At 65.2% G+C, this 57,671-nt stretch carries 55 protein-coding genes and 1 pseudogene (2 of these 56 cut by a window edge); 33 read left to right on the top strand and 23 right to left on the bottom strand.

Translation table 11 applies throughout. The features are described 5' to 3' along the window. Positions 1–418 carry the 3' portion of a dihydrofolate reductase family protein gene (locus QF031_RS05630; protein ID WP_307425199.1) on the top strand. It extends 185 nt beyond the left edge of the window, so only the last 418 of its 603 coding nucleotides appear in the window; the start codon falls outside the window, past its left edge; it ends in the stop codon at positions 416–418. Between the two features lie 95 nt (positions 419–513). On the opposite strand, the gene groL is transcribed toward QF031_RS05630, so the two are convergent. From groL to QF031_RS05615, 3 genes are all read right to left on the bottom strand, one after another. Then, entirely contained in the window at positions 514–2,124 is a 1,611-nt protein-coding gene (gene groL / locus QF031_RS05625) for a chaperonin GroEL (RefSeq protein ID WP_307425196.1), read from the bottom strand. 76 nt (positions 2,125–2,200) lie between these two features. Then, complete coding sequence (gene groES / locus QF031_RS05620; protein ID WP_003805290.1) at positions 2,201–2,494, bottom strand: co-chaperone GroES; 294 nt, start codon at positions 2,492–2,494, stop codon at positions 2,201–2,203. 253 nt (positions 2,495–2,747) lie between these two features. After that, complete coding sequence (locus tag QF031_RS05615) at positions 2,748–3,128, bottom strand: hypothetical protein (RefSeq protein ID WP_307425193.1); 381 nt, start codon at positions 3,126–3,128, stop codon at positions 2,748–2,750. 53 nt (positions 3,129–3,181) lie between these two features. On the opposite strand from QF031_RS05615, the gene QF031_RS05610 reads away from it, so the two are divergent. After that, on the top strand, positions 3,182–4,423 hold the full coding sequence (locus QF031_RS05610; protein ID WP_307425190.1) for a class I SAM-dependent methyltransferase: 1,242 nt from the start codon (positions 3,182–3,184) through the stop codon (positions 4,421–4,423). Between the two features lie 29 nt (positions 4,424–4,452). On the opposite strand, the gene QF031_RS05605 is transcribed toward QF031_RS05610, so the two are convergent. After that, positions 4,453–5,280: a shikimate 5-dehydrogenase gene (locus QF031_RS05605; protein ID WP_307425188.1), complete on the bottom strand. Its 828-nt coding sequence runs from the start codon at positions 5,278–5,280 to the stop codon at positions 4,453–4,455. A 36-nt stretch (positions 5,281–5,316) separates the two neighbouring features. After that, positions 5,317–6,765, bottom strand: a complete 1,449-nt coding sequence (locus QF031_RS05600; protein WP_307433155.1) for a glycoside hydrolase family 3 protein — start codon at positions 6,763–6,765, stop codon at positions 5,317–5,319. A 376-nt stretch (positions 6,766–7,141) separates the two neighbouring features. On the opposite strand from QF031_RS05600, the gene QF031_RS05595 reads away from it, so the two are divergent. After that, positions 7,142–8,293, top strand: coding sequence for a glutamate--cysteine ligase (locus QF031_RS05595; RefSeq protein ID WP_307425185.1), 1,152 nt, complete (start codon positions 7,142–7,144; stop codon positions 8,291–8,293). A gap of 416 nt (positions 8,294–8,709) precedes the next feature. On the opposite strand, the gene tsaD is transcribed toward QF031_RS05595, so the two are convergent. Genes tsaD through QF031_RS05565 form a run of 6 tightly spaced genes read right to left on the bottom strand, consistent with a single transcriptional unit; the run spans position 8,710 to position 13,949 of the window. Next, positions 8,710–9,801, bottom strand: coding sequence for a tRNA (adenosine(37)-N6)-threonylcarbamoyltransferase complex transferase subunit TsaD (gene tsaD, locus QF031_RS05590; RefSeq protein ID WP_307425181.1), 1,092 nt, complete (start codon positions 9,799–9,801; stop codon positions 8,710–8,712). Continuing rightward, positions 9,798–10,292 (bottom strand): ribosomal protein S18-alanine N-acetyltransferase, encoded by a 495-nt coding sequence (rimI, locus tag QF031_RS05585; RefSeq protein WP_370874555.1) that lies wholly within the window; start codon positions 10,290–10,292, stop codon positions 9,798–9,800. The genes tsaD and rimI overlap by 4 nt, the downstream gene beginning before the upstream one ends. A gap of 20 nt (positions 10,293–10,312) precedes the next feature. Then, complete coding sequence (tsaB, locus tag QF031_RS05580) at positions 10,313–10,984, bottom strand: tRNA (adenosine(37)-N6)-threonylcarbamoyltransferase complex dimerization subunit type 1 TsaB (protein WP_307425175.1); 672 nt, start codon at positions 10,982–10,984, stop codon at positions 10,313–10,315. Beyond that, positions 10,978–11,568, bottom strand: coding sequence for a tRNA (adenosine(37)-N6)-threonylcarbamoyltransferase complex ATPase subunit type 1 TsaE (tsaE, locus tag QF031_RS05575; RefSeq protein ID WP_307425172.1), 591 nt, complete (start codon positions 11,566–11,568; stop codon positions 10,978–10,980). Before tsaE ends, tsaB begins: the two co-directional genes overlap by 7 nt. Continuing rightward, complete coding sequence (alr, locus tag QF031_RS05570) at positions 11,565–12,800, bottom strand: alanine racemase (RefSeq protein WP_307425169.1); 1,236 nt, start codon at positions 12,798–12,800, stop codon at positions 11,565–11,567. The genes tsaE and alr overlap by 4 nt, the downstream gene beginning before the upstream one ends. Positions 12,801–12,857: 57 nt before the next feature. Continuing rightward, positions 12,858–13,949 (bottom strand): carbohydrate kinase family protein, encoded by a 1,092-nt coding sequence (locus QF031_RS05565; protein ID WP_307425166.1) that lies wholly within the window; start codon positions 13,947–13,949, stop codon positions 12,858–12,860. 90 nt (positions 13,950–14,039) lie between these two features. On the opposite strand from QF031_RS05565, the gene QF031_RS05560 reads away from it, so the two are divergent. The 4 genes from QF031_RS05560 to QF031_RS05545 all read left to right on the top strand — a co-directional run bounded on the left by QF031_RS05560 (position 14,040) and on the right by QF031_RS05545 (position 19,645). Next, entirely contained in the window at positions 14,040–15,467 is a 1,428-nt protein-coding gene (locus tag QF031_RS05560) for a family 4 glycosyl hydrolase (protein ID WP_307425162.1), read from the top strand. A gap of 76 nt (positions 15,468–15,543) precedes the next feature. After that, positions 15,544–16,809: a D-inositol-3-phosphate glycosyltransferase gene (gene mshA, locus QF031_RS05555; protein WP_307425159.1), complete on the top strand. Its 1,266-nt coding sequence runs from the start codon at positions 15,544–15,546 to the stop codon at positions 16,807–16,809. A gap of 111 nt (positions 16,810–16,920) precedes the next feature. Beyond that, a complete protein-coding gene (locus QF031_RS05550) occupies positions 16,921–18,597 on the top strand; it encodes a formate--tetrahydrofolate ligase (RefSeq protein WP_307425156.1) in 1,677 nt (558 codons plus the stop codon). Between the two features lie 466 nt (positions 18,598–19,063). Beyond that, a complete protein-coding gene (locus tag QF031_RS05545; RefSeq protein ID WP_307425153.1) occupies positions 19,064–19,645 on the top strand; it encodes a DUF559 domain-containing protein in 582 nt (193 codons plus the stop codon). Between the two features lie 84 nt (positions 19,646–19,729). Here QF031_RS05545 and QF031_RS05540 read toward each other — a convergent pair whose 3' ends face one another. From QF031_RS05540 to QF031_RS05510, 7 genes are all read right to left on the bottom strand, one after another. Continuing rightward, the gene (locus QF031_RS05540; RefSeq protein WP_307425149.1) at positions 19,730–20,815 is read right to left on the bottom strand and encodes an inositol-3-phosphate synthase; all 1,086 of its coding nucleotides are present in this window, start codon (positions 20,813–20,815) and stop codon (positions 19,730–19,732) included. Between the two features lie 160 nt (positions 20,816–20,975). After that, positions 20,976–22,016: an L-glyceraldehyde 3-phosphate reductase gene (gene mgrA, locus QF031_RS05535; RefSeq protein ID WP_307425146.1), complete on the bottom strand. Its 1,041-nt coding sequence runs from the start codon at positions 22,014–22,016 to the stop codon at positions 20,976–20,978. A 101-nt stretch (positions 22,017–22,117) separates the two neighbouring features. After that, on the bottom strand, positions 22,118–23,887 hold the full coding sequence (treZ, locus tag QF031_RS05530; protein WP_307425143.1) for a malto-oligosyltrehalose trehalohydrolase: 1,770 nt from the start codon (positions 23,885–23,887) through the stop codon (positions 22,118–22,120). Continuing rightward, a complete protein-coding gene (gene treY / locus QF031_RS05525; protein WP_307425140.1) occupies positions 23,884–26,211 on the bottom strand; it encodes a malto-oligosyltrehalose synthase in 2,328 nt (775 codons plus the stop codon). Before treY ends, treZ begins: the two co-directional genes overlap by 4 nt. Beyond that, positions 26,208–28,466, bottom strand: a complete 2,259-nt coding sequence (glgX, locus tag QF031_RS05520; protein WP_307425135.1) for a glycogen debranching protein GlgX — start codon at positions 28,464–28,466, stop codon at positions 26,208–26,210. The genes treY and glgX overlap by 4 nt, the downstream gene beginning before the upstream one ends. A 69-nt stretch (positions 28,467–28,535) precedes the next feature. Beyond that, positions 28,536–30,119, bottom strand: a complete 1,584-nt coding sequence (locus tag QF031_RS05515) for an NAD(P)H-hydrate epimerase (RefSeq protein WP_307425133.1) — start codon at positions 30,117–30,119, stop codon at positions 28,536–28,538. Between the two features lie 14 nt (positions 30,120–30,133). Continuing rightward, entirely contained in the window at positions 30,134–30,481 is a 348-nt protein-coding gene (locus tag QF031_RS05510) for a holo-ACP synthase (RefSeq protein ID WP_214945944.1), read from the bottom strand. Between the two features lie 214 nt (positions 30,482–30,695). Here QF031_RS05510 and QF031_RS05505 point away from each other — a divergent pair, with 214 nt between their 5' ends. Next, positions 30,696–31,208: a hypothetical protein gene (locus QF031_RS05505; RefSeq protein ID WP_307425130.1), complete on the top strand. Its 513-nt coding sequence runs from the start codon at positions 30,696–30,698 to the stop codon at positions 31,206–31,208. 57 nt (positions 31,209–31,265) lie between these two features. Here the strand turns inward: QF031_RS05505 and glmS are convergent, their stop codons facing one another. Continuing rightward, entirely contained in the window at positions 31,266–33,158 is a 1,893-nt protein-coding gene (gene glmS / locus QF031_RS05500) for a glutamine--fructose-6-phosphate transaminase (isomerizing) (RefSeq protein WP_307425127.1), read from the bottom strand. A 132-nt stretch (positions 33,159–33,290) separates the two neighbouring features. On the opposite strand from glmS, the gene coaA reads away from it, so the two are divergent. The 4 genes from coaA (at position 33,291) to mscL (ending at position 36,479) form a co-directional block, all read left to right on the top strand. Next, a complete protein-coding gene (gene coaA, locus QF031_RS05495; protein WP_307425125.1) occupies positions 33,291–34,256 on the top strand; it encodes a type I pantothenate kinase in 966 nt (321 codons plus the stop codon). Positions 34,257–34,261: 5 nt separating this feature from the next. Next, on the top strand, positions 34,262–35,122 hold the full coding sequence (locus tag QF031_RS05490; RefSeq protein WP_307425122.1) for a M15 family metallopeptidase: 861 nt from the start codon (positions 34,262–34,264) through the stop codon (positions 35,120–35,122). A 36-nt stretch (positions 35,123–35,158) separates the two neighbouring features. Next, the gene (locus QF031_RS05485; protein ID WP_307425118.1) at positions 35,159–36,013 is read left to right on the top strand and encodes a hypothetical protein; all 855 of its coding nucleotides are present in this window, start codon (positions 35,159–35,161) and stop codon (positions 36,011–36,013) included. A 61-nt stretch (positions 36,014–36,074) separates the two neighbouring features. Beyond that, complete coding sequence (gene mscL / locus QF031_RS05480) at positions 36,075–36,479, top strand: large conductance mechanosensitive channel protein MscL (RefSeq protein WP_307425115.1); 405 nt, start codon at positions 36,075–36,077, stop codon at positions 36,477–36,479. Between the two features lie 63 nt (positions 36,480–36,542). On the opposite strand, the gene glmM is transcribed toward mscL, so the two are convergent. The 3 genes from glmM to rplM form a co-directional block, all read right to left on the bottom strand. Then, the gene (glmM, locus tag QF031_RS05475; RefSeq protein WP_307425112.1) at positions 36,543–37,904 is read right to left on the bottom strand and encodes a phosphoglucosamine mutase; all 1,362 of its coding nucleotides are present in this window, start codon (positions 37,902–37,904) and stop codon (positions 36,543–36,545) included. A gap of 487 nt (positions 37,905–38,391) precedes the next feature. After that, a complete protein-coding gene (gene rpsI / locus QF031_RS05470) occupies positions 38,392–38,898 on the bottom strand; it encodes a 30S ribosomal protein S9 (protein ID WP_142117185.1) in 507 nt (168 codons plus the stop codon). A 38-nt stretch (positions 38,899–38,936) separates the two neighbouring features. After that, complete coding sequence (rplM, locus tag QF031_RS05465) at positions 38,937–39,380, bottom strand: 50S ribosomal protein L13 (RefSeq protein ID WP_015937805.1); 444 nt, start codon at positions 39,378–39,380, stop codon at positions 38,937–38,939. Between the two features lie 303 nt (positions 39,381–39,683). Between rplM and QF031_RS05460 the strand changes: the two genes are divergently transcribed. The 20 genes and pseudogenes from QF031_RS05460 to QF031_RS05370 all read left to right on the top strand — a co-directional run bounded on the left by QF031_RS05460 (position 39,684) and on the right by QF031_RS05370 (position 55,718). Further along, positions 39,684–40,355 (top strand): prepilin peptidase, encoded by a 672-nt coding sequence (locus tag QF031_RS05460; RefSeq protein ID WP_370874490.1) that lies wholly within the window; start codon positions 39,684–39,686, stop codon positions 40,353–40,355. A 264-nt stretch (positions 40,356–40,619) separates the two neighbouring features. Beyond that, positions 40,620–40,847, top strand: a complete 228-nt coding sequence (locus QF031_RS05455) for a Flp family type IVb pilin (RefSeq protein WP_307425108.1) — start codon at positions 40,620–40,622, stop codon at positions 40,845–40,847. A 107-nt stretch (positions 40,848–40,954) separates the two neighbouring features. Further along, positions 40,955–41,356, top strand: a complete 402-nt coding sequence (locus tag QF031_RS05450) for a TadE/TadG family type IV pilus assembly protein (protein ID WP_307433149.1) — start codon at positions 40,955–40,957, stop codon at positions 41,354–41,356. After that, a pseudogene (locus tag QF031_RS21435) lies at positions 41,344–41,514 on the top strand (pilus assembly protein TadG-related protein); the annotation flags it as partial. The gene QF031_RS05450 and the pseudogene QF031_RS21435, both read left to right, overlap by 13 nt. Before the next feature lie 432 nt (positions 41,515–41,946). Continuing rightward, complete coding sequence (locus tag QF031_RS05445; RefSeq protein WP_307425105.1) at positions 41,947–42,339, top strand: hypothetical protein; 393 nt, start codon at positions 41,947–41,949, stop codon at positions 42,337–42,339. 21 nt (positions 42,340–42,360) lie between these two features. Continuing rightward, complete coding sequence (cpaB, locus tag QF031_RS05440) at positions 42,361–43,131, top strand: Flp pilus assembly protein CpaB (RefSeq protein WP_307425102.1); 771 nt, start codon at positions 42,361–42,363, stop codon at positions 43,129–43,131. Then, complete coding sequence (locus tag QF031_RS05435) at positions 43,128–44,327, top strand: AAA family ATPase (RefSeq protein ID WP_307425099.1); 1,200 nt, start codon at positions 43,128–43,130, stop codon at positions 44,325–44,327. The genes cpaB (QF031_RS05440) and QF031_RS05435 overlap by 4 nt, the downstream gene beginning before the upstream one ends. Then, positions 44,324–45,796: a CpaF family protein gene (locus QF031_RS05430; protein ID WP_307425096.1), complete on the top strand. Its 1,473-nt coding sequence runs from the start codon at positions 44,324–44,326 to the stop codon at positions 45,794–45,796. The genes QF031_RS05435 and QF031_RS05430 overlap by 4 nt, the downstream gene beginning before the upstream one ends. Further along, complete coding sequence (locus QF031_RS05425; RefSeq protein WP_307425093.1) at positions 45,796–46,752, top strand: type II secretion system F family protein; 957 nt, start codon at positions 45,796–45,798, stop codon at positions 46,750–46,752. The genes QF031_RS05430 and QF031_RS05425 overlap by 1 nt, the downstream gene beginning before the upstream one ends. Positions 46,753–46,761: 9 nt before the next feature. Further along, positions 46,762–47,634 carry a type II secretion system F family protein gene (locus QF031_RS05420; RefSeq protein ID WP_307425090.1) on the top strand — a complete coding sequence of 291 codons (873 nt, stop codon included), beginning with the start codon at positions 46,762–46,764 and terminating at the stop codon, positions 47,632–47,634. An 8-nt stretch (positions 47,635–47,642) separates the two neighbouring features. Then, positions 47,643–47,855 (top strand): Flp family type IVb pilin, encoded by a 213-nt coding sequence (locus QF031_RS05415; RefSeq protein WP_307425087.1) that lies wholly within the window; start codon positions 47,643–47,645, stop codon positions 47,853–47,855. 267 nt (positions 47,856–48,122) lie between these two features. Further along, positions 48,123–48,326 (top strand): Flp family type IVb pilin, encoded by a 204-nt coding sequence (locus QF031_RS05410; protein WP_307425084.1) that lies wholly within the window; start codon positions 48,123–48,125, stop codon positions 48,324–48,326. Positions 48,327–48,412: 86 nt separating this feature from the next. Beyond that, positions 48,413–48,787 carry a TadE/TadG family type IV pilus assembly protein gene (locus tag QF031_RS05405; RefSeq protein ID WP_307425082.1) on the top strand — a complete coding sequence of 125 codons (375 nt, stop codon included), beginning with the start codon at positions 48,413–48,415 and terminating at the stop codon, positions 48,785–48,787. Beyond that, positions 48,784–49,851 carry a pilus assembly protein TadG-related protein gene (locus QF031_RS05400; protein WP_307425079.1) on the top strand — a complete coding sequence of 356 codons (1,068 nt, stop codon included), beginning with the start codon at positions 48,784–48,786 and terminating at the stop codon, positions 49,849–49,851. Before QF031_RS05405 ends, QF031_RS05400 begins: the two co-directional genes overlap by 4 nt. Before the next feature lie 28 nt (positions 49,852–49,879). Continuing rightward, positions 49,880–50,635: a Flp pilus assembly protein CpaB gene (gene cpaB / locus QF031_RS05395; protein ID WP_307425076.1), complete on the top strand. Its 756-nt coding sequence runs from the start codon at positions 49,880–49,882 to the stop codon at positions 50,633–50,635. Next, complete coding sequence (locus QF031_RS05390; protein WP_307425073.1) at positions 50,632–51,825, top strand: AAA family ATPase; 1,194 nt, start codon at positions 50,632–50,634, stop codon at positions 51,823–51,825. The genes cpaB (QF031_RS05395) and QF031_RS05390 overlap by 4 nt, the downstream gene beginning before the upstream one ends. Further along, positions 51,825–53,306, top strand: a complete 1,482-nt coding sequence (locus tag QF031_RS05385) for a CpaF family protein (RefSeq protein WP_307425071.1) — start codon at positions 51,825–51,827, stop codon at positions 53,304–53,306. Before QF031_RS05390 ends, QF031_RS05385 begins: the two co-directional genes overlap by 1 nt. A 10-nt stretch (positions 53,307–53,316) precedes the next feature. After that, a complete protein-coding gene (locus QF031_RS05380; RefSeq protein WP_307425069.1) occupies positions 53,317–54,249 on the top strand; it encodes a type II secretion system F family protein in 933 nt (310 codons plus the stop codon). A 7-nt stretch (positions 54,250–54,256) separates the two neighbouring features. Then, positions 54,257–55,141, top strand: coding sequence for a type II secretion system F family protein (locus QF031_RS05375; protein WP_307425067.1), 885 nt, complete (start codon positions 54,257–54,259; stop codon positions 55,139–55,141). Positions 55,142–55,235: 94 nt separating this feature from the next. Further along, positions 55,236–55,718: an Hpt domain-containing protein gene (locus QF031_RS05370; protein WP_307425064.1), complete on the top strand. Its 483-nt coding sequence runs from the start codon at positions 55,236–55,238 to the stop codon at positions 55,716–55,718. 23 nt (positions 55,719–55,741) lie between these two features. On the opposite strand, the gene QF031_RS05365 is transcribed toward QF031_RS05370, so the two are convergent. Further along, a complete protein-coding gene (locus tag QF031_RS05365; RefSeq protein WP_307425062.1) occupies positions 55,742–56,521 on the bottom strand; it encodes a response regulator transcription factor in 780 nt (259 codons plus the stop codon). Positions 56,522–56,773: 252 nt separating this feature from the next. Between QF031_RS05365 and QF031_RS05360 the strand changes: the two genes are divergently transcribed. Beyond that, positions 56,774–57,671: the 5' portion of a sensor histidine kinase gene (locus QF031_RS05360; RefSeq protein WP_307425059.1), read on the top strand. The gene runs 770 nt beyond the window's last position; 898 of the gene's 1,668 nt are visible here — the first part of the coding sequence; the start codon lies at positions 56,774–56,776; its stop codon lies beyond the right edge, outside the window.

Here is a 57,671-nt window from a genome sequence, read left to right as displayed (position 1 = left end):
GGCGACCTACGACATCTTCTCGGCCTACTGGCCCCACCAGTCCGGTGACATCGCGGACACACTCAACCGGGTGCCCAAGTTCGTCGTGTCCAACTCCCTGCGCGATCCTGGCTGGGCGGGCACCACTGTGCTGCCGGACGCTCCCGCCGCGGGCCGGCTCCGGGACGACTACCAGCAAGTGCACATGTTCGGCAGCGGCGTCCTGATCCGGTCCCTTTTGTCAGCTGGCGTGCTGGACCGCCTTCACCTCTGGCTCTATCCGGTCGCGCTGGGTCAGGGCAAGCGCCTGTTCGACGACGGCGCAGCACCCACCACCTTCCGCCTCGCCGAGCCGGCACGCAGCTTCCCCAAGGGCGCCGTGTCCCTGGTCTATGAGCCTGCGGGCGGCGTGCAGACGCAGGAGATGGCGGAAACCTGAGGGCACCAAGGCAAGCAATTTCCCGGCATGCAAAAAACCGGCCCAGCAATGCTGGACCGGTTTTCTGTTTACAGATACCGCCTTGGACGCGAACGTCAGTGGCTGTGGCCTGCGTGCTCGTCCTCTTCAACCGGCTTCTCGACAACCAGGGTCTCGGTGGTGAGAACCAGGGCTGCGATGGAGGCCGCGTTGCGGAGGGCTGCGCGGGTGACCTTGACGGGGTCGATGACGCCCGCGCCGATCAGGTCCTCGTACTCGCCGGACTTGGCGTTGAACCCGTTGTTGGTCTCGAGGTCGGCAACCTTGGAGGTGACCACGTAACCGTCGAAACCGGCGTTCTGGGCGATCCAGCGCAGCGGCTGCACCAGTGCACGGCGGACGATGCCGACGGCTGCTGCTGCGTCGCCTTCGAGGGCCTTCACGGAAGCGTCTTCATCCAGTGCCTTGAGGGCGTGGATAAGGGCGGAGCCGCCGCCGGCCACGATGCCTTCTTCGAGGGCAGCGCGGGTTGAGGACACTGCGTCCTCGATGCGGTGCTTCTTTTCCTTCAGCTCAACCTCGGTGGCCGCGCCGACCTTGATGACGCCGATGCCGCCGGCCAGCTTGGCCAGGCGCTCCTGGAGCTTTTCACGGTCCCAGTCGGAGTCGGTGCGGGTCAGCTCGGCGCGCAGCTGGGCAACGCGGGCGGAGACGTCCTCGGCCGAACCGGCGCCGTCCACGATGGTGGTGTTGTCCTTGGTGACGGTGATGCGGCGGGCAGTACCCAGCACCTCCAGGCCAACCGTGTCCAGGCTCAGGCCCAGCTCCGGGGAGACAACCTGCGCACCGGTGAGGGTGGCGATGTCCTGGAGCATGGCCTTGCGGCGGTCGCCGAAGCCGGGAGCCTTGACGGCCACGACGTTCAGGGTGCCGCGGATGCGGTTGACGATCAGCGTGGACAGGGCCTCGCCCTCAACGTCCTCGGCGATGATGAACAGCGGCTTGGAGCTCTGCAGCGCCTTTTCGAGCAGCGGCAGGAATTCCTGGATCGAGGAGATCTTGCCCTGGTTGATCAGGATGAGTGCGTCCTCGAGGACTGCTTCCTGGCGCTCCGCGTCGGTGACGAAGTACGGGGACAGGTAGCCCTTGTCGAACTGCATGCCCTCGGTGAGGACCAGTTCGGTCTGGGTGGTGGAGGACTCTTCGATGGTGATGACGCCATCCTTGCCCACCTTGCCGAAGGCCTCGGCGAGCAGCTCGCCGATTTCGTCGCTCTGCGCCGAAATGGCGGCAACGTTGGCAACCTGGGTTCCCTCGACCGGGCGTGCGTTCTCCAGCAGGCGGGCAGCCACGGCCTCAACCGCAACCTCGATGCCACGCTTGATCTGGCCGGGGGCAGCGCCGGCTGCAACGTTGCGCAGGCCTTCCTTGACCAGGGCCTGGGCCAGGACGGTGGCGGTGGTGGTGCCGTCACCGGCAACATCGTTGGTCTTGGTGGCTACTTCCTTGGCCAGCTGTGCGCCAAGGTTCTCGTAGGGGTCGTCCAGTTCCACTTCGCGGGCGATGGTGACGCCGTCGTTCGTGATGGTGGGGGCACCCCACTTCTTGTCCAGGACGACGTTGCGGCCGCGGGGGCCGAGCGTCACCTTGACAGTGTTGGCGAGCTTATCGATGCCGGCTTCAAGCGACCGGCGTGCAGCGTCATTAAACGCAAGCTGCTTTGCCATGGTTTTGTCCTTTCAAGACAGAACCCCGCGCAGCTGACCAGCGGGATGCATGGTCAGCGGCACGGGGATCCAAAAGTTACTTTACGACGATCGCCAGAACGTCGCGGGCGGACAGCACGAGGTACTCGGTGCCGCCGGTCTTGACTTCGGTTCCGCCGTACTTGGAGTAGATGACAACGTCGCCAACGGCTACGTCGACCGGAACGCGGTTGCCGTCTTCGAAGCGGCCGGGGCCTACTGCAACAACTTCGCCTTCCTGCGGCTTCTCCTGTGCGGAGTCCGGGATGACCAGGCCGGAAGCCGTGGTCTGCTCGGCTTCGAGCGGGCGGACAACAATACGATCCTCAAGAGGCTTAATAGAGACCGACACTCGGACCTCTCCTTTTCGTCAGCAAATTCGTGGACTGGAAAGCTTTCCGCCGTAGCTGGCAAACCGTCGTCGCGGTGCCGGCAGCAGCCTGGCTGGCAGCTCTTCATGTGTTAGCACCCTCCAGGGGAGAGTGCTAATGAAGACTCTATGTAAGCGTTAGCACTCGGTCAAGGTGAGTGCCAACGTTTCGTCATGGGCGTACGCCTTTGGAAGGACGCACGACGCCGGACGGCGGGCGGAAGCCGCACCGCACCTAGCGGCCCAGATCGTCGAAGTCCACGTCCTCGCCGCCGTCGGAGTCGCTGCCGCCCTGCTTCCGGCCCCTGAAGAGAACCCACCCGGACACCGCTGCGGCGAGCAGCGCAAGGGCGAGGAAAACGATGCTTCCCGCCCGCGCGCCGTCGTACAGCCCGCGGATGTCACGGGCCTCCTGCGTGTTGTCCTGGACGTCGTTGCCGCCCACGGAGTAAACGGTGGCATTGAAGGTGTCCAGCAGGAGGATGATCACCAGCAGGGCGATGCAGATGACCGCCACAACGGCGGCGGCCACCAGGACGGGGCGGGCGAACCTGGCGGGGCCGCTGTGCCTTGGCTCGTGCTCGGCGGTGTCCCGTGGGGCTGCGCTCTCATCCATGGTTTCAACAGTATCCGCATGCCGGCACCCGCTCCTCCACTAGGCTGGAACCCATGGCTCACGCTCCCCAGGACCAGATTGCACAGGACCAGATCGCACCCCTGCTGACCCCGGAAGGCTGGGAGTTGCTGGCATCCCTTGGCCCTTACCGGGACGAGGACGCGTTCCAGCTCAATGCCGCCCTGCGGAAGGCCGGACACTCCCCCGAACTCGTATCCGCTGTCCTCACGCAGTCGCGGCTGCGCACCAGGGCAGAGTCGAAATTCGGCGAGTTCGCCCGCCAAATGGTCTTCACCCAGGCCGGCCTGGAGCAGGCCACGCGCCTGAACGTCGCCGCCCACCACGCGCGGCGGTTCGCTGCTGCCGGGATCAGCCACGTTGCGGACCTGGGCTGCGGCCTCGGCGCCGATTCCTTGGCCCTGGCCTCCCTGGACATCGCCGTCACCGCCGTCGAAATGGATGAAACGACGGCGGCCTGCGCCACCATGAACCTCATCCCGTTCCCCAACGCCACGGTGGTCCACGCCGACGCATCAGCGGTGCCGCTGGAAGGGATCGACGGCGTCTGGCTGGACCCGGCCCGCCGGGTCACCTCCACCTCCGGCACCAAACGGATCTGGGACCCCGAGGCGTTCTCCCCGCCGTTGTCCTTCGTGGAGTCGCTCGCCGCCCAAGGGAAGGCTGTGGGCGTGAAGATGGGTCCGGGCATGCCGCACGAATCGGTGCCCGCCGGCTGCGAGGCGCAGTGGGTCTCGGTGGGCGGGGACGTCACGGAGGTGACCCTGTGGTTCAACGCCGTGCGCAGGCCCGGCGTCCGGCGGGCTGCCCTGGTCCTGGGTTCCCAGGGGCCGGCCGAACTCACCAGCGGCGAGGACTTCGGCGCTGGCCCGTCAGCGCCCGTGGGGGCGGTGGAAGGGTACCTGTACGAGCCCGACGGGGCCGTGATCCGCGCCGGCCTTGTGGCGGATGTGGCGCTTGAACTCGGCGGGCACCTGGTGGATGAACACATCGCCTACATCTGCGCGCCGGAACTGCTGGACACCCCGTTCGCCAGGGCCTACAAGGTCCTGCAGGTCATGCCCTACAACGTCAAGGCACTGAAGGCCTGGGTGAAACAGGAGGGCATCACGGTGCTGGACATCAAGAAGCGCGGCACCGCGGTGACCCCGGAAGAGCTGCGGAAGCAGTTGCTGCCCGGTGGGAAAAACGCCAAAAAGAGTTCCGGCAAAACGGCCACCCTGGTCCTGACCCGCATCGGCGAGGACCGGGTGGCCATCGTGGTGGAGCCTGCCTGACGGCCTGCTTAGGCCGCCGGCGGTTCGCCTTACTGGCCGCGCATGAACTCCTCGGCGGCCCGCACCTGCTCCGCCGTGGGCCGCACCCCGGTGTACAGGACGAACTGCTCCAGCGCCTGGATGGTGGCAACCTCAGCTCCCGTGATGACCGGTTTGCCCGCCGCCCGGGCGGCGCGGATCAGCGGAGTTTCCGCGGGCAGTGCCACCACGTCGAACACAAGGCGTGCCGCCTCGATGGCTTCGGCCGGAAAGGACAGACTCTCCGCTTCCGGATCTCCCACGCTCCCTGCCATACCTATGGGCGTGACGTTGATGATCAGGTCAGCCGTGCCGCCGTCGAGCGCTGGACGCCACTGGAAGCCGTACTGGTCGGCGAGCGCACGCCCGGCAGCCTCGTTCCGGGCGACGACGGTGACGTTGGTGAAGCCGCCGTCCCGCAGGGCCGCGACCGTGGCCTTGGCCATGCCGCCGGCACCCTGGACAATGACGCTGTAGTCCGTGGGGACCGCATTGGTGGCCAGCAGCTGCTCGATCGCCGTGTAGTCGGTGTTGTACGCCTTGAGGTGGCCGTCCGTGTTCACGATGGTGTTCACGGAGTCGATGGCCTTGGCGGACGGGTCCATCTCGTCCACCAGCGCGATGACGTCTTCCTTGTACGGCATGGAGATGGCGCAGCCGCGGATACCCAGGCCGCGGACCCCGGCGATGGCCTGCTCAAGGTTGGTGGGCGCGAAGGCCTTGTAGATCCAGTTCAGGCCCAGCTGCCCGTACAGGTGGTTGTGGAAACGGGTCCCGTTGTTGCTGGGCCGGGCCGAGAGCGAGATGCAGAGGGTCATGTCTTTATTCAGAATTGGCACCAGACCATTAAACGCGTCCCGCCCGACTTAATCGGGTCAGGGGCAGCCGGTTCCTGCAGGAAAGGGTCCGACGGCGGCGGGCAGCTTCCCGGGGGCAGGCGCCTTCCCTGCCAGCACGGCGGCCAGTGCGTCGAAGGCGGCGTCGGTACGGCCATAGAGCGCCACTTTCACGGGCGCGCTGGAGCCCTGGAGAGGCCACGGGGCATCGAGGGCCACGGCAATGTCACCGCCCGCGGGTTTCCCGCCGGCGCCGATCAGGCTGACCAACGGTCCCGCTCCCACGGTGAGTCCGGCACGCGCGGCCGCTGCCTCGAAGCGCTCCCGGTCCCCCGTTCCTCCGCCGACAACGCGCATGGAACTGGCCACCAGGGGCGCCCTGCAGGGGCCGGAAACCACCGTGACGGCGGCCGCCGACACCTGTGCTGACAAAGCTGCGCCGCTTCCAGCCGGGACACCGGCACCCGCTGTTCCGGGAGGAGGCGTGGTCCGGGCATGCCAGATCATCATGGTGGCCACCCGCTGCGCGGCCTCATTGAGCCTGGCGGCGGGAAGGGTACCGGAGGCCAGTGCCTGGACGATCGAGGCATGCGCCTGCGCCACGTCCGAAGGCATCAGCAGCAGGTCGGCGCCGGCAGCCAGTGCCTTCACCGCCGCGGCCCCCGCCGGGTACTGCTTGTCCACGGCGCCCATGTTGAGGGCATCGGTCACGGCCACGCCCTTAAAGCCCAGGCCCCGGAGTGCCGCGTAACTGGGGGCGGAGAGCGACGACGGCACGCCGGGTTCCAGCGCAGGCACGGCGATGTGCCCGGTCATAACGATCGGCAAGCCCGCGGCGACGGCGGCCTGGAAGGGCTTCCAGTCCCGGGCCCTGAGCTCGTCGATGCTGGCCGGCTGGACGGGCATGCTCAGGTGCGAGTCGGCGGTCACCGAGCCGTGTCCCGGGAAGTGCTTGACGGTGGGGAACACTCCGGCGTCGAGCATGCCTTGGGAGAACGCCACCCCATGGGTTGCCGCGGCGGCCGGATCAGCGGACATGGACCGGGCCCCAATGGTGGGGTCCCTGGGGCCGACGGTCACATCGGTATCCGGGGCGAAGTCCAGGTTGAAGCCCAGTGCCGCCAGCTCACCTGCCAGGCCCTTACCCGCTTTGCGCGTCAGGTCCGGGTTTCCAGCGGCGCCGTAGCTCATCGGTTCCGGCCACTCCGTCAAGGGCGCCCCTACCCGGGACACGGCGCCACCTTCCTGGTCCACGGCAACAATCCCGGGCCAGCGGCGGCCATCGGATGCAACAGCTTGCTGGCGGCGATGGTTCTCGGCACCCAGGCCGGCCACGTCCACACGCCCCTGGGCGTCATGCGGCATGTTGTCGGTCATGACGATGGAGCCGGAAAGATGCAGGCGCTGGATGAGCGCGGCCTGCGCCTCCACATCGCGGCCGATGAACGCCGGGAGCAGGACCTGCCCGGCCTTCTGCTCCGGCGACATCTCCATAACGGCCGCCGCGGCGGCGTCCTGGTCCCGCTGCTCCGGCCCCCACCCCAAAGGCCGGGAACCTGGATCAGGTGACGGAGACGCCGCAGGAGGTGCCGGCGTCGTACTTGCCGATGCGGAGGGGGACGCCCCGGTGGGCGGGGCGGAGGACGACTGCGGGGCGGCGCTTGGGGCGGCGGTGCAGGAAGCCAGGGCTACGGCGGAAACGGCCAGGAGGAGGGGGAAAATTTTGGCAGGACTGTGACGCAGGGGGAAGGGTGCCATCAATAGGATGCTACCCCTGCCATATAGACTTGAAACACCCGTTCGCCTGCCGGCAGCAGCCTGTGAGCGGCATCAGCCAGCGGCAAACCGGACAGTAAGGAAACGTGTGAAGATCGACTTCGCCCCATCGAGGCAGTCAACCCTCGGTGTTGAGTGGGAGCTGGCACTGGTGGACGGAAAGACGGGCGAGCTCGCATCCGTGGCCAACCAGGTGCTCCGCGGCGTGGCCGCACGCCACCCGGAACTCAACGAAGACGACGAACACCCGCACATCAAGCAGGAACTGCTGCTGAACACCGTGGAGCTGGTCACCGGGATATGCGAGACAGCTGCCGAGGCCAAGCAGGACCTTAGCCGCTCCGTTGCCGCCGTCCGCGAGATCACCGATCCCATGGGCGTGGAGCTGTTCTGCGCCGGCAGCCACCCGTTCAGCCCGCCCCAGCTGCAGCCGGTGACGGACAAGGCACGCTACGCCAAGCTCATCGACCGGACCCAGTGGTGGGGCCGGCAGTTGGTCATCTACGGCGTCCATGTCCACGTCGGGCTGGACCGCCGGGACAAGGTGCTTCCCGTACTGGATGGCCTGGTCAACTACTTCCCGCACTTCCAGGCGCTCTCCGCGTCCAGCCCGTTCTGGGGCGGCGAGGACACCGGCTACGCCTCCCAGCGCGCGTTGATGTTCCAGCAGCTTCCCACGGCGGGCCTGCCGTTCCAGTTCAGGTCCTGGGAGGAGTACGAGTCCTACGTCCAGGACATGTTCACCACGGGAGTCATTGACACCATCTCGGAAATCCGCTGGGACATCCGGCCCGTTCCCGCCCTGGGGACCATCGAAATGCGCATCTGCGACGGCCTGGCCACGCTCGAGGAAGTGGGCGCCATCGCGGCCCTCACCCAGTGCCTGGTGGACGAGTTCTCCACCACCTTGGACAACGGCGGCACCATCCCCACCATGCCGCCCTGGCACGTGCAGGAGAACAAGTGGCGCGCCGCCCGGTATGGCCTGGACGCCATCATCATCCTGGATGCCGCGGGCAAGGAGCAGCTGGTCACCGACCACCTGCTGGAGACCCTGAACCGGCTGGAACCGGTCGCGGCCAAGCTGCGCTGCTCGGACGAGCTGGCCGACGTGGAGAAGATCATCCGCCGCGGTGCCGGGTATCAGCGCCAGCGCCGCGTGGCTGCGGAGAACGGCGGGAACCTGCAGGCCGTGGTGCTGGACTTGGTCAAGCAGATGCGGAACGGCCCCACCGCCTGAGGTTGCTCTATCAAATATGGCTCCTAAACTGGCGGTTTGGGAGCCATATCTGATAGAGCAACTTGGCCTGGGAGGGGTTTGATGGGCCTTTGGGCCCTGCCCGGCCCCGCCGTACGGCGCAACTCTTCTTGTAGGCGCATGAGTTCCTGCGGGAAGGAGGCTGGGTGTCCCCTGCGATTCCTGTGGGCAGCCGGACCAGCCGGCTCCTTCCCCTCATTGGCGTGTTGCTCGTGCTCTTCGCCGTGGCAGCACTCTGGCCCTTGTTGGCGGCATCACCCCGGCGGCCAGGATGGCCTGCACGACGTGGCGTTGCTTGTCATCGCCACTCTCACCGCCTGAGTTGCTCCATCAGATATGGCCCCTAAACAGCCAGTTTGGGAGCCATACCTGATAGAGCATCGTAGGTGTGCCGGGTGTCAGGACGCCAGGGACACCGAGGTGACCGGCATGGACGAATCCGGCGCGAAGCCGATCCCGCTGGGTTCCACGCCCGCCATCACCAGCTGCGCACCGAGCGCTGCCACCATGGCGCCGTTGTCCGTGCACAGGTCCAACGGCGGGACGTGCAGCCGGATGCCCGCGGAGGCGCAGCGCTGCCCTGTCAGTTCCCGCAGCCTCGAGTTGGCCGCCACGCCCCCGCCGAGCAGGACATCCTTGATGCCCTGCTCGCGGCAGGCCAGGACAGCCTTCGACGAAATCACGTCCACCACTGCCTCCTGGAAGGCAGCCGCGATATCAGCCACGGGGATCTCTTCCCCGCGCGCCTCGAACTGTTCCACGCACCGGGCCACCGCCGTCTTGAGCCCGCTGAAGGACCAGTCGTACCGGTGCGGGCCGGGTTGGTCCGCCGTTCCCATGTATTTGGGCTGGGTGAGTCCGCGGGGAAAGCGGATCGCTTTGGGATTCCCAGTGCGGGCCATCCTGTCGATGGCCGGGCCGCCCGGGTAGCCGAGCCCCAGAATCCGTGCCACCTTGTCGTAGGCTTCGCCAGCGGCGTCGTCAATGGTGGATCCCAGGAGCTCAACATCGCTGGTGATGCTGCTGATCCGCAGGATTTCGGTGTGGCCGCCGGACACCAGCAGGGCGCCAAGGTTCTCCGGCAACTCCTGCTTCCGGCCGCTGGCACGGTCATCCAGGAGTCCCACGCCAACGTGCGCCACCAGGTGGTTGATCGCGTACAGGGGTTTTCCGGTGGCGACGGCGAGCGCCTTGGCAGCACAGACCCCCACCATGAGCGCGCCGGCCAGCCCGGGCCCGGAGGTGACGGCGATGGCGTCCACCTCGTCCAGGCCCACCCCGGCATCGGCAAGTGCCTGTTCGAGGGTGGGGACGAAGGCGTCCAGGTGTGCACGGGAGGCGATCTCCGGGATGACCCCGCCGAAGCGTACGTGCTCGTCCATGGAGGAGGAAACGGTGTTGGTCAGGAGGGTGGTGCCGCGGACAATGCCCACGCCGGTTTCGTCACAGGATGATTCGATGCCCAGTACCAGGGGCTGCGTGCGGTTCATGCCTGGCCTGCTTCCGTTTCTTCGTGGCCTTCAGTGGGTGGTGCGGTCAGCTGGAGGCGCATGATGAGGGCATCCACGCCGTCCCGGTAATAACGGGCCCGGGTATGGATCTGTTCGAAGCCGAACCTTACATACAGTTGCTGCGCCCGGGGGTTGTCCGCGCGCACTTCCAGGAGGACCTCCGTTGCCCACCGGCGCCGGGCTTCCTCGATAAGCTGCGTGAGCAGCGTGCTGCCGATGCCCCGCCCCTCATAATCCGGAACGACGGCGATGGTCTGGACGTCCGCAATGGGCTCGATGCACATGAGGCCGGCGTAGCCCACGATGCCGTCGCTGGTCTCCGCCACCAGGTAGTGGCGGGTCTCCGGCTGGGAGAGCTCATCCAGGAACATCTGCACCGGCCAGGCATCAATGGGGAAGAGCTGGTGTTCCAGCGCACCGACGGCAGGTACGTCGTCCACGGTCATGTCACGGATGGTGACTCCGGCCATGCGCGGGCGCGGGTGGGTATTCACAGTGCCCGCTTCCGTGGTCCGGGAACCTGTGCGTCGGATTCGCGCAGGTACAGGGGTGTGGAGTCCAGCAGCGCGTGCCCGGAGGCGAGCCGGGCCAGGGCGAACTGGCCAAGGTACAGGGCGTCGGGCTGCTCGCCGGCGAAATCCGGGTGGGCCTGGAGCGCCTCGGCATAGAGCCCGGCACCTGCGCCGAAGGCGGGCAGGTCCGGCAGCCCGGACGCGAACCCCACGTGGGGGCCGTCCTCCAGCAGCGGCAGTTGGCCGTCGCTGAGGCTGTAGCGGGCCCAGTAGACCTCCTTGCGGCGGGCGTCCGTCACCACCAGGAATTCGGCAGTGGCAGCCGTGGATTCGGCAACTTCCAGGGCCACGGCGTCCAGGCTCATGAGCCCGTGAAGGGGCTTGCCCCAGACGAAGGCCAGGGTGCGGGCCGTGGCGATGCCTGAACGCAGCCCGGTGAACGGGCCGGGGCCAACGCCTACCACCACTGCGTCCACGTCCTGCCCGGTTACTCCCGCCTCGGACAGCATGGCGTGGATTCCCGGGGCGAGTACCTCCGCGTGGCTGCGGGTATCCTCCGTGGCGAAGCTTGCCACCACGCTTTCCGGGGCATCATCGGACACCAGCGCAGCGCTGGCCACCGCCGACGTGTCAATGGCAAGGATCAGCACGGGCTGCTCCCTTCCAGGTTGCCGAGTCCAGGAGCGGTTGCCCACCGGGGTCCGTACCCGCGCAGGACGATGGTGCGGGGCTCGTCGGTATCTTCGCCGTCGAAGTCCAGTACCCGGGAAGTTCCGGCCAGTCCCCCGCCGCCAAGCCCGATGGCGCGGTGCAGGTCGATCTCCAGCCGGCTGTCGCTCAGGTGCTCCACCCGCTCATGCCCCCACTCCACCACGGTGACGGAGGAGTCCATGGTGTTCTCGAGGTCGATGTCATCAATCTCCGCCGCCGAGCCCAGGCGGTAGGCGTCTACGTGGACCAGGTCCGGCCCACCGGGACGCAGACCCTCCGGCAGGTTTGGGTGGATCCGGACCAGGACGAACGTGGGCGAGATGATGCCCGGGCGGACGCCCAGGCCCTCGCCCAGCCCCTGGGTGAAGGTGGTTTTTCCCGCACCCAACTCGCCGGACAGCACCAGCAGGTCCCCGGCCTGCAGCACCTCCGCCAAACGGGCGCCTAAAACGTGTGTTTGTTCCGCCGTCGTCGCGGTAAAGGTCGTTTCCCAGTTGGCGGCCAACTGTTCGGGCGCGCTCATGCGGCTCCCGCCTTCCCGGGCAGGCCCGCCACGGCCTGGCTCTCCGCCGGCGGGTTCTCGTTGATGAAGCGGCGGGGAACGCGGGGGCTGATCCGGGTCACCACCTCGTAGTTAATGGTTCCGGCGGCGCGGGCCCAGTCGTCAACCGTGGGTCCGCCGTCGGCGCCGTTGCCGAACAGCTCCGCTTCCGCGCCCTGCAAAGCCGCGCCGGCTGCTCCCGCACCAAGGTCGATGACCATCTGGTCCATGGCGATCCGCCCCACCACCGGGTAGGTCTTTCCGGCGACCCGGACAGGACCGCCGGTGGCGATGCGCGGGATCCCGTCGGCGTAGCCCAGCGGAATGAGCGCGAGGGTGCTCGCTTCCCTGGTGCGGTAATGCAGGCCGTAGGAGACGCCCTGCCCCTCTGGCACCTGCTTGCACTGCGACACCAGGGTGCGGAGGGTCATGGCGGGGCGGAGGCCAAGCTCGGCGGACGTGGTCCCGTCAAACGGTGAAAGCCCGTAAATGCCAAGGCCCACACGGACCAGGTCGAAGTGGGTGTCCGGGCGGGACAACGTAGCGGGGGTGTTGGCCAGGTGCCGGACCTCAGGGTCAACGCCGGCGTCCTCGGCGATGGCCAGCGCCTCGCGGAAAGCCGCCACCTGCTGGTCAGTTTCGGGCCGCTCCGGCTCGTCGGCCACAGCCAGGTGGGAGAAGATGCCCACCACCCGCAGCAGCCCCTGGTCCTGGTATTCCACGGCTTCACCCACCAGGCGGTCCCAAGTCTCGGGCGTGGCGCCGTTGCGGCCCAGCCCGGTATCAACCTTCAGGTGCACCCGCGCGGGACGTTCCTGCTCCCGCGCCGCGGCTACGATGCGTTCCAGCTCCCACCCGGAGCAGCCAATGTCGACGCCGGCGGCCACGGCAGCGCCGAAGTTGCTGTCGGTGGTGTGCAGCCAGGCAAGCAGCGGCGCGTCGATGCCGCCGGCGCGCAGCGCGAGCGCTTCGGAAATGTGGGCAACGCCCAGCCAGGCCGCGCCGGCCTGCAGGGCTGCGCGGGCCACCGGAACGGCGCCGTGGCCGTACGCATCGGCCTTGACGACGGCCATGACTTTGGCGGGAGAAGCAGCAGCGGCAAGCCGGCGGACGTTGTGCCGGATGGCCTCCAGGTCGATCACGGCGGACCTCTCATGGCGGGGGTCCGGCCCGGAGGCAGCGCTGAATTCACCGGTTGTTGCGGGGTAGGTCACCTAATTGATTCTAGTGCGGGCACTTCAGGCCGAATAATCAGGGGGCTCCGGCGCTCCTCAGGCGTCGGACAGGTGCGCGATGGTGGCTGCCGCCCGGCGCTGGGCTGCCAGCGGCACATCCTCGATGATGTCCGCGAGGAACCCGAAGCGCCGCAGCCATTGGCTGGTCTGCCGTTCCGGGCGGGCGTTGGCGCGTTTCCACCAGTCGGCGATGTCCCCCCAGCCCGGGGCTGCCAGGGAGCCGCCCACCTCCTGCACGGCCAGGGACGCGCACAGGTTGGCAAACCGCAGCCGGTCCCCGAGCGGCCAGCCGGCCAGGGTGCCCACAATGAACGCAGCGTCGAAGCAGTCGCCCGCCCCGGTGGGGTCATGTGCCTTGACGGGGAGCGACGGCACCCACTCCTCTTCACCGGTTTCCGAGTCCACGGCCATGGCGCCCTGCGCTCCCAGGGTCACCACGGCGACGGGGACGCGGTCTGCCAGGGCATAGAGGGCGCTCCAGGGGTTGTCCTTGCCTGTGAAGGCCATGGCCTCGCGCTGGTTGGGCAGGAAAGCATAGAAGTACTGCAGGTTGTCGAGCCGCACCGGCGCCCACTCCCCGCTGGGGTCCCAGCCCACGTCCCCGAACAGCTTCACCCCGGCCGCGTGGGCGGCCCGGCCCCACGGTTCCATTTCCAGCCCCACCTCGGCGATGCCGGCGAGCGCCTTTGGCGGTTCCCCGATCAGCTCCGAGTTCGTCACCGGCGCGGAGTGCCCGTGGGTCACCAGGGAGCGGTCCTGGTCCACGCAGAGCGACACGGTCACCGGGGAGTGCCACCCGGGGACGCGGCGGGAGAGGCTGAGGTCCACGTGCTCCTGGCCGGAAAGGATCTTCCAGTTGAAGTCGCCGTATCCGTCATCCCCGAAAGCAGCGGCCAGCCCGGTGCGCAGCCCCAGCCTGGCGGCTGCGATCGCCTGGTTCGCCACCCCGCCCGGACAGCTGCCCATGCCGTCGCTCCAGATTTCCGTGCCTGGTTCGGGCCCGTGGGGAAGGCCGGTGAAGATGATGTCCTGGAAAACGGTGCCCGCCAGCAGGAGATCGAATCCGGGTTCGACGGGTGAGCGGACGGCGGCCAGCGGATCGAAGGGGCGGGCTGGCTTCGCGTCCATAGTTGGCACAATACGCCGCGCCGCAGTGCTGCGGTAGGGGCTCTGGAACGCTCTGGACACGCTGTCAGAGGCTGGTCCTAGACTACTTGCATGCGGCTTCTGATTGCCGGCGGCGGGGGTTTCCGGGTGCCGCTGATATACCGGGCGTTGGTGTCCGGCCCCTTTGCCGGGTTGGTCACCGAGCTGGTGCTGCACGACGTCGATCCCGCGCGCCTCCAGGCAGTCACCGCGGTGCTGCAGAGTATGCCCGGGAGCCAGAGTGCCCGGCTTCCCGTCCATGCCACTACGGATCTCGCCGCGGCGCTGACCGGCACGGGCATGGTGTTCGCCGCCATCCGGCCCGGCGGGACGGCAGGGCGCGTGGCGGACGAAACGGTGGCGCAGGACCTCGGGCTGCTGGGGCAGGAAACCACAGGGGCCGGAGGGATCTCCTACGCTCTCCGGACCATTCCGCGCATGCTGGACCTCGCCCGGCTGATGCGGGAGCACTGTCCGGACGCCTGGCTCATCAACTTCACCAACCCGGCCGGCATGGTCACCGAAGCGCTGCTCCCCGTCCTGGGCCAAAGGGCCATCGGGATCTGCGACTCGGCGGGTGGGCTGGTGCAGCGGGCGGCGGGCGCGGCCGGCGTCCCGTTGCCGGTGGGACGGCTCGACGGCGTGCGCTACTACGGGCTGAACCACCTGGGCTGGCTGTACCGGCTGGAGTCGGGCGGCCGGGACGTGCTGCCGCACCTGTTGGCGGACGCCGGCGCCCTTCAGTCGTTCGAGGAGGGCAGGCTCTTCCCGCAGCCGTTCCTGGCCGCGCTGGGCCTGCTGCCCAATGAGTACCTGTACTACTACTACCGGCACGAATTCGCCCGGCAGGCGATGCGGGCCATGGCCCAGACCCGCGGGGAGAGCATCCACAACCAGCAGCAGGAGCTCTACCCGCGTCTGGCCGCTGCGGGGCCGGGTGCGTATCTGCTGTGGGAGGAGGCGCGGCGCTCCCGCGAAGAGGGCTACCTTGCCGAGGCCCGGTGTGACGGTGAGCGCCGGAATGAGGAGGACCTGGCAGGAGGCGGCTACGAACGGGTGGCGTTGGCCGCAATGCGCGCCCTGGCCGGCGGCGGGGAAACGCAGCTGATCCTCAACACCCGGAACGCACTGTTTCCCCTTGGCGCACCGGAACCCCGGGCACACACGCCCGCCGGGGCTGACCCAGGCCCTTCCCAACCCGCCGTTCCCGGCCTGCCGGCGGACGCCGTCGTCGAAGTCCCCTGCACTGTCACCCCGGCCGGCGCCGTTCCGTTGCCCCAGCAGATACCCGCCGGCGCGCAACTCGGGCTGCTCCAGCGGGTCAAGGAGGTGGAACGGCTCACAGTCCGGGCCGCCACATACGGAGACCGTTCCGCTGCCCTTGCGGCCTTCGCCCGGCACCCCCTGGTGGATTCGGCGGACCTGGCCGCCCGGCTTCTCGCCGGCTACGAACAGGCGTTTCCGGATTTGGGGAAGATGTGGGAGGGCAGTGAGCGTTAGGGGAAGGAGTAGTGTTTTACCGAATGCGCACTGAACCGGCTCCCCCGACACGCGCCGGCGGCCGGAAGGAGGTCCCGTGGCACTGATCCGCAGGGTCGCTTTGCTCTCCCTCCACACCTCCCCCATGGAACAGCCCGGCTCGGGCGATGCCGGCGGGATGAATGTCTACATCCGTGAGCTGGCGTCGGCGCTGGCCGAGGCCGGGGTGGAGGTGGAGATCTTCACGCGCGCCACGTCCGCGGACCAGCCCGCCGTCGAGCATCCCGATCCGGGCGTGTGCGTGCACAATGTCCTGGCCGGGCCGCCCAAGAAGATTCCCAAGGAGGAACTTCCCGGGCTCCTGCATGCCATGGTGGCGGAGATCGAGCAGATCCGCCGGCGCCAGCCGCACGGCCGGTACGACGTAATCCATTCGCACTATTGGGTGTCCGGTCTGGCCGGGCTGGAGCTGTCCGAGCTGTGGGGCGTGCCGCTGGTGCACACCATGCACACCATGGCCAAGGTCAAGAACCTGCTGCTGGAGTCCGGAGAACAGCCGGAACCCCGGCGGCGTGAGCTGGGCGAGCACCGCATTGTTGAAGGCGCGTCACGGCTCATCGCCAACACCAGCTCCGAGGCCGCCGAACTGGTCTCCGACTACGGCGCCACCTACGACCGCATCGACATCGCGCCGCCCGGAGTGGACCTCGCCACGTTCACCCCCGCGTTCCGGGCGCGGTCCAGGGCGCAGCACGGCGTCAGCCCCGACACCTTCCACCTGGTGTTCGCCGGCCGCATCCAGCGGCTGAAAGGACCGCAGGTGCTGGTCAAGGCTGCCGCCCTGCTGCGGAAACGCCGCCCGGACATCGACCTGCGCGTCACCATCCTGGGCGCGTTGAGCGGCAACAAGGAATTCAACCTTCGGTGCCTGATCAAGGAGGCAGGAATGGACGACGTCGTCACGCAGCTTCCGCCGGTCAAGGCACCTGAGCTTGCATCCTGGTTCCGTGCGGCAGACGTCGTGGTGATGCCTTCCTTCAGCGAATCCTTCGGGCTGGTGGCGCTGGAGGCGCAGGCCTGCGGCACGCCTGTGGTGGCCACCCGCGTGGGCGGGCTGTCCCGCGCCATCTTCCACGGCCGGACCGGGCTTCTGGTGGACGGCCACCACGCGGCCGACTGGGCTGACGCGCTGGAAGCCCTGTACGACGACCCCGCAACCCGCGAAGACCTGGGCCGCGCCGCCGCCATCCGCGCCCAGAGCTCGGGCTGGCAGCGCACTGCCGCCATCACGCTCGAAAGCTACCACGCCGCCGTCGACAACTTTGTGGGCCGTCGGCTGGCACCCGTGGTTCCCGCTTCCTGATCGATCCTTTGTCCCGTTTCTGGTGCTCTTGGAGCTGCGTGCTGTTAGCTTAGGGGCAGGTCCCCGGCGCCGGCTCGCGGTGCAGGCAAGACTGTGCAGGAAAGGACAAGGATGTCTGCTCTCCCTTCTGATCTTGAGATAGCCCGTGCTGCCCGGATCCGGCCCATCGCCGACGTAGCGGCCGCAGTGGGGGTCAATGCCGACGCGCTGGAACAGTACGGGCGGTACAAGGCGAAGATCGATCCGGCCAGGCTCGCGGCCCCGGGTCCGCACGGCAAGGTGGTGCTGGTCTCGGCGATGTCGCCCACCCCTGCCGGTGAGGGCAAGTCCACCACCACGGTGGGCCTGGCCGATTCCCTGGCCCGCGCCGGCCACAAGGTGATGATCGCGCTGCGGGAGCCGTCTTTGGGCCCGGTTCTGGGCATGAAGGGCGGCGCCACCGGCGGGGGTTATTCACAGGTGCTGCCCATGGATGAGATCAACCTGCACTTCACGGGCGACTTCCATGCCATCACATCGGCCAACAACGCCCTGATGGCGCTGGTGGACAACCATATCTACCAAGGCAACGCGCTGAACATCGATCCGCGCCGGATGACCTTCAAACGGGTGCTGGACATGAATGACCGGTCCCTGCGGGAGGTGGTCATCGGCCTCGGCGGACCCACGCAGGGCGTGCCGCGCCAGGACGGATTCGACATCACCGTGGCGTCCGAGATCATGGCCGTGTTCTGCCTGGCCACGGACCTGACGGACTTGCGCGCCCGGCTGGGCCGGATCACGTTCGGCTACACGTACGACCGGAAACCCGTGACGGTGGCGGACCTTGGGGTGGAGGGGGCCTTGACGCTGCTCCTGAAGGAGGCGGTCAAGCCGAACCTCGTGCAAACCATCGCCGGCACCCCTGCCTTGGTGCACGGCGGCCCCTTCGCGAACATCGCCCACGGCTGCAACTCGCTCATTGCCACGCAGACCGCCCGGCGGTTGGCTGACATTGTGGTGACGGAAGCCGGATTCGGGGCCGACCTGGGGGCCGAAAAATTCATGGACATCAAGGCCCGCTATGGCGGCCTGGCCCCGTCCGCCGTCGTGGTGGTGGCAACGGTGCGGGCGTTGAAGATGCAGGGCGGGGTGGCCAAGGACCAGCTGACCCGGCCGGATGTGGCCGCCCTCGAGTCGGGGGTGGTCAACCTTCGCAGGCATGTGCACAACGTCGAGAAGTTCGGGGTTACGCCGGTGGTGGCCATCAACCGGTTCTCGTCCGATTCGACCGAGGAACTTGACTGGCTGCTGTCCTGGTGCGCCGCGGAGGGTGTGCGCGCGGCCGTTGCTGATGTGTGGGGCCGCGGCGGCGGGGGCGACGGCGGTGACGAACTGGCCGCCCTGGTTGCCCAGGCAGTGGAGGCACCCAGCAGCTTCCGGCACCTGTATCCGCTGGAGTTGCCTGTAGAGGACAAGATCCGCACCATCGCGCAGGAGATTTACGGGGCGGACGGCGTGGACTTCTCCGTGCCTGCCCTGAAACGCCTGGCCGATATCGAGCGGAACGGGTGGGGCTCGCTCCCGGTCTGCATGGCCAAGACGCAGTACTCGTTCACGGACGACGCCTCCCGCCTGGGCGCCCCCAAGGGGTTCACCATCCACGTCCGCGACCTGCTGCCCAAGACCGGGGCGGGATTCATCGTGGCCCTGACGGGTGCGGTGATGACCATGCCGGGCCTGCCCGCCGTCCCGGCCGCTCTGCGGATGGACGTGGACGCGGACGGCAACCCAGTGGGCCTCACCTAGCCCTACCCCAACGCGTTGCTCTATCAGATCTGGTCCCTAAAGCCCTGGTTTGGGAACCACATCTGATAGAGCAACGAGAGGTGTGGATAAGTTCTGCGGGGTGGCCGGCTTCCGGTAAACAATGGTCTCCATGCGTCCTGTTTCGCCGCTGCCGGCCCACCTCGAAAGCATTCCCTTTACAGTCGCGGAAGCGCGGGCGGCGAGCCTCAGCCGGGGTCGATTACGTGCGTCCGACCTGGCTTCGTCCGGACGCCTCCTGTATCTGCCGGCAGGGTGGGAGTTCGAGCTTCCCGCAATGGCACGGGCCCTCTGCGCGGCGACTCCGAGCGCGTGGATATCCCACGTAACGGCCGCAATATTGTTGGGACTCTGGCTCCCCCCGTGGCTCCAGGACTGCCGGGACCTTCATCTCAGTAAACCCCGGGCACTGCCGCAGGTCCGGAGGGTCGGCGTCGTAGGGCACACCGTGCTGGCCTATCAGGACGAGACTATGGATTGGGAGGGCATTCGTATCTCGACGCCCGCACGGACATGGCTGGACCTCTGCCGCCTGCTTCCCATCGAACATGCGGTGGCGGTTGGCGACCAACTGGTCCGACTGCCGCACGACGGACTTGAGCTTCGCGCCAAGCCTTGGGCCACGATTCAAGAATTGCGGGAGATGCTGAGGCGGCACCCAAAGATGCAGGGCATTGTGAAGGCCCGCGCCGCCGTCGAACTGATCCGCGTAGGTGCGGATTCCGCACCCGAAACCTTTCTGCGTCTTGCTCTGGTTGACGCCGGATTGCCGGAGCCTGAGCTGCAGGTTCGGGTTGTTGCCGATGATCCATACTCGCCTGCTGCCGACCTCGGCTACAGGCGGCGCAGGATCGGCATACAGTACGACGGCGCCCATCACCTAACACGCGAACAGCAGTCCCGCGACAACCGCCGCGACGCATGCTTCCACACCGCCGGCTGGCATTACTTCAAATTCAACGCTGATGATCTTGCGAACGACTTCCGGCGGGCCGCCGGTTTGGTCCGCGCAGCGCTGCGGGAGTCTTAAACGCCAGTTGCTCTATCAGTCTTGGTCCCTAAACCTCCCGGTTAGGGACCAAAACTGATAGAGCAACAAAGGATGAAGCGGGGTTTAGCGCTCCACGTCTCCACGGATGAAGGCTTCGACCTTTTCGCGGGCGAGGTCGTCATTGAACTGCTCGGGCGGGGACTTCATGAAGTAGCTCGACGCGGACAGCAGCGGGCCGCCGATGCCGCGGTCCAGGCCGATCTTCGCCGCACGGATCGCATCGATGATCACGCCGGCGGAGTTCGGGGAATCCCAGACCTCCAGCTTGTACTCCAGCGACACGGGTGCGTCGCCGAAGTTCCGGCCCTCCAGGCGGACGAACGCCCACTTGCGGTCATCGAGCCACTGCACGTAGTCGGACGGGCCGATGTGCACGTCCTTGGCGGCCAGCTCGGCCTCGACGTTGGAGGTCACGGCCTGGGTCTTGGAGATCTTCTTGGACTCCAGCCGGTCACGCTCCAGCATGTTCTTGAAGTCCATGTTGCCGCCAACATTCAGCTGGTACGTCCGGTCGAGGGTCACGCCGCGGTCCTCGAACAGCTTGGCCATGACGCGGTGGGTGATGGTGGCGCCGATCTGGCTCTTGATGTCGTCGCCCACGATGGGAACGCCGGCGGCGGTGAACTTGTCCGCCCATTCCTTGGTTCCGGCGATGAACACGGGAAGGGCGTTGACGAAGGCAACGCCGGCGTCGATGGCTGCCTGCGCGTAGAACTCTGCAGCAGCCTGGGAACCGACGGGCAGGTAGCAGACCAGGACGTCAACTTTGGCGTCCTTCAGTGCCTGCACCACGTCCACGGGCTCTTCGGTGGATTCCTCGATGGTCTCGAGGTAGTACTTGCCCAGGCCGTCCAGGGTGTGGCCGCGCTGGACCGTGACACCGGTGGGCGGAACGTCGGCAATCTTGATGGTGTTGTTCTCGCTGGCCAGGATCGCGTCGGAAAGGTCAACGCCGACCTTTTTGCCATCCACATCAAACGCGGCGACGAACTCAACATCACCCACGTGATACGGCCCAAACTCAACATGCATCAGGCCCGGAACGGTATCCGCCGGATCGGCGTCCTTGTAGTACTGGACGCCCTGCACCAGCGAGGCGGCGCAGTTGCCCACGCCAACGATTGCAACACGAATGGGATGTGAAGACACAGAACTCCTTTGGGGACAAACGTCAGCCGGCCTGGTTTGCCTCCGAGGAACGGACGACGGCGACCGGCTGGCTTGGCGCCGCACGGCGCCTTTTCATACTACCCAAGGAGCGGGGCCGGGAGTTGTCACGCCCGGCCCCGCTCCGTAAAGAAAACCTCGGTCAGACCTTCTGCTTCCAGAGGTTGGTGTCGGATTCCACTGCAAATTCGTCGATGGCGGTCAGCTCGTCATCGGAGAAGCTGAGGTTGTTGATGGCAGACAGGCTGTCCTCCAGCTGCCGGACACTTGAGGCACCAATCAAGGCAGACGTGACGGGCGATCCCTTGGGCTGGTCCCGCAGGATCCAGGCGATGGCCATCTGGGCCAGCGACTGACCGCGGCCTTCGGCGATCTTGCGGAGCCCGCGCACCCGGTCCAGCTTTTCCTCGGTGATGGATTCCTCGGAGAGGAACCGGGCCTTGGCTGCACGCGAGTCGGCGGGGATGCCGTGGAGGTAGCGGTCCGTGAGCATTCCCTGCGCCAGCGGCGAGAAGGCGATGGATCCGGCACCCACCTGGTCCAGCACCTCGTACAGGTTGGGTGATCCGTCCTCGGTCCAGCGGTTGAGCATGGAGTAGCTGGGCTGGTGGATCAGCAGCGGCGTCCCGAGTTCCTTGAGGATGCGTGCTGCCTCAAGGGTTTGCTCCGGCGTGTAGGAGGAGATGCCTGCGTAGAGTGCCTTGCCGGATCGCACGGCGTAGTCCAGGGCGCCCATGGTTTCCTCCATAGGCGTTTCCGGATCCGGCCGGTGGCTGTAGAAGATGTCCACGTAGTCCAGTCCCATGCGCTGCAGCGACTGGTCCAGGCTGGAGATCAGGTACTTGCGGGAACCCCATTCACCGTACGGGCCGGGCCACATGTAGTAGCCGGCCTTGGTGGAGATGACAAGCTCGTCACGGTAGGGCTTGAAGTCGTCCCGCAGGTGGCGGCCGAAGTTTGTTTCCGCGGACCCGTCCGGCGGGCCGTAGTTGTTGGCCAGGTCGAAGTGGTTCACCCCAAGGTCGAAGGCCCGGCGGAGGATGTCACGCTGTTCCTCGAAGCGCTTGTCGTCGCCGAAGTTGTGCCACAGGCCCAGGGAGATGGCCGGGAGCTTGAGGCCGCTGCGGCCCACCCGGCGGTAGGGCATGGATTCGTAGCGGTTGTCCGCTGCAATGTAGGTCATAGGTTCCATCCTGCCAGTTGTGACGCGCGCAACACGGGCGGTGTTAGCGCTAAGAAGAAAAGTTACGCCGGGGACACCATGCCCCCGGCGTAACTTCGGATTCAGGATTTGAGGATGGCCGCACTCCAGGGCGCCAGGGCAAGGGACCCGCCGTCAAGGGTGCTTCCCTCGTCGGTGGCCAGGAGGAGGTCGCCGGACGCGCCCTCCAGCCGGACCTTGGCGTCGGAGAGGTTCAGCAGCACCTCAACGGAGCCGCGCCGGAAGCGCAGCCAGCCCGCGTCCTCGTCGTACGAAACCTCCGTCTCACCGAAGCCCAGGCCCGCCAACTCCGGATGTGAGCGGCGCAGCGCCGTCAGCGACCGGTACAGCTCCAGGAGCCGCGCGTGGTCGCCCGTGGCAGCCTCGGACCAGTCCAGCTTGGACCGGCGGAAGGTCTCCGGGTCCTGCGGGTCAGGCACGACGGCGGGATCCCACCCCATGCGTTCGAATTCCTTGATGCGCCCTTCCGCGGTGGCCTTGCCGAGCTCCGGTTCGGGGTGGGACGTGAAGAACTGCCAAGGCGTGGTGGCACCGTATTCCTCGCCCATGAACAGCATGGGCGTGAACGGCGAGGTCAGCGTAAGAACCGCGGCCGCGGCGAGCTGGCCGTAGGACAGGGACTGCGAGAGCCTGTCCCCCGTGGCCCGGTTGCCGATCTGGTCGTGGTTCTGGTTGCAGACCACCAATGCCGCCGGGTGCGCCAGCGAGGCGTTGATGGGGCGTCCGTGGTGCCGGCCGCGGAAGCTGGAGTAGCTGCCGTCGTGCAGGAACCCGTCCTTCAGCACCTTCGCCAGCACGGCCAGGGACTCGAAGTCCGAGTAGTACCCGGTGGTTTCGCCGCTGACGCTGACGTGCACCGCGTGGTGGAAGTCGTCGCTCCACTGCCCGGCCAGGCCGTACCCGTTGGCGTCGCGCGGGTAGATCAAGCGCGGGTTGTTGAGGTCCGATTCCGCAATGAGTGTTTTGGGCAGCCCGGTCTCAGCGGAAATCGCGTCGCCCAGGGCGCCAAACTCCTCGAGGATGTGCACGGCCCGTTCATCCCGCAGAGCGTGCACGGCGTCGAGCCGGAGCCCGTCCACGTGGTAGTCCCGGAGCCACAGCGCGAGGTTGTCCAGGATGTATCCGCGGACCACGTCGGAGCCGGGCCCGTCCAGGTTCACGGAGTCTCCCCAAGTGTTGGCGTCGCCCTGCTTAAGGTAGGGGCCGAACTTGGGGAGGTAGTTGCCGCTGGGACCGAGGTGGTTATACACCACGTCCTGGATAACGCCCAGCCCGGCAGCGTGGGCGGCGTCGACAAACCGCTGGTATGCAGCAGGCCCGCCGTAACCTTCATGGACGGTGTACCACTGAACGCCGTCGTAGCCCCAGTTGTGGGTTCCGTTGAAGCCGTTGACCGGCAGCAGTTCGATGAAGTCGATGCCCAGGTCCACCAGGTAGCCCAGCTTCTCCGCCGCCGCATCCAGGGTTCCTTCGGGCGTGAAGGTTCCCACATGGAGCTCGTAGATGACGGCTCCCTGCAGCTCCTTGCCACGCCATCCGGAGTCCTGCCACGCGTAGGCGGAAGGGTCGTACGTACGGGACTGCTCATGCACGCCGTTGGGGAGCCGGCGGGAGCGGGGGTCCGGGATGGGGGTAGTGTCCCCGTCCAGCAGGTAGCCGTAGTCCACGTCGCCGTCTGCAGGAGCGTCGGGGGCGGTCCACCACCCCTCGGAACCGGGCGCCGTTTCCTTCTTCCGCATGGGGTGCTGCCGGCCGTTGGCCAGCAGCACAACCGATGAAACGTCCGGCGCCCACACATCGAAACGTTCGGGTCCAACGTTGACCAGGGTCATGCCTTTTCTCCATCCACAGGTACCAGCAGGGCCACCGGGTAGGTACCCAGGACCTCTGCCACCGAAACCTGGCCGGGCCCGTAGCTGGCCCCGGTGAGTTCGTCGCGCATGGCAGTGGGAAGCTCGACGGCGGTGTCGCGCCATCCGCCCCCGGCTTCCAGTCCGGCGGGGAGCCGGGTGGCCAGCGTCAGGGCACCGGAGGAAGCCTCGGTTCCGCGGGTGAACGCGAGCAGGTGCTCTGCGGCGGCACCGGTGGCGGTCACCGGAGCGTAACCATCGAAGAGCTCCGGCCGGTCCCGGCGCAGGCGCAGCGCCCGCGAGGTGACCAGGAGCTTGCTGGCCTCGGTGCCCGCGTCCGGCAACGCGCCGCCGTCGAGCTTTGCCAGCTCCTCCTGCCGGGCACCGAAGTCCACGGGCCGCCGGTTGTCCGGGTCAGTGAGCGAACGTTCCCAGAACTCGCTGCCCTGGTAGACGTCCGGCACCCCGGGCATGGTCAGCTGGACCAGCTTGGCGGAGACCGAGTTGGCAACCGAGAAGGCGTCGATGCGGGCCACGAAGTCCGTGACCATCTTGGCGACCTTGTCGTCGTCGAACACTGCATCGACGGCGGCCTTCACTTTGGATTCGAAGTCCTCGTTGGGGTCAGTCCACTTGGTAGAGTTGCCGGCCTCCCGGGCCGCCTTTTCGGCGTAGCCCTGCAGCCGTTCCCGGCTCGCAGGCCAGGCCCCGACGATGGCCTGCCACAGCAGGTTCTCGTACGGACCGTCCGGGATCGGGGCAAGTTCACGCAGCGCCGCCAACGTGTCCGCCCACTCCTGCGGCAGCTCGGCGATCACCGAGATCCGGGCCCGGGCATCCTCGCTGCGCTTGGTGTCGTGCGTGGACAGGGTGGTCATTGACAGTGGCAGTTCCTGCTGCCGCCGCGCCATCCGCTGGTGGAACTCGTCCGGTGCCACGGCGAACTCAGTGGGTTCGGCGCCCACTTCGGTCAGGGTGCCCAGCCGGGTGTAGCGGTAGAACGCGGTGTCCTCCACGCCCTTGGCCATGACCATGCCGGAGGTCTGCTGGAACCGGATGGCAATGGGATTGGCGGGATCCAAGAGCAGCGGAAGGAGGGTTCCCACGGCCACTTCCAGATCCGGCCGGTGCGCGGCAGCGGATTCGCAGGCTTCCTTGAGGACGTCGGCGCCGACCGGCAGGTAGGACCGGTACACCGGGAAGGATGCGATGATCTCCGCAATGGCATCCGCCGCCTGGTCAACACTGAGCCCGTGGGACTCCGGAACCAGCCGGGCCAGCCGCAGCACCTCGGAGCGCAGGATGCCGTCGGCGATCATGCGCTTGGTGCCGCGGATCATCTCGGCGTAGTCGGCGGGCTGAGACGCTCCCCGGAGCGAAGCATCCAGCGCGTCCAGGGCCTGCTGGCCGGATGTGTCAACGAACACCCGGTCCACGTCAGCCAGTGCGTCGTAGCCGGTGGTGCCTTCGCAGGCAAAGTCCTGCGGCAGCACCTCGCCCGGCTCGAGGATCTTTTCCACCAGGACGTACGCGCCGCCGCTGAGGTCCTTGAGCCAGCGCAGGTAACCGGCGGGGTCGGCCAGTCCGTCCGGGTGGTCCACGCGGAGCCCGTCCACCAGGCCCTCGGTGAACCAGCGGCCCACCTCGGCATGGGCCTCCTGGAAGACGGAGGGCACCTCCACCCGGATGCCGGCGAGCGTGGTGACCGCGAAGAAGCGCCGGTAGTTCAGTTCGGCGTCCGCGCGGCGCCAGTCCATCAGCTGGTAGTGCTGGCGGCTGTGCACGTCCTGCGCGGAGTCGCCGTCGCTGTACGTGCCCTCGGCCAGCGGGAACCGGTGGTCGTAGTACCGGAGTTCGCCGTCCTTGACCTCCAGCTTGTCCAGGTCGTCGTCGGAACCCAGCATGGGCAACCGGACCTTTCCGCCTCCCAGGTCCCAATCGACGTCGAACGCTTCGGCATATGGCGATTCGCGGCCTTCCTTCAGCAGCGACCACCACCACGGGTTCTGCACCGGAGTGGCCACGCCCACGTGGTTGGGCACGATGTCCACCAGGACGCCCATGCCGTGTTCGCGGGCTGCCTTTGACAGTGCCAGGAGGCCTTCCGGGCCGCCGCGGTCCGGGTCCACGGAGGAAGGGTCGGTCACGTCGTAGCCGTGGTCCGAGCCCTTTTCCGCGGTGAGGATGGGCGACAGGTACACCCAGTCAACGCCGAGGTCCTTCAGGTACGGGACCTGCTTGGCGGCGTCGAACAGGGTGAAGCTGCTGCGGATCTGGAGGCGGTACGTGGAGACCGGGGTCCTCATGCCTTGGATTCCTCGTCGGCGCCGGTTGCCCTTGCCTCGCTGGCTTCCGCCGCCTTGGTCTGGGCCTCCACCATCTCCCCCTGTGCTTCTTCCTGCTCGGCCATGGAGGCCAGGGAAGCCGCCGCGGAGTAATCCACCTCTTCCTCAGGGCCGGAGTAGGCGCGGAGCACCACCATTGACTTCGCGTCCAGCTTCAGCGTGGCGCCGGCCTTGAGCGGTTCGTAGTCGTCAGCCTGGGCTGCGGTGTCGAACATGACCTCCCAGTACTGCGAGTATTCTTCAGCCGGCAGGCAGAAGTCCACGGCATCGTCGTGAGCGTTGAAGGCCATGATGAAGCTGTCATCGGTGATCCGGCGGCCACGGGAATCCTGTTCCTGGATGCCGTCGCCGTTGTAGAACACACCGATGGTCCGGCCGAAGCCGCTCCCCCAGTCCTCCGGCAGCATCTCCGTGCCGTCGGTCTTCAGCCACACAATGTCCGGCAGCTTTTCGCCTTCGCCACGGCGGACCGGGCGGCCGTCAAAGAAGCGGCTGCGGCGGAACGTGGGGTGGTCGTGGCGGAGCTTGTTGACGAAGGCGGTGAACTCCACCAGCGGCTGGTCCATGGCCTCCCAGTGGATCCAGCTGAGCTCGGAGTCCTGGCAGTAGGTGTTGTTGTTGCCCTGCTGGGTGCGGCCGAGTTCGTCGCCGTGCAGCAGCATGGGGACGCCCTGAGAGAGCAGCAGCGTGCCGATGAAGTTCCGCTGCTGGCGGGCGCGCAGGGCCAACACGGTTTCGTCATCCGTGTCGCCTTCCACGCCGCAGTTCCAGGACCGGTTGTGCGATTCGCCGTCGTTGTTGCCTTCGCCGTTGGCCTCGTTGTGCTTCTCGTTGTAGGACACCAGGTCCCGCATGGTGAAGCCGTCGTGGGCGGTGACGAAGTTGATCGAGGCTACCGGGCGGCGGGCCGAGCTTTCGTACAGGTCGGCGGAGCCGGTGAGCCGAGACGCGAACTCGCCCAGGGTGGAGGGCTCGCCGCGCCAGAAGTCGCGGACGGTGTCGCGGAACTTGCCGTTCCATTCAGTCCACTGCGGCGGGAAGTTGCCCACCTGGTAGCCGCCGGGACCGACGTCCCACGGCTCTGCAATCAGCTTCACCTGGGAAACTACCGGGTCCTGCTGGATGAGTTCGAAGAAGGTGGAGAGCTTGTCCACGTCGTAGAACTCGCGGGCCAGGGTGGAAGCGAGGTCGAAGCGGAAGCCGTCCACGTGCATCTCGGTCACCCAGTAGCGCAGGGAGTCCATAAGCAGCTGCAGGGAGTGCGGGTGGCGCACGTTCAGCGAGTTGCCGGTGCCGGTGTAGTCCATGTAGTGCTTGAGGTCGTTGTCCACCAGCCGGTAGTAGGCCTGGTTGTCGATGCCCTTGAAGGACAGCGTGGGGCCCAGGTGGTTGCCTTCGGCGGTGTGGTTGTAGACGACGTCGAGGATCACTTCGATGCCGGCGCGGTGCAGGTCGCGGACCATGGCTTTGAATTCCTGGACCTGGTGTCCCACGTCGCCGGTTGCGCTGTAGGTGTTCTGCGGCGCGAAGAAGCCGATGGTGTTGTAGCCCCAGTAGTTGTTGAGTCCCTTCTCCACCAGGGTGCCGTCGTTGACGAACTGGTGGACGGGCATGAGCTCGATGGCGGTGACGCCGAGCTTCTTCATGTGGTCGATCACTGCGGGGTGCGCGACGCCCGCGTAGGTGCCGCGCTGCTCTTCCGGGATCTCGGGGTGCAGTTCGGTGAGGCCCTTGACGTGGGCTTCGTAGATGACCGAATCGTGGTAAGGGATTTTCAGCTGGCGGTCGCCGTCCCATTCGAAGAACGGGTTGATGACCACGCCGTGCATGGTGTGTGGCGCGGAATCGTCGTCGTTGCGGGAATCGGGGTCGCCGAATTCGTAGGAGAAGAGCGCGGGGTCCCAGTCGATCTGGCCCTGGATGGCCTTGGCGTACGGGTCCATCAGCAGCTTGTTGGGGTTGAAGCGGTTGCCGCTGGCAGGATCGTAGGGTCCGTGCACGCGGTAGCCGTACTTCTGGCCGGGCTGGATGTGCGGCAGGTAGCAGTGCCACACATAGCCGTCCACTTCCGTCAGCTCGATGCGTGTCTCGGTCAGGTCATCGGCCAGGAGGCAGAGTTCAACCCGCTCGGCCCGTTCGCTGAACAGGGCGAAATTGGTGCCGGTGCCGTCAAAGGTAGCTCCCAGCGGGTAGGCGTTTCCAGGCCAGACTTCCATCGTGCTCCTCATTTATTGGTCAGCAGCAGACGGCAATGGAACGCCCCTGCTGCTGGTGCGAACTAATGCCTACCGTAGTGGCTGGCTGTGACTATTACGTTTCCGTGCTCCATAGTTACTAAGCATGCTGACTTTACCCCACGTTTCAGGTATGGCGTCAGCAATTCCGCCAGCGGCGATCGGTCCACCCGCTACCGCCTCGGACGCCGCCCCCCCGGCCTGGCCGTGCAGTGCGGCCCCCAGCGCGGCGATGGCGGCCCACTGCCCCTCCGGTTCGATGCCCAGCTTCCTGAAGCGTCCGACGTCGGACCCCGCCTGGGCGAGCAGCGCACCGATGACGCCGGCCAGGACGTCCCCGCTGCCGGCGGTGGCGAGCCACGGTGTGCCGTCCGCCTGGCTGAAGGTGGTGCCCGCGGGTGCGGCCACGAGGGTGCTGGCGCCCTTGAGCAGGACGGTGGCCCCGGTGCGGTCAGCGGCCTGGCGGACAGCGGCGAGCGTTCCGGCTTCCACCGCTTCCCTGTCCTCCCCGCCGCCCAGGCGCTGGAACAGTGAGGCGAGTTCGCCGGCGTGCGGGGTCAGCACCACATGCGGGGCGAGCCTGTCAGGAAGTGCGGGCAGCGCGCCGGCGTCGGCCACCACGGGGAGGCCTGACGCAAGTGCGTCCCGTGCGCGCGCCAGCTGGTCGTGGTCCTGCGGACCCATGCCCGAGCCCACCAGCCAGGCCTGCACGCGGTTTTCGGCCACCGTCCCGGTGCTGCAGACAACCTCAGGGCAGGACTGGCGGACCAGGTGGGCCACCGACGGCGGGCCGAGGTAACGGACCATGCCCACACCGGCGGCCAGCGCGCCGCGGCACGCAAGGACCGCGGCGCCGGGATAGTCCTCGGATCCCGCCACCACCCCCAGGACGCCGCGGGAGTACTTCTGGGCGCGCCGGGCCGGGTGCGGCAGGAGGCCTGCCATGTCAGCGTCCTCGAGGCGGCGGAGGGCCGGCTCCGGGAGGTGCTCCTCAATGCCGATTTCCACGACCAGGACGCGCCCGGCATAGTCCGCACCGGGGTCTGTCAACAGGCCGTTCTTCGCTCCCCCGAACGTCACCGTCAGATCCGCGGGCAGGACCGGAGCGGAAGCCTCACCGGTATCGGCATCCACACCGCTGGGAAGGTCGCAGGCGAGGACAACGCCACGCGGGCAGTGGCCAGTGATGATACTGACCAGGTCCGCGGCGCTCCCCCGCAGGCCGCCCTGGGCACCCGTGCCCAGGATTGCATCAATCACGACGTCGGCCGCGGCGGCTTCGGCGGCCAGTCCGGGAAGTGCCGCTTCGGTGAGCCAGTGCACCCGGCCGCCGGCGCGCTCAAATGCGGCGAGACCAGCCTGGTGGGCGGCGTCCCCGGTGAGTACCGCCGTCGTACGCATCCCCCGGGCGGCAAGGAACGCGGCGGCAAAAAGGCCGTCACCGCCGTTGTTGCCCTTGCCGGCAAGCACCACAAGGCGGGCCCCGTTGAGGCGGGTGCGGCGTGCCTTGAGTTCATGGACGACGGCGTTGGCCAGCCCGTGCGCGGCGCGCTGCATGAGCACGTCCCCCAGCCCGGCGGCCAGGAGGGGTTGTTCCGCTGCCCGGACCTGCGTTCCGGTGTAGGCGCTGATCACGGCGGCCGCCCGGGTCAGCCCTCGGCCAGGACCGTGGCGGTGGCGATGCCGCCGTCGTGGCTGATTGAGAGGTGCCAGCGCTTGACGCCCTTGGCCTCGGCAACCGCCAGGACCGTGCCCTTCACCTGGACAGTGGGCCCGTTCTGGTCGAGGCCGATCCAGCAGTCCTGCCAGTTCATGCCAGCCGGCGCCCCGAGGACCTTGGCCACCGCTTCCTTCGCGGCGAACCGGGCGGCAAGGGAGCGGATGTGCAATTCCCGCTCGGCTGGTACGAACAGGCGGTCCCGCAGGCCCGGCGTCCGCTCCAGCTGGCGGCCGAACCGCTCGATGTCTACTACGTCTACCCCAATGCCAACGATCATGCGGTTCATTCTACGGGGGCGCCTGCGGCTGGAGGGCGGCGCACGCCGGTCATCCGCGGTGTCCGCCATGAGCGGAAATGCGTGACTTTCAGGCCGTTTGCAGGGATGGCACCCTGACATCCCGGCGCCTCAGTGGCCGGGGAGGACCAAAAGTTACGCAAACCCGCTCGCCCCGAGGTGTTAATGTTTTTCCATTCGCTGGAGATAATGCCCTATGGACAACTCGACAGGCTCCCAGCCGCCACGGAGGAGAAGACCTTGGCGAAGGGCTCTTAAAGGAGTCCTGATCGCACTCGCTGTGATCGTCGCTCCACTTCTGCTGTTTCAGGCCTCGTACGTCCTGGGAACGACCCGGATGGTGTCCGTCGCCGACAGGCTCCAGCCGGCGCCCGGATGGATAGAGGACGGTGAACACGTCAGCGGCGGCTTCTTTTGCGTCCCCGTCGCCGTGCCTTGTGACAGCATGTGGCGCCAGTACAGGACGCAGCAGCCCGTAACTCCCGCCGACGTACGCCGGATAAGCGTGGCAGCGGGGCTGGATGGGAACGTGGAGGGGGACTGTGAAAGCTCCCCGCTTCCGCCGAATGTCACCGGAATGTATATGGCCTGCAGCGCAGCCAGAGTGCTGGACGGCTATGACGTTGAGGTTCGGGTGCTGAAGTTGGCAGAGAACGACCCGGAACGGATCATCCAGTTCCGACTGAGCAACATCAAAAACCGTAAGTAGAACGGAAGCCCCAGGCCGCATGGGCCCGGGGCTTCAGCTGTGTTAAGACAAGACCGGCTACTCGACGGTGACGCTCTTGGCGAGGTTGCGGGGCTGGTCCACGTCATAGCCCTTGGCCGCGGCGAGTTCCGCGGCGAAGATCTGCAGCGGGACGGTGGTCAGCAGCGGCATGAGCAGGGTGGGGGTTTCGGGGACGTAGAAGACGTACTCGGCGTAGGCCTTGACGGCTTCGTCGCCTTCCTCGGCGATGACCAGGGTCCGGGCGCCGCGGGCGCGGACTTCCTGGATGTTGGAGACCACCTTGGCGTGCAGCGAGTCGCGCCCGCGCGGGGACGGGACCACCACGAACACCGGCTGGCCTTCATCGATCAGGGCGATGGGGCCGTGCTTGAGCTCACCGGCGGCGAACCCTTCGGCGTGGATGTATGCGATTTCCTTGAGCTTCAGCGCGCCCTCGAGGGCCACGGGGTAGCCCACGTGCCGGCCCAGGAACAGCACGGACTTCTCGTTGGCCATGGACCGGGCCAGTTCACGCAGCGGGCCGGCGTTGTCCAGGATGGTCTGGATCTTGTCCGGGATCTTGCCAAGGTCCGCGAGGACGTCCTTGATCTGCCCGGTGAAGATGTTCCCGCGCAGCTGGGCCAGGTACAGGCCCAGCAGGTACGCGGCCGTGATCTGGGCCAGGAACGCCTTGGTGGAGGCCACCGCGATCTCCGGCCCGGCGTGCGTGTACAGCACGGCGTCGGATTCACGCGGGATGGTGGAGCCGTTGGTGTTGCAGATCGAGATGGTCTTGGCGCCCTGTTCCCGGGCGTACCGGACCGCCATCAGCGTGTCCATGGTCTCCCCCGACTGGGAGATGGAGACCACCAGGGTGTTCTCGTCCAGGATCGGGTCCCGGTAGCGGAACTCGTGCGCGAGCTCCACCTCGGTGGGGATCCGGCACCAGTTCTCGATGGCGTACTTCGCCACCATGCCCGCATAGGCGGCGGTGCCGCAGGCCAGCACGATGATCTTGTTGACCTGCTTCAGCCGCTCCGGGTCGATCCGCAGCTCATCCAGGGTCAGCTTGCCGTCCAGGTCGGACCGGCCCAGCAGGGTCTGCGCCACGGCATCGGGCTGGTCATGGATTTCCTTCTCCATGAACGAGGAGAACCCGCCCTTTTCGGCCGACGCCGGGTCCCAGTCCACGTGGTATTCCTTGCCCTGCGCCGGGTTACCGTAAAAATCAGTGATCTCCACGGAATCGGCGGTGATCGTGACGATCTGGTCCTGCCCCAGCTCCACGGCGCGGCGCGTGTAATCGATGAACCCGGACACGTCCGAGCCCAGGAAGTTTTCCCCCTCGCCCAGGCCCACCACCAGCGGTGAGTTGCGGCGGGCGGCCACGACGACGTCGGGCTGGTTCGCGTGCACCGCGAGCAGGGTGAAGGCGCCCTCAAGGCGCTGGCAGGCCAGCTCCATAGCCTTGGTGAGGCCGCCGTTGGCGGGGTCCCCGCCCAGCTGGTTCCGGAGGATGTCCGCCAGCAGCGCGGCGGCGACCTCGGTGTCCGTCTCGGACAGGAACTCAACGCCCTTTTTCAGCAGCTCGAGCTTGAGTTCGGCGAAGTTTTCGATGATGCCGTTGTGGATCACGGCCAGCTTGCCGCCGTCAGCCAGGTGCGGGTGCGCGTTGCGGTCCGTCGGGCCGCCGTGCGTCGCCCACCGCGTGTGCCCGATCCCCGTGACGGTCTCCGGCAGCGGCCGGGCCTCCAGCTCACCAATCAGGTTGCTCAGCTTCCCGGACTTCTTCCGCGACTCAATCGTGCCATCCGACACCACAGCCACACCGGCGGAGTCATAACCGCGGTACTCCAGGCGGCGCAGTCCCTCAAGGACAACGTCCAGCGCACTGTGACCGTTAATTGCACCGTCAACCCGACGGCCTACATACCCCACGATTCCACACATAGCCTCAAGACTATCGGCAGCGTGCCTCTTGCTCTAAACCGGGCGGCCAGCACCGCACCGCGGCAGTGACGTACGCCGCGCTGAGCAGGGCCGTCATTTCGCGATGGGCCGGGCGCGGGGCAGAATCTTTAGGTGACTTCGCAACGCAACGACGCGAACGGGGAGGGTGCCTCACCGTTCGTGGAGCTGGACCGGCAGACCTGGTCCCGCCTCGCAGCCCAGATGGAACAGCCCCTTAATGAAGAGGACGTGCTGCGCCTTCGCGGGCTCGGTGACCCCCTGGATATCAACGAAGTCAGGGATGTCTACCTGCCGCTGTCACGGCTGCTGCACCTGTATGTGGAGGCGGCAGGGCAGCTGCACGCTGCCACCACCACGTTCCTGGGCGAGCAGACCCAGCGCACCCCGTTCGTGATCGGTGTGGCCGGGTCCGTGGCCGTCGGCAAGTCCACCATCGCCCGCGTGCTGCGGGAAATGCTGCGCCGGTGGCCTGGCACCCCCAACGTGGAGCTCATCACCACCGACGGTTTCCTCTACCCCCTGGCCGAGCTGAAGCGCCGGCAGCTGCTGGACCGGAAGGGCTTCCCGGAGTCCTATGACCGGCGGGCGCTGCTGCGGTTCGTGAGCGAGATCAAGGGCGGCGCCGAGGAAGTGCGTGCGCCCTGGTACTCCCACGTCACCTATGACATCGTGCCCGGTAAGGAAGTGGTGGTCCGCCGCCCGGACGTGCTCATTGTGGAGGGCCTGAACGTCCTCGCACCGGCCCGGCCCCGGCACGACGGCCGGCAGGGCCTGGCGCTGAGCGACTTCTTTGACTTCTCCATCTACGTCGACGCCAAGACCTCGTACATCGAGGAGTGGTACGTGGACCGGTTCCGGAAGCTGCGCAGCACGGCCTTCGCGCAGCCCGAGTCCTACTTCCACCGCTACGCCACGCTGTCCGACGAGGAAGCCGAGAACACCGCAAGGGACATCTGGAAGCGGATCAACGAGCCCAACCTGGAGGAGAACGTGCTGCCCACGCGCGGCCGGGCCCAGCTGGTGCTGACCAAAGAGGCGGACCACTCCATCCGCCGCATGCTGCTCCGGAAGGTGTAGCACAGGTGTGCTACCAATGCGGGTCCTCCAGCCGTCGCAGCTTCACCCGTTTCCTCGCAGCCGGAGCCGGGCTGACTGTCCTGGCCGCCTGCTCGCCGGAGGCACCCAAGGCGGTGGCGCCGTCGTCGTCCACTGCTTCATCTGCAGCCTCCTCCCCTGCCGCCGTCACTGCTTCGGCCAGCCCGACGGCGGAAACGGCCGCGGCGGGCCAGCCACCGGAGGCGCCGTCCCCCACGCCGTCCCCGTCAGCCACGTTGGCGCGGCAGTTTTCGCTTGACGACCCGGCCAGCCCGTGGGTCGTTGTGAACAAGCACCGGGCGCTGAAACCGGCGGACTATGTGCCGGCCGCCTTGGTGCGTCCCGCCGTGGCCATTTCTGCTGCGGGTGAGGCGGTGCTTCTGAACAGCACGACGGCGGCGGCGGCCGAGGCGATGTTCGCGGCCGCCGCGCGGGATGGCGTGGCAATGGTCCTGGCCAGTGGCTACCGCTCGTACACCACGCAGGTGGCCACCTACAACGGGTACGTCGCGGCGCGGGGCCAGGCCGACGCCGACACCGCCAGCGCCCGCCCCGGCCACTCGGAACACCAGACGGGGTGGGCGTTCGACATCGGTGACGGCGGAGGCGCCTGCAGCTTCGAACCGTGCTTCGCCGACCAGCCCGCGGCGACCTGGGCAAAGGCGAACGGGCACCGGTTCGGGTTCGTGGTGCGGTATCCGTGGATGCTGCATCCCATCACGGGGTATTACTACGAGCCGTGGCACCTGCGGTACGTGGGGGTGGAGGCGGCGACGGACATGCTGAACCGCGGCATCGGCACTCTGGAGGAATACTTCGGCCTGGAGGCGGCGCCGGCGTACCTGTAGGCGCGCCCTAGCTGCTGGCACCCCTATGCTGTGCCTATGACTGACCGTGACCGCCAGCTCATTCTGGCAGAGCTAACGGACCGAGCACGACGCGACTTTCAACTCCGCATCGATGTCTTTGACAGGGAGCAGGCGGAGCGGACTGCGGCCATTGCTGATGAGCGCAAGAAGCAACTCAACCTGACGCCGGAGCATTACCGCAAACATCGCGATTTCATGAATTCACAGCGTGCGTACGAGCGGGAGCGACTGGAGAAGGGCCTGAAATACTTTGGCACCTTCTCATACGAGGTCCTCGCAGCCTTTGACGACGACCTGAACAACAGCGGTCCTTTCTCAGAAGCGCACGGTATCCGCTGCACCGACGGTGACCCGGACCACTACAGGTCCTACTACTATGGAACGGCCCGATTCATTAGCGAATTCAGGCACAGGTATTCTGGCGAACGCTACATCCGGGACTACTTCACCTTTCTGCCACCAAATACCGGCATCATTCGCGATGCCTGGACAGCTCTGGGGCTAGAGGAGCCCACTGGTTTAACTGAGGTTGCTGATAGGCAGTACTCCAGACACGCGATTAGCAACATGCTCCTTACCGCTCAAGCACTTCGATCCGTGCAGGACAACTACCACAGTCAGCTTGTGACCTCGACTGGCTACTCCTGGGGCGACGAGTTCGCATACAGGACGCACCATCTCCGGCACCTCACCCGTGCGTTCGCGAGGCACCTTCTGGAGAATGCCCCCAGCGATGAGAGCCTCGCACGCGAGCTGGGAGACGCCACTGACGACAGGTACGGCTTGACGCTGGAGGGGGTTACGGCGGAGGAATTCTTGACCACCCTTGAGCGGTACCGCAGCAAGAGGAGAGCTGAGCGTCACTTTTAACGAGGAATGCGTGGGAAAACCTCGTTCGGGAAGCCAGTGAAACTGGGCTAGCTTGGTTTCCATGCTTAGTGGATTCAAGAACTTCATTATGAAGGGCAATGTGGTTGACCTTGCCGTGGCCGTCGTCATGGGTACTGCGTTCGGCGCGGTGGTGACGGCGCTGGTGAACAAGGTGTTGATGCCCTTCGTTTCCGGCCTGGTGGGCGCGCCCAATTTCGACAGCTTCGCACGGGTGGAGCTGAACGGCAACGCCATCGAGTTCGGGGTACTGCTGACCGCCGTGGTGAACTTCCTGCTGATTGCCGCCGCCATCTACTTTGTGGTGGTCATGCCGATGAACATCATGATCGAGCGCCGCAACCGCCGGCTGGGGATCAACCAGGACGTGAAGAAGGATGCCGCCGAGGACCCGCAGGTTGCGCTGTTGACCGAGATCCGGGACGCGCTGAAGGAACGCTCGGTGTAAGTGTTATTTAACGCAAAGTGGCTCGCCTCCCTGCTGGGAGGCGGGCCACAACTCTTTGGTGCGCTAGTTTGAGGCGAGCTCCAGCGCGAGCTCGGTCCGGACCACCTGGGCCAGGTGCTCGGCGATGGACTGGGCCGTCTCTTCGTCGGCGGCTTCCACCATCACGCGAACCACGGGCTCTGTGCCGGAGGGTCGGAGCAAAACGCGGCCGGTTTCGCCGAGCGCTGCTTCCGCCGCGGCGACGGCTTGGGCCAGGACGTCGTTGCTGCTGACTCGGCTGCGGTCCACGCCCCTGACGTTGATGAGGACCTGCGGGAGCTTAGTCATCACGGTGGCCAGCTCCTTGAGCGGCTTTTGGGTCAGCGCTACCTGCGCGGCGAGCTGCAGGCCGGTGAGGAGGCCGTCACCGGTGGTGGCGTGGTCGGAGAAGATCACGTGGCCGGACTGTTCGCCACCCAGGTTGTAGCCGCCGTCGCGCATGCCTTCCAGGACGTAGCGGTCCCCCACTGCCGTTTCCACGATGGTGATGCCGGCCTCGCGGAGGGCGATCTTGAGGCCCAGATTGCTCATGACCGTGGCCACCAGGACATCGTCCTTCAGCTTGCCGGACTTCTTGAGCGCGACGGCGAGAATGGCCATGATCTGGTCGCCGTCCACCTCGTTGCCTTCGTGGTCCACGGCGAGGCACCGGTCGGCGTCGCCGTCGTGGGCGATGCCCAGGTTGAAGCCGTACTTGACCACGGCTTCCTTGAGCGGGCCGAGGTGGGTGGAGCCGACGCCGTCGTTGATGTTCAAGCCGTCAGGATCTGCGCCGATGACAATAACTTCGGCACCGGCGTCCTTGAAAAGCTGGGGCGAGCAGCCGCTGGCGGCACCGTTGGCGCAGTCCAGCACCACGGTGAGGCCGTCCAGGCGGTGCGGAAGGGTGCGGAGCAGGTGGACGATGTAGCGGTCCTCGGCGTCTGAGAAGCGCTGGATGCGGCCCACGTCGGCGCCGGTGGGGCGGACGGCTTCCTTGCTCATCTGGGCTTCGATGGCGTCCTCCACCTCGTCGGGGAGCTTCTGGCCGCCGCGGGCGAAGAACTTGATGCCGTTGTCCGGAGCGGGGTTGTGCGAGGCGGAGATCATGACGCCGAAGTCCGCGTCCAGATCCGCAACGAGGTAGGCGGCGGCGGGGGTGGGCAGGACGCCCGCGTCGTAGACGTCGATCCCTGAGCTGGAAAGGCCGGCTTCCACGGCTGCGGCAATGAATTCGCCGCTGGCGCGGGGATCCCGGGCCAGCACGGCGCGGGGCCTCGCACCGTTGGCAGCACGGTCATGGCCGAGTACGACGGCGGCCGCCTGGGCCAGCTGCAGGGCCAGTTCTGCTGTCAGCAGGCCGTTGGCCAGCCCCCGGACACCATCTGTTCCAAATAATCTAGACACCGGTCAAGTGTAGAGGATGGGGTCGCTGCGCCTCGAAACCGCTGGTCAGAGCGCGCATTTTGTGCCTTCTCAGACACCTGAGCGCGGCTGAAAATTCTTCCATACTCCACCGACTCGCTGCGATGTCAGGTGCCATCGGGAGCAGAGAGAACAGGGATACAGGCTGGCCTCTCGCCTCCTGTCATCGCCCGAGCGTTGAATGGCTTGGAGGGCCCGAAGAGCGGCATTTCGGCTCACATAGGTGACCTTGGTTCAATACGGCATAGCGCGAAATCCAATTACGGGAAGTCGCATGGCTCATATCCACACTTGATCAGCTGCTTATTACAGCCGATCCAGATCCACTCGAAGTGGTCGGTCTCAAGCGAAGATACGGGTGATTTCTAGCCGCGTCAATGCGATCCGGAACAGGCGTCGTTTCCAAGTGGCGTTAAATGACAGAAGCCCGCTCCGCCAAACGGCGGGACGGGCTTCTGTGTAAGCGGATTTAGCGCTTGGAGTACTGCTGAGCCTTACGGGCCTTCTTGAGGCCAGCCTTCTTACGCTCGATGACGCGGGCGTCACGTGAGAGGTAGCCGGCCTTCTTGAGGGTAGCGCGGTTGTTCTCGACGTCGATCTCGTTCAACGACCGGGCGATGCCGAGGCGCAGGGCGCCGGCCTGGCCGGAGATGCCGCCGCCGTGGATACGGGCGATAACGTCGTAGGCGCCTTCAAGATCAAGGATCTTGAAGGGCTCGTTGACGTCCTGCTGGTGCAGCTTGTTCGGGAAGTAGTTGTCCAGCGCACGGCCGTTGATGGTCCACTTGCCGGAGCCGGGCACAACGCGAACGCGTGCAACGGCTTCCTTGCGGCGGCCAACTGCTGCGCCGGCAACGGTCAGGGCCGGGCGCTCCTTCTTCGGCGCAGCGGCGTCAGCAGCTGAGCTTTCAGAGGTGTAGCTGGTCAGGTTTTCCTCGGCCTCGACGACCTCGGTGGTCTCTTCGTTCTGAGCCACGATTCTCCTTGTATAGATAAGTTGTTTGGTGGCCAGGACTACTGGGCGACCTGGGTGATTTCGAAAGTCTTGGGCTGCTGGGCGGCGTGGGGGTGCTCAGCACCGCGGTACACCTTCAGCTTGCCGAGCTGCTGGGCAGCCAGGGAGTTCTTGGGGAGCATGCCCTTGATGGCCTTCTCAACGGCGCGGACCGGGTTGGATTCCAGCAGTTCCGCGTAGTTGACAGAGGTCAGGCCGCCCGGGTAACCGGAGTGGCGGTATGCCCGCTTCTGCTCCAGCTTGGCGCCCGTCAGGGCTACCTTCTCGGCGTTGATGATGATGACAAAGTCGCCCATGTCCATGTGGGATGCGAATGTGGCCTTGTGCTTGCCGCGCAGCAGGATTGCGGTCTGGCTTGCAAGACGACCAAGGACAACGTCGGTGGCGTCAATGACGTGCCACTGGCGGTTGATATCGCCGGGCTTCGGGGTGTACGTACGCACGGTGTTTGCCTCGTTCTTGTTCTGGCGTTCTTGTTTAGGTGTCGCTAGCTCGCGCACCTACTGTCTGCGCGCTACCGGAACAGAGGTGAGGGCTCCATGTAACCAGTCATCCTGAAGTTCCGAATGTGCACGTTGAGTAGTTATCCTGCAACCGGATCCTCAAGCGGGCACGCACCATCGGAATAGGACACGCACAACGACTACCAAGATTAGCGCGTCAGGTGGTTCGGGGTCAAAATGAGGTAGCCGGAGGCCACTGGGGTCACGCTGGCTCGTTCAACGCAGGGGGATGCAGTGGTGTCAGTGGCGAACTCATACTCCATCACTATGCTCTTAGTCCTTGGTGCAGCCCTTTTGGGAGCCATCCTCTCCCCCATCGCCGAGACCATGATCGCCAGGCTGCTTCCCAGGCTTGGTGACCTACCCCGTTTCCAGACACGAATTACGACGGCGGCACTCACCGGCCTCGTCTGCGCCGCCTTCGCGGCGCATTTTGGTTTCTCCTTAAGTCTTCCAGGCTTCTTTTTACTCGCAGTATTGGGTGCACAGCTCGGGCGGATCGATGTGGCGCTCCATTTGCTCCCCAATCCCCTCGTATTGATACTTCTGGCCGGCGGCCTTTTCCTACTTTTGTTGCCAGGAGTATTTGGTAAGCAATCTGATAATTTGCTTCGGGCAGCCCTGGGAGCGGTCATTTTGTTTGCCGCCTACCTGACTTTGGGACTTATTTCTCCTGGCGCCATCGGAATGGGCGACGTGAAGCTCGCAGCCCCTGTCGGCCTTTACCTCGGGTACCTAGGGTGGAGCCACCTCCTCTACGGTGGCCTCCTTGGGTTCGTCCTGAACGGCGTCGTTTCGATAATGGTGATCAGCAGAAAAGGCCGGAATAGAGCCGCGGAAGTAGCTCACGGACCCTCGATGCTCGGCGCCCTCACGGTAGTCACGCTCTTCGTCACCCAGTCCCCACCGCCGTAGTTCCTTCTGCCACCGCCACCGGTCCAACCAGCAGCCCAAGTAGTCCTTCGCGTGCCTGCAAACACTGACTGAGTACTGGCTTGCCCATTCGAGTACGTACTTTTAGGGTCTGCCAAAAAAGTCGAGTACCACTACGCATTGTTGCCCCACACCCCCCAGTGACAATCTCTTCTTAGCGAAGTCCAGCCGCTAAAGATTTATGAGGGCAGCTGGAAGTTCGCTGAAATCAGATAGATCCAATTTCACCGAATTAAGGAAAATACAATGACTTCTCTGATGGTCTCAATGATGGCTTTTGTCGCTAACGTCAAGGATCGGTTCGAATCTGAAAAGGGCGCAACTGCGACGGAGTACTCACTGTTGGTCGGTCTGATCGCGCTGGTACTCGTCGGCGGCGTAGGTATCTTCGGCGGCGCCTTGAACACTTGGTTTGACAACCTCGGCGGCATCGTGGCCGGCTGGACGACTCCTGCCGCTCCTGCCGGGCCGTAGCAGATCCCAGTAACCGAATCTCCCATGGGGGCCGCACCCACTCGTGGGCTGCGGCCCCCGCTACTTGTACACCGACTTGAGGAGCTTCGTTGAATCGCATTCGAAGGGTGCATAGGCGGGAGAGTGGCGCCGTTGCCGTTGAACTGGCCCTGGTCGCGCCCCTCCTTCTGGCGCTGATCGCGGGGATCGTCGAGTTCTCATACGCCTACAACACTCAAATCTCCCTTAGTCAGGCCGCCCGCGAAGCTGCGAGGACCTACGCCGTTACCAAATCATGGTCCCAGGCGACGGCACAGGGAATCCTGGGCGCTCCCGGAAGCGGCCTCTCGGCCGGCGACTTCGTCCTCACCCCCACAACGTGCTCCGGAACGGACCAAACCGTCCAGGTAACTGTCAAACACACCTTCAATTCCCCAACGGGTTTCGCGCTGGACGTGCAAGGCACCAGCATCTCGTTTGCAAACACATTTGTCACAACTGGAGTAGGAGCCATGCGATGCAGTGGCTGATGAAGAGGGCTCAACTACACGGGCAAGAGGGTGTAGCTGGAGTAATGGTCGTCATCTCGATGTTGGTCCTTATCGGTATGGGTGCTGTCGCAGTTGACGTCGGACAGATCTATTCGGAGCGCGGTCAATTGCAGAACGCAGCGGATGCCGGCGCTCTCGCGGTAGCGCAGAGCTGCGCACAGGGCGCCTGTGACGCCGGATTGGCTGCCCCTTTGGCAAATCAGAACTCGTTGGACGGTAAGAGCACCGTTGACCTAGTCGACACAACCTCGGTCGCAGGGCAGGTCAGAGTAGTCACCAAAACGAAAAACTCCTCCACTAACGGGAATACCTTGTCGAAGCTCTTCGCGAGTGCTCTCACCGATGGCCCCGGTGTTGCAGTCGGCGCTACTGCGATAGCTGGTTGGGGAGGACCCCTTATAGGCCCAGCAACGCTACCGATGGCCTTCGCCCCGTGCCAAATAGACTCCACCAGCGGAGTACTTCAGTACTTGTATCTCAAGGACCCCCCGCCTGCGTACGCCACATGCCCAGGGGATGGATCGACTGCGCATGTGAGTGCGCTGCCAGGCGGATTTCACTTTGCTGTATTGGATGACGCAGCCACCTGTTCAACCAGCGTAAAGACCGCTTCAGATGGATCGGGCTATATGTATCTCGAAAGCAATACCAGTATCAGTGTCCCCAACGCGTGCAAGATTGCCCTGGCGAACAACCTGAACAAGGTGATCCTATTCCCTGTCTATAGCGGTGTGACGGGCAACGGTGCCGGTGGAAAGTACATCATCGAGGGTTGGGCAGCGTTCAAGCTGGAAGGCTACCGCTTCAACGGTGGAGTTTCCGGGGGAGTGGCTGTCCCCGGAGGAGCAAATTCACGAGGAATAGCAGGAAGGTTTGTGGAATGGGTCGCAGATCCATCCACATACAGCGGCGCCGGCTACACCGAGGGCGGAGCATCGCTGCCGCCACATCTGGTCAAGTAAAGGAATCAAAGGGGAAAGAACATGAAAGCACGCCTACTGGGAGGCATCGCCGCGCTCGTTGTGGCAGTTCTGGGGACAGTACTCCTATTCAACTACGTTCAGGGCGCGGATCGCCGCGCGCTGGCAAACACGGAAACGCAAGACGTCCTCGTTGTTAAACAGAACGTTCCGGCCGGAACTCCGGCCAACCAGCTCGCGCAATACGTCACAACAAAGGCCGTGCCGCGCACCGCCGTCGCAGCCGATGGAGTGCGCGACCTCGGTGCATTGGGCGAAACTGTCACTTCAGTGGCGCTCGTTCCAGGCGAGCAGCTCCTCAGCAGCCGTTTGGTGGATGCCAGTGCCTACTTAGGACCGGCGCGGGTTGCTGTCCCTACCGGCCTGCAAGAAATTAGCGTTCGTCTTGACATCGATCGGGTAGTCGGCGGCACTATCAGGGCTGGCGATAGCGTGGGCGTTTTCATCTCCACAAACGATCAAGCCACCGGGGGAAACACGCAGTTCACCTTCCACAAGGTGCTGGTAACGGCGGTTCAGTTCAGCTCAGGGGCCCCCGCACAGACTGAAGCTGAAGCGACAACACAAACAAGTTCGTCAGGGGCGCTCAATTCCACGAACCAAAAGAAACAGGTGTCAAACGGTTCGTATCTGGTCACCTTCGCTAGGAACGCCGTCGACACGGAGAAACTGGTGTACGCCGCGGAATTCGGGAAGGTCTACCTCTCCAAGGAGCCGGCAGATGCCATTGAAGGCACAACCGGCGTGGTCAATCAGTCAAAGGTATTCCAATGAGCCGTTTCATTTTGATTTCCCCTTCAGCAGACTACGAACGGAAGGTCCGGGCCTCAATCGCTCCCCTTCGCGGGTCCCTGCAGTTCTACCAGGCGGCCTATTTTCCCGAAGCTCCTGAGGACATCCTGCGGCAGCAAAGTGGAGAACCACCCGAAGTTCTGATTCTCGGGCCTGGGCTCCCTCTGGATGAGGCGCTGAAGTTTGCCGCGGTCCTGGATCTTCGGTATCCCGAAATCAGTCTTGTGCTCACAGCAGAAGACGACGGCGAGACAGCGCTTAGCGCCATGCGCTCCGGAATCCGTGACATCATCTCGCCGTCGGCTGACTCAGACACGGTGCGCGCCTTGGTGGAACGGGCCAGTCTGTCTGCTGCAGGCCGCCGTCGTGGATTGGCTCCGACAGCAGGGGAAGGAGCAAATGCCGACGGCGGGAGAGTCATCGCAGTTATGTCCCCGAAAGGTGGTGTCGGCAAGACCACCATCGCCAGCAACCTCGCCATAGGGTTGGGCCAGATTGCTCCGATGAGCGTAGTCATCGTCGACCTCGACCTTCAGTTCGGTGACGTCGCGAGCGGCCTGATGCTCGAGCCGGAATTTACGATCACTGATGGCGTGGTAGGTGCGGCCAGCCAGGATTCCATGGTCCTGAAGACGTACCTCTCGCTCCACCCCGGCAGCATCTATGCACTCTGCGCACCACGCAACCCCATCGAGATGGACCGGATCAGCGGCGAACACATCACGCATCTCCTAAGCCAGCTGCGCTCTGAATTTCAGTACGTTGTGGTCGATACTGCTCCGGGGCTGGGTGAGCACGTCTTGGCCACACTGGAGCAAGCAACCGATGCTGTGTGGGTCTGTGGAATGGACATTCCCAGCATTCGAGGCCTGCGCACTGGTTTTCAAATCCTCTCGGAACTCGATCTGCTACCAGACAACCGGCACGTCGTGCTGAACATGGCGGACCGCAAGACCGGGCTGACCGTCCAGGACGTCGAGGCAACGATCGGCGCCCCCGTCGACGTCGTGCTCCCACGCTCGCGGACAGTTCCCTTTTCGACCAATAAGGGTGTCCCCTTATTGCAGGACGGCAGCAGGGACTCCGCGGCAAAAGGTCTGCGGCAGCTCGTCGAGCGCTTCAAACCTACTTGGGAAGCTCCCCGTAAGAAGTTGCATCGAAGGGCGGTAGTGTCATGAGTCTCTCTAACCGATTTGCCAAGTTGCGGGGTGACGACGATCAGTCGCTGGCTGACGACGCATATGCCGGAGACTTGCCAGTCATGGCCGCCGCAGCCCCCTCTACCCTCAGCTCTATCCAGCGAGCCCAAGCCGCCGAACAGGCATCCATACCTGTGAACGTGCAGGTTAGCGCAGGTGCTGCAAGTGAGGCTTTGTCCACCCTTAAGGAGCGCGCCAGCGCTGTGCTGTACGAACGGCTGGGGTCCAGGATCACTGACTCCTCGATGGAGGAGTCAGAGCTGCACCGGTTTGTGAAAGACGAACTGAAAGCTGTGGTGGACGAGGAGCAAGTGCCCCTGTCCACAGGAGAGCGTCAACGGCTTACCCGTGAAATTATCGACGACGTACTAGGGCACGGCCCCATGCAGCGCTACCTCGACGACCCGACGGTCACTGAAATCATGGTCAACCGGGCAGATCAGATCTACGTAGAGCGGCATGGCCAACTCTTCCTGACCGACACCAAATTTGCCAGCGAAGATGCGCTTCGCCGGGTCATCGAACGCATCGTTACCCGAATTGGCCGGCGAATTGATGAGTCTTCCCCCCTGGTGGACGCCCGCTTGGCTGATGGTTCGCGCGTGAATGCCATCATCCCGCCGCTCGCCGTCAACGGTGCCTCGCTGACAATTCGAAAGTTCGGCCGCGAGGCGCTCACCGTCCAGAAGCTCATCAGTTTCGGAAGTCTGTCCCCTGAGATGGCTGAATTGCTCCAAGCGTGCGTGCTCGCAAAAATGAACATCATCGTCTCGGGTGGTACGGGCACCGGCAAGACCACCATGCTGAATGTATTGTCTTCCTTCATTCCCGCCACGGACCGCATCGTCACCATTGAAGATGCGGTCGAGCTCCAGTTGCAGCAGGCCCACGTGGTCCGGCTGGAGAGCCGGCCCGCCAACATTGAAGGCAAGGGCGAGGTTTCGATCCGCGACTTGGTCCGTAACTCACTCCGTATGCGGCCGGACCGGATTGTTGTTGGTGAAGTCCGCGGAGGTGAATCGCTGGACATGTTGCAAGCTATGAACACCGGCCACGACGGTTCCATCTCCACGGTCCACGCGAATTCGCCCCGCGACGCCGTAGCCCGCCTGGAAACCCTGGTTCTCATGGCTGGAATGGATCTTCCCCTCCGCGCCATCCGGGAACAGATCGCTTCCGCAGTGAACCTAATTGTGCACATCTCAAGGCTTCGCGATGGTTCGCGCCGTGTCACCCACATCACCGAGGTCCAAGGAATGGAAGGCGACATCGTTACCCTGCAGGACGCCTTCGTCTTCGACTACTCAGCGGGAATTGATGCAAACGGCCGCTTCCTCGGAAAGCCGATCCCCACTGGTGTCCGGCCGCGCTTCACTGACCGGTTCGAGGAACTCGGGATCCGGATCTCACCGGCCGTCTTTGGCGCACAGGCTGCGGGGAGGCGGTGATGGACATCGCTGAAATGCCATTTGGGGTCTTCGCAGCTGGGATCCTTCTGATATTCGTTGGGATCATTATCCTGTTCGCCGTCGTTTTCAAACCGACGAACGTCATTCCGTTGTCCCGGCGACGGCCCGACGAAGCTATTTCGGCGGCCAAGGGATTGACGATACTAACGGATTCGGTCGTCGCGGCCATCAACAAGCGACTCAAGGGTGGCAGCGGTTTCATGGTAAACCGCGACAAGCTGGAACGGGCCGGCCTCAAAACGCAACCGGCTGACTACCTCCTGATGATGGGTGCGGGAGCCTCGGTGGGGGCAGTCTTGGGCTTCATGCTTGGCGGGCTCTTCTTTGCAGTCATTCTCTTGGCTGCCGTTCCTGCCGGCATGGTCGGCTACCTGTCGCTGCTGGCATCGCGGCGTCGAGCGAAGTTTGATGAGCAACTGCCGGACACTATTCAAATGCTCAGCGGCAGTATGCGCGCCGGGCACAGTCTCCTGCGGGCCATCGACGCCTCCGCAAAAGAAACGGACGCCCCGATGTCGGAGGAACTGATCAGGATTGTCAATGAGACAAGAATAGGGAGGGACCTAGGTGCGTCCATGCTGGATGTAGCCGACCGAACGACGAGCGAAGACTTCAGCTGGATTGCCCAGGCAATCGAGATCCACCGGGAGGTCGGCGGGGATCTTGCTGAGGTACTCGACCATGTGGGCGAAACGATCCGCGACCGGAACCAGATACGCCGGCAGGTCAAGGCTCTCAGTGCGGAAGGCAAGATGTCGGCTGCCGTCCTGATGGGATTGCCGGTGGTGCTTTTCTTCGCGTTGATCTTAATCAACCCGCAATATTCCAGGACATTTACATCCACGGTCCCCGGCTATCTGATGCTGGGGGCGGCCGGCGTGATGCTGACTGCTGGCGGCCTGTGGCTCAGTAAACTCATCAAGCCGAAGTATTAGGAGGGCGACGTGTCACCCATTGCACTTGGCGCCATGCTCGCCATTGTTCTTCCCGTCTCATATCTTGTTTGGGCTGTATTTGCCGTCGACCGCGTGGCCATACGGAACATTCAGGCAAATCTGGGTCAGCGGGCCCGGGACGCGGCACGTCCTGGTTTCGCCACCCAATTCAGCGGCCTCACCCGCCGCATCACACCCGGCAGCTATGCCGCTTGGCTGGACAAACAACTTGCAGGGCTCGGCCGTCCCAAGACATGGCCACTGGAACGGCTTCTGGCTGTGAAGCCACTGCTGGGTTTGGGCGGCGGCGTTCTGGGGCTCATCTACCTACTGGCTGAACCTGGTCCAGGCCGCTTGGCCATCCTGATGGCAGCAACTGCCTTTGGTTACTTTGCCCCCGACCTGTTGGTCCGCACTAATGCCGAGAAGCGCAGGGACGCGATCAGGCTGGAGCTACCGAACACCCTGGACCAGATGTTGATCTCGGTACAGGCCGGTCTCGGCTTTGAGGCCGCAATGGCCCGTGCGGCGTCGAACGGAGGTGGACCCTTGGCAGAGGAGTTCATCCGCACCCTGCAGGACATCCAGGTGGGACGATCACGCAAAGAGGCCTACCTGGCGCTGTCCGACCGCGTTGATGTACCTGACCTCCGCTCTTTTATTCGCGCCGTAGTCCAAGCGGACGCGTACGGCATTGCCATCGCCAAGGTCTTGAAGGTCCAGGCCCACGACATGCGCCTCAAGCGCCGGCAGCGCGCCGAAGAACATGCAATGAAGATTCCCGTTAAGATCCTGTTCCCCCTGATCTTCTTCATTTTTCCCACGCTGTTCATCATCCTGCTGGGGCCCGCAGTCATGAATATCGCCGCTGCGATTTCGTAGGAGGAGTCATGACGAATTTGGCGCGGATTTCTTTCTTTACTAGTGACTTTGTTTTGAGCCTTCGACATCAGGAGAGAGGGGCCACAGCCACTGAGTATGGGATTACGGTCGGCTTCATCGCAATCGTAATCTTGGCAGGCGTAGGCATATTCGGGCTTTCGCTCAACGGATTTTTCGGCTTCCTCAGCACAGGAATCAAGGCGGCTCTCGACATCCCGTAAGCGACACACCTGCCCACCGCGCCTTCTGGCGCCCCAAATACCGGACCCCCTCGGCACCCAGAACCGAGGGGGTCCTTTTGTATGCCCCAAATCCGTGAAGCGTCAACTTTTGCCCAATAAAGGCGAAGCAAAAGCGCTGTGAAGGGCTACTCCGCACAGGCTTTACGCAGGATGTTGCAAGATCCGGTCAATGTCCAATCAAGCGTTGCTAACTTCGACTTAGTGCTGGTGCAGGGCCAGCCAATCCGTCTCGCACAGGAGTCTCAGATGCTTTCTCTCTACACCAACATCATGATCCGTCTTCGCAGTGAAAAAGGCGCAACCGCCGTTGAATACGGCATCATGGTCGCCCTCATCGCCGTCGTCATCATCGTCGCGGTCAGCACACTTGGCGGCCAGCTCGGCACAATGTTCAGCGGCGTCTCCACCGACATCGCGCACCCGTCCAAGACGGCCATCCCCACCCCGTAGCAACACCCGAACGCCGTTCCGGACCCCATATCGAAACGGGGGCACTTTGCCGGCAGAAACAAGCAATTCAAGAGGAGGTGCAGCAGGTGAAACGTGATTCGGAACGCGGCGCAGCCGCGGTCGAATTCGCGATCCTGCTGCCCCTCCTCTTGATGCTCGTGCTGGGTACCATCGAATTCGGCCGGGCCTACAACGCCCAGATCACCCTCACCAACGCTGCCCGCGACGGTGTGCGGGTCATGGCGATTAACAACGATCCAACCGGAGCCAAAACAGCTGCTGCAAACGCGGCGGCTTCGGTCAGTTCCACCATTTCCGCCTCCGCAGTGAATGTGAACCCGTCGACTTGTACCACGGGAACCCAAGTGACAGTCACTATCAACTACACGCTCTCCACGATCACCGGCATCGCCGGCCCGTTCCCTATGACAGGCAAGGGAGTCATGCTGTGCGGAGGGTGAGCTGGAACAAGGGGACCTCACCCACGCTGCACGGCGAGCGCGGCGCGATCAGCGTCATCGTTGCCATTCTGATGGTGACTCTCCTAGGGTTCGTGGCCATCGCCATCGACGTCGGTCGGATCTACTCGGAGCGCGCCCAACTTCAAAACGGCGCCGATGCTTCTGCAATTGCAGTCGCGCAAAAATGCGCAAGGAACACTGCCGATACGACGGTGTGTTCAACGACTTCGACGCTGGCGGGAAGCCTCGCGAACCAGAACGCCTTAGACGGCATGAGCAACGTGAACAACATCCAGTTGAACACGACGGCCAGGACTATATCGGTCACCACAACGGCCAAGGAGAACGGAGCACCTGATAACTCGGTCTCCCTCTTCTTCGCCGGAGTCCTTGGCATCCCTTCGAAAGAGGTCGGCGCAAAGGCTTCGGCCGTCTGGGGCAGCCCGAATAAAGGGCCCACGGCGTTTCCACTCGCTTTTTCCATTTGCCAGGTGCAGAACATGGTGGACAAAGGCCTGCAGGTCCTTCAAAACAAGGACAGTAAATCCGCGAACCCCGGTTGCACCCTTCCCTCCGGGGGGACTGTGCCGGGAGGCTTCGGCTGGCTGGCCCAGGACGCCGGGAAGTGCAGCGCCAGCATCGATTTGAGCATCGACAAAGGCGGCAGCGATCCAACGAGTACCAAAACGGGCAACAGCGCCCCCAGCAACTGCGAGGCCACACTCAATGGCTGGGCTGCCGACATCAGGGGCGGGCGCAAAGCTGTCGTTCTCCTCCCGGTTTTTGACAAAGTTACTGGCACTGGTGCTGGTGCCGTCTACCACCTCACGGCCTTCGCCGCCTTCAATATCGTCGGCTGGAAGTTCAGCGGGCAGGACAACGTCACCCCCTACTCGTTCAGCAACACCGCCCCTAAAGGGTCGGGCTCGGCTGCTACTGCTACATGCACAGGCGATTGCAGGGGCGTCATCGGAGAATTCGTGACGTACGTCTCGCTTGCCGATGGTTACACCCTCGGCCCCGTCAGTCCTTACGGCGCCACTATCGTTCGTCTTTCCCTCTGATCCACCCAACAACACCACGGAGTCCAACGTGAAGTCTCGCATGCTTGCCGGAACGGCCGCAGTAGCCCTGGCGCTTGTGGGAGCCCTCCTCATCATCGTGTATGCCAACGGCGCGGACGCACGGGCGATGGCGAGCACCAACCCCAAGAAAGTCCTGGTCGTCCAAAAGGCCATCCCCTCCGGAACTCCGGTGAACGACATGACAGCCTCGCTCGTCATTGAGGACGTGCCCGCGGCCGGCGTAGCCACCAGCGCGCTCACGTCTCTGGATGGCAAGGGCGGAACGGTCGCTGCCGTGGACCTTGTCCCGGGCGAACAGCTCCTCGCGGAACGCCTTGTGGCACCAAAGGATGCCAAGGCCAGCGGCGCCCCAAAGGTGCCCGCGGGGCTGCAGGAAGTGACATTCGAACTGGAACCCAAGATGGTTGTCGGTGGACGTCTCGAAGCCGGCGACCACGTTGCCATGGCGTTCAGCTTCCCGGGCGGCGCGGATAAGAGCAAGCCCAGCGAGCCCACAACCCAACTCGCCCTCCGCAAGGTCCTGGTCACGGCGGTCCAGCGGGCACCGCAGCCAGCCGACGCGAACAAGACCACGGATGGCACGAACCCGCAGGACACCACCCTTCCCCAGGGCTCCTTCATGGTGACTGTGGCGGTGAGTGACGTTGACGCCAACAAAATCATCTTCACCACCATCAATGGCAGCCTCTGGCTTACCAAGGAACCCCTCGACGCCCAGGATAACGGCGGCTTCATCGCCAGGAAGGACACGGTGTACAAATGAGCCGCTTCGTCCTCCTCTCCCCCAACGCCGACTTCGACCAGAAACTGCGCGCCGCCGTCGCCAACGGCCTGCGCGGCACCGTCCAGACCATCGCGAGCGACATCCTCCCCGCAGGCCCGGCGGAACTGTTCGGCCTCCTCAACCAGGAGCAGCCGGAGGTCCTGATCATCGGACCCGACGTCCCGTATGAAGAGGCCTTGAGGTTCGCCAAGGTCTTCGACGTCCAGCTCCCCGGCCTCAGCCTGGTCCTGGTCAGCGACATCGAATCGGCCGCACTCCTCAACGCCATGCGCGCCGGCATCCGCGACATCCTCAGTCCGCAGGCCGACGCCGCCGAAATCAGGGTGCTGCTGGAACGCGCCTGCCAGTCCTTCGCCACCCGCCACCGGGGCCCGGAGACGCAGCAGGCAGAGAACGGCAACGGCCTGGTCATCGGCGTCTTCTCCCCCAAGGGCGGCGTGGGCAAGACCACCCTCGCCACCAACATCGCCATTGGCCTGGGCCAGATTGCGCCCATGAGCGTGGTCATAGTGGACCTTGACCTGCAGTTCGGTGACGTCGCCTCCGGCCTCTACCTCAACCCGCAGCACACTGTCACCGACGCCGTCACCCCCGCCGCCGCCCAGGACCCCCTGGTCCTCAAGGCCTTCCTCACCGTGCACCCTGCCGGCATCTACGCCCTGTGCGCACCGCCCAACCCGGTCGACGCGGACCACATCACCCCGGAACAGGTCAGCCACCTGCTGGAACAGCTGGCCCAGGAATTTCAGTACGTGGTCATCGACACCGCCCCCGGCATGCCGGAAATCGGGCTCGCCGCCATGGAACAGTGCACCGACGTGGTCTGGGTCAGCGCCATGGACATCCCCAGCCTCCGCGGCCTCCGCTCCGGCCTGGAGGTCCTCCGCCAGCTGGACATCATGCCCGAATCCCGCCACGTGGTCCTCAACATGGCCGACGCCAAGGCCGGCCTGAACGTCCGGGACGTCGAATCCACCATCGGTGCCCCGGTTGACGTGAGCGTCCCGCGCTCCCGCGCCGTGGCCCTGTCCACCAACCGCGGCATCCCCGTCCTCCAGGAATCCAAAAAGGACCCCGCCGTCAAGAGCCTCCGCCAGCTGGTGGAGCGCTTCAACCCGGCCTGGCGCACACAGACCCAGCGGAAGCTCCACCGAAGGGTCGTCATCTGATGAAACTCTCCGACCGCATCAACGCGGCCCAAAGCCGCCAAGCATCCGGCACCGCGCTGCTGGAGCCGCCCCGTCCGGCACCAGCGCCTTCGCCGTCCCCCACGGAAAGCACGGAGGGGCACCTGCCCTCCCACGCCGCCGTCGTGCCTTCAACGTACGACGCCGGCACGCAGCAGGTGCCCACGGCACCCAAGGTGGACGTCTTCGCAGCCATGAAGGACAGGGCGGCCACCGCACTGTTCGAGCGGATGGGAACACGCTTCAACGACGCCGCCGTCACCGAGAAGGAACTGCGGAGCACCGCCAAGGAAGAACTCACCCGCATCGTCGACGCCGAGCAGGTGCCGCTGACGCCCGAGGAACGCAGCCGCCTGGTACAGGACGTGGCCGACGACGTCCTCGGTTACGGCCCCCTCCAGCGCCTGCTGGACGATCCCGCCGTCACCGAAATCATGGTCAACCGGATGGACCAGATCTACGTCGAGCGCAAAGGCAAGCTCACGCTCACCGAGTCCCGCTTCAGCTCCGAGGAGCACCTGCGCAAGGTCATCGAACGCATCGTGTCCAAGGTGGGCCGCCGCATCGACGAGTCCTCGCCGCTGGTGGACGCCCGCCTCGAAGACGGCTCCCGTGTCAACGCCGTCATTCCGCCGCTGGCCGTGGGCGGATCCTCGCTGACCATCCGTAAGTTCAGCAAGACCCCGCTGACGGTCCGCAACCTGATCGACTTCGGCACGCTGACACCCGAGATGGCCGAGCTGCTCAACGCCTGCGTCAAAGCCAAGCTGAACATCATCGTCTCCGGCGGCACGGGCACGGGCAAGACCACGCTCCTCAACGTCCTGTCCTCCTTCCTGCCGCACGACGAACGGATCGTCACCATCGAGGATGCGGTGGAACTGCAGATCCAGCAGGACCACGTGGTCCGGCTGGAAAGCCGCCCGCCCAACACCGAGGGCAAGGGCGAGGTCACCATCCGCGAGCTCCTCCGCAACTCGCTCCGTATGCGTCCGGACCGCATCGTGGTGGGCGAGGTCCGCGGCGGCGAGTCGCTGGACATGCTGCAGGCCATGAACACGGGCCACGACGGCTCCCTCTCCACCGTGCACTCCAACTCCCCCCGCGACGCCGTGGCCCGCCTCGAGACCCTGGTGCTGATGGCCGGCATGGATCTTCCGCTGCGCGCCATCCGTGAGCAGATTGCCTCCGCCGTGAACCTCATCGTCCAGATCTCCAGGCTCCGCGACGGCTCCCGCCGCATCACGCACGTCACCGAGGTGCAGGGCATGGAAGGCGACATCGTCACCCTCCAGGATGCCTTCGTCTTCGACTACTCCGCAGGCGTGGACGCGCAGGGCCGGTTTATGGGAAAGCCTGTTGCCACTGGCATCCGGCCCCGGTTCATTGACCGGTTCGAGGACCTGGGCATCCATGTGTCCCCGGCCGTTTTCGCCGGGCCGCTGTCGCCCGGCGCGAAGTAGGGACGCACTCATGATCATCGCTATCGGAAGTGCAATCCTTCTCGCGGCCATCTGCCTGCTCGGGGTGGCCGTGCTCCTGCCGAGCGCACCCTCGGTGCCGCTGGACCGCCGTCGTCCGTTTGAGCCCGAGCCGCCGTCCTCCCTGTCCCGCCTGGCACTCTCCGGCGTCAGGTCCTTTGAACGGCTGCTTGGCGGCCGGAACGTCAAGCTCTTCTCCCGCCCGGAGCTGGAGAACGCGGGCCTGCGGCTCAGCCAGGCTGAATTCTTGCTGCTGGTCGGGATCGGCGCGTGCGTCGGGATGCTGGTGGGCACGGTGACCGTGGGTCCCTTGGTGGGGCTGCTGCTCGCCCTGCTGGCACCCCTCGTGGGCAAACTGGTCCTCGGATTCCTGGCCGGCAAGCGCCGCACTGCCTTCGACAGCCAACTGGGCGACACGCTGCAGCTGCTCTCCGGCGGACTGCGGGCCGGACACAGCATCCTGCGTGCCATTGAGGCAGCTGCAACCGAGTCCCAGAAGCCCACGTCCGAGGAGATGCGGCGCGTGATCACCGAAACCAGCCTGGGTCGCGACCTGCTCGCCGCCCTCAACGACACCGCGGACCGGATGAAGAACGAGGACTTCGTGTGGATCTCGCAGGCCATCCAGATCAACCGCGAGGTGGGCGGCAATCTAGCCGAAGTGCTGGACCAGGTCAACGAGACCATCCGCGAGCGCGCGGAGATCAAGGGCCACATCAAGGCCCTGGCCGCGGAAGGCAAGTTCTCCGCCTACATCCTCATCGCCATGCCGTTCGGCATCGTGGCCATGCTGCTGGCGGTGAGCCCCAGCTACATGAATTCGATGTTCACCCATCCCCTGGGCTGGGTGATGATCGGCGCCTCCTTTGTCCTGATGACCATCGGCGCCCTCTGGATGCGCAAGATCATCGACCTGAAGTTCTGAGGACCCCGTGAACCTGATCGTCCTCCTCTCCGTCCTGCTGGTCTGCATTCCGGTGGCGGCGCTGGCCTGGTCCGTCCTCACCGTCGACAAACAGGGGCGCGTAGCGGTCGCCGACCTGCTGTCCCGCGGCGCCCCGCCCGTGACTGCTGCATCCGCGTCCAAACCTGGCCTGCTGGAAGGCATTGGCCGGCGCCTCACTCCCCCTGCCTACGTGGCGTTCCTGGACCGGCTGCTTTCCCTCGCGGGCCGTCCTGCTTCCATGCCGCTTGGCAAGGTCCTGGGGTCAAAACTGGGCATCGGACTGGCGGGTGCTGCGGTCGGCCTGTATCTGACCTCCATCGGCAGCTCGCCGATAATGAAACTCGCCGGGCTCTTCGTCCTCTTCCTGGGCTACTTCATCCCGGACCTGCTCCTGTACAGCAAGGGCCAGGAGCGGCAGAAGGCGATGCAGCTGGAGCTGGCCAACACGCTGGACCAGATGCTCATTTCCGTGGAAGCAGGCCTCGGCTTCGAAGGTGCCATGGCCCGGGCCGGCGAGAACGGCAAGGGCCCGCTCGCGGAGGAACTGGTGCGCACCCTGCAGGACATGCAGGTGGGACGCAGCCGCAGGGAGTCCTATATCGCCCTGGCTGAAAGGACCAGCATTCCGGAACTGCGCAGCTTTGTGCAGGCCGTGGTGCAGGCCGATACGTACGGCATCGCGATCAGCCGGGTGCTGCGCGTCCAGGCCAAGGTCATGCGGGTCAAGCGGCGCCAGCGGGCCGAGGAGAAGGCCATGAAGCTGCCTGTCATGATCCTGTTCCCACTGCTGTTCTTCATCTTCCCGGTCCTCTTCATAGCCATTCTGGGACCGGCCGTGATCAACACCATCGCGACGTTCAGCGGGCAGTAATGGATACTCAGGCCGACGGCAAGGTTGTCTCAAGGTTTCCACAGAATGATGAGAAATAGGCCAACGAAGGATTTCCAGGAAGTAGCCTTGAACAATGCACAGTACCGATCCCGGTTCCAGCGGAAAGAGCCCCGCTGCGGACTCCACGCTGCCGGGGGTCGCTCTGCCTGCTCCTGCCGTTCCTGCTCCCAGCATGGGACACTCACTGGAGGCGGCGGGTTTGTTGCCGCTGATTGATGCCGCAGTCCTGGACGAGCTCGAAGAGGAACTGGCCGGCCCCGGGCTGGCCCAGCGCTTCGCCCGTGACTACGCCGCCATGTGGGACCTGCGCCTGGCCCGGCTGGAAACAGCAGTCCACAGCCAGGACGAGGACCTGGCCCTGGACGCGGTCATCAGCCTCAAGATCAGCTCCGCAATGGTTGGCGGAGTACGCCTGGCGAGGCTCGCCGAACTCCTGGAAGGCCTGATCCGGCAGGGTGACTTCCTCCAGGGCCAGGCCATGATGGCCGGTGTGGCCCAGGACGGGGCACGCACCGTGTCCGAGCTTCAGGAAACCTACATCCTGGAAAAGGGCTAGCCCTAAGGCCCAGGGGTGGGCGCCTACGCGTCGTCAGGGCGCCGCGGCGCCAGCCGGTATCCGACTCCGCGGACGGTCTGCAGCCAGCGGGGCGAAAGCTGGTCTTCCCTGAGCTTGCGCCGCAGGTTTCCCACGTGCACCTCCACCGCGCGCTCATCTGCCTCGCTGATGTACGTGTCCCGGTCATAGAACTCGCCCCGGACCGCCCGCACCAGGTCCGCCCTGGTGCACACCGCGCCGCCGCCCTTCAGCAGCACGTGGAGCAGGTCAAATTCACTCCGGGTCAGCCCCAGCGGCTCACCTCTGACCTCCACCGTGCGCGTCCGGTGGTTCAGGAGAAGTCCGTTGTGCTTCATGACTCCGGGTTCCGCGCGGCCGGCGGGAGCGGGGGCCTGTCCCCAGGTTGTGGGGGTATCCTGCCCGTCCGCCTCATGCCGGGGCCTGCGCATCATTGCCGCCACCCGCGCCCGGAGTTCCCGGGGCCTGAACGGTTTGGCGATGTAGTCGTCCGCCCCTGCATTGAGTGCAGACAACAGGTCCGGTTCCTCGGTGCGGCCGGTCAACATCACCACGTAGGCGTTACTGAAATTCCGGATCCGCCGTAAGACCTCAAACCCGTCAATATCCGGCAGGCCAATATCGAGCGTCACAACGTTGGCCTGCTTGCTGCGGACCACATCGACGCCGGTCCGCCCATCGACCGCTGTATGCACTTCGAAGCCCGCCTGGGACAACACGCCTTCCAGGAGGTTGCGCACATCGGCGTCATCCTCGATTACTACAGCTACACCAAGATCGTCCATTGCTATCCCTGCGCCAGGCGGAGATGGCCCCCCATTGGCCCAGCGCCAATGCCAATCCCGCTCCAACCATTTATACGCTACTAGTAAGCGCGGCTGATGACATCCGTATCGCCCCCAAAAATTGAAAAGTCAATTATTATGACAAGACATGTGCAATATCTGGGGAAAGAGTGGTTGCCCAAGGTAACTGGGGGAATTGAAAGACCTTGCCGGCGCCTGCTTTCCAAACGTAAAGGGGTACGAGTCAGAAACATGGCTGAGCCGTTGTTCCACCGTGGACCCGGCCGCATCTTCCGCCGGCTGGGCACCCGTGCCCAAGTGGTGTTGTGCCAGCTCCCCCTCACGCTCGTTGTGGCTGTCCTGGCGGTGATCACCCCCTCCGCATGGCCCTCGCTTACGCACAGCCCCTTGTACGTGGCCGGGATTTTCCTGCATGCAATCCTGTTCCTTGGCTGCTTCCTTGTCCCGTGGGAACGGCTGTCGCACCGCCCCTACCTGCTGGTTCCCGTCCTGGATTTCGCCGCCATCGGTTTGCTGCGCAACGGCGCCGCGCCCCTCCTGCCGGGCCTCGCGGTGCTGGTGGTTTTCCCCGTCATCTGGCTTTCCGCCTCCGGCATGCTGGCACGCAGCAGCCTGGTGCTCAGTTTCCTGGGTCCCCTGCTGATCATGATCCCCTCGGCGGCAGCCCATTTTCCTGCCGTGAACGCCTCGGATCTCACCACGGTGGTTCTGTTCCCTGCCATGATGCTCGCGGTGTCCCTGGCCATCCGCTTCGCCAGCGTGAGCCTCCGGCTGCAGCAGGCCGAACTGGCGGACAAGGACCGCGAACTCCGGGACCTGCTGGCCGCAAGCCGGGAACGGGAGAAGCTGCTCGAAACCGTGCTGGACGCCACCGACGTCGGCATTGCCGCCGTCGACCGCTCCGGCCACTTCCTGGTCTCCAACAGCCGGCAGCGCAACTTCCGGCGCGCCACGGGAGCCGATGAGGCGGTCCCCGGCCAGGGGCACCAGCTCATCTTCGGCCAGGACCGCAGCACGCTGCTTCCGCCCGACCGGCGGCCCATCAGCCGGGCCATGGCCGGTGAGTCCTTCGCCGACTACCTGGTGTGGGCGGGCGAAGGAGCTGAGCAACGCGCAGTGTCCACCGCGG

It is taken from the genome of Pseudarthrobacter defluvii (assembly GCF_030816725.1).
Lineage (GTDB): Bacteria > Actinomycetota > Actinomycetes > Actinomycetales > Micrococcaceae > Arthrobacter > Arthrobacter defluvii_A.
Note: the sequence above shows the minus strand (reverse complement) of the source record. Positions and strands in the feature narration are given on the sequence as shown.

Excerpts from the sequence above, each read along its gene's own strand:
- QF031_RS05565 (WP_307425166.1), bottom strand. The coding sequence starts at position 13,949 with ATGGACGCGAAGCCAGCCCGCCCCTTCGATCCGCTGGCCGCCGTCCGC.
- QF031_RS05370 (WP_307425064.1), top strand. The coding sequence starts at position 55,236 with ATGCACAGTACCGATCCCGGTTCCAGCGGAAAGAGCCCCGCTGCGGAC.
- glmS (WP_307425127.1), bottom strand. The coding sequence starts at position 33,158 with ATGTGTGGAATCGTGGGGTATGTAGGCCGTCGGGTTGACGGTGCAATT.
- treY (WP_307425140.1), bottom strand. The coding sequence starts at position 26,211 with ATGAGGACCCCGGTCTCCACGTACCGCCTCCAGATCCGCAGCAGCTTC.
- QF031_RS05610 (WP_307425190.1), top strand. The coding sequence starts at position 3,182 with ATGGCTCACGCTCCCCAGGACCAGATTGCACAGGACCAGATCGCACCC.
- treZ (WP_307425143.1), bottom strand. The coding sequence starts at position 23,887 with ATGACCCTGGTCAACGTTGGACCCGAACGTTTCGATGTGTGGGCGCCG.
- QF031_RS05390 (WP_307425073.1), top strand. The coding sequence starts at position 50,632 with ATGAGCCGCTTCGTCCTCCTCTCCCCCAACGCCGACTTCGACCAGAAA.
- QF031_RS05380 (WP_307425069.1), top strand. The coding sequence starts at position 53,317 with ATGATCATCGCTATCGGAAGTGCAATCCTTCTCGCGGCCATCTGCCTG.
- QF031_RS05385 (WP_307425071.1), top strand. The coding sequence starts at position 51,825 with ATGAAACTCTCCGACCGCATCAACGCGGCCCAAAGCCGCCAAGCATCC.
- QF031_RS05600 (WP_307433155.1), bottom strand. The coding sequence starts at position 6,765 with ATGTCGCCGGAGCAGAAGGCCGGGCAGGTCCTGCTCCCGGCGTTCATC.
- QF031_RS05455 (WP_307425108.1), top strand. The coding sequence starts at position 40,620 with ATGACTTCTCTGATGGTCTCAATGATGGCTTTTGTCGCTAACGTCAAG.
- rimI (WP_370874555.1), bottom strand. The coding sequence starts at position 10,292 with ATGGCCGGAGTCACCATCCGTGACATGACCGTGGACGACGTACCTGCC.
- QF031_RS05410 (WP_307425084.1), top strand. The coding sequence starts at position 48,123 with ATGCTTTCTCTCTACACCAACATCATGATCCGTCTTCGCAGTGAAAAA.
- QF031_RS05425 (WP_307425093.1), top strand. The coding sequence starts at position 45,796 with ATGGACATCGCTGAAATGCCATTTGGGGTCTTCGCAGCTGGGATCCTT.
- QF031_RS05365 (WP_307425062.1), bottom strand. The coding sequence starts at position 56,521 with ATGGACGATCTTGGTGTAGCTGTAGTAATCGAGGATGACGCCGATGTG.
- mgrA (WP_307425146.1), bottom strand. The coding sequence starts at position 22,016 with ATGACCTACATTGCAGCGGACAACCGCTACGAATCCATGCCCTACCGC.
- QF031_RS05485 (WP_307425118.1), top strand. The coding sequence starts at position 35,159 with ATGACTGACCGTGACCGCCAGCTCATTCTGGCAGAGCTAACGGACCGA.
- groL (WP_307425196.1), bottom strand. The coding sequence starts at position 2,124 with ATGGCAAAGCAGCTTGCGTTTAATGACGCTGCACGCCGGTCGCTTGAA.
- tsaE (WP_307425172.1), bottom strand. The coding sequence starts at position 11,568 with ATGAGCGCGCCCGAACAGTTGGCCGCCAACTGGGAAACGACCTTTACC.
- QF031_RS05415 (WP_307425087.1), top strand. The coding sequence starts at position 47,643 with ATGACGAATTTGGCGCGGATTTCTTTCTTTACTAGTGACTTTGTTTTG.
- tsaD (WP_307425181.1), bottom strand. The coding sequence starts at position 9,801 with ATGAACCGCACGCAGCCCCTGGTACTGGGCATCGAATCATCCTGTGAC.
- QF031_RS05510 (WP_214945944.1), bottom strand. The coding sequence starts at position 30,481 with ATGATCGTTGGCATTGGGGTAGACGTAGTAGACATCGAGCGGTTCGGC.
- QF031_RS05615 (WP_307425193.1), bottom strand. The coding sequence starts at position 3,128 with ATGGATGAGAGCGCAGCCCCACGGGACACCGCCGAGCACGAGCCAAGG.
- mscL (WP_307425115.1), top strand. The coding sequence starts at position 36,075 with ATGCTTAGTGGATTCAAGAACTTCATTATGAAGGGCAATGTGGTTGAC.
- QF031_RS05505 (WP_307425130.1), top strand. The coding sequence starts at position 30,696 with ATGGACAACTCGACAGGCTCCCAGCCGCCACGGAGGAGAAGACCTTGG.
- QF031_RS05435 (WP_307425099.1), top strand. The coding sequence starts at position 43,128 with ATGAGCCGTTTCATTTTGATTTCCCCTTCAGCAGACTACGAACGGAAG.
- QF031_RS05560 (WP_307425162.1), top strand. The coding sequence starts at position 14,040 with ATGCGGCTTCTGATTGCCGGCGGCGGGGGTTTCCGGGTGCCGCTGATA.
- QF031_RS05430 (WP_307425096.1), top strand. The coding sequence starts at position 44,324 with ATGAGTCTCTCTAACCGATTTGCCAAGTTGCGGGGTGACGACGATCAG.
- glgX (WP_307425135.1), bottom strand. The coding sequence starts at position 28,466 with ATGGAAGTCTGGCCTGGAAACGCCTACCCGCTGGGAGCTACCTTTGAC.
- QF031_RS05550 (WP_307425156.1), top strand. The coding sequence starts at position 16,921 with ATGTCTGCTCTCCCTTCTGATCTTGAGATAGCCCGTGCTGCCCGGATC.
- cpaB (WP_307425102.1), top strand. The coding sequence starts at position 42,361 with ATGAAAGCACGCCTACTGGGAGGCATCGCCGCGCTCGTTGTGGCAGTT.